Origin of the sequence: Castellaniella denitrificans, assembly GCF_027214045.1 — a bacterium.
Taxonomy (GTDB): Bacteria; Pseudomonadota; Gammaproteobacteria; order Burkholderiales; family Burkholderiaceae_B; genus Castellaniella; species Castellaniella denitrificans_A.
In genome coordinates this window covers 330,864-383,490 of the sequence record NZ_JAPWHE010000001.1, presented here as the reverse complement: position 1 = coordinate 383,490, position 52,627 = coordinate 330,864, and the positions used below count along the sequence as shown (strand labels likewise).

47 protein-coding genes, 4 tRNA genes and 1 pseudogene (1 of these 52 running past the window's edge) are annotated in these 52,627 nt (G+C 63.9%); 34 read left to right on the top strand and 18 right to left on the bottom strand.

Going from position 1 to position 52,627, the window contains the following annotated elements:
- Positions 1-146: 146 nt before the first annotated feature.
- The 4 genes from O4H32_RS01955 to O4H32_RS01940 all read right to left on the bottom strand — a co-directional run bounded on the left by O4H32_RS01955 (position 147) and on the right by O4H32_RS01940 (position 3,145).
- On the bottom strand, positions 147-557 hold the full coding sequence (locus O4H32_RS01955) for a hemerythrin domain-containing protein (RefSeq protein ID WP_269356179.1): 411 nt from the start codon (positions 555-557) through the stop codon (positions 147-149).
- A 142-nt stretch (positions 558-699) separates the two neighbouring features.
- Entirely contained in the window at positions 700-1,968 is a 1,269-nt protein-coding gene (locus O4H32_RS01950; RefSeq protein WP_269356177.1) for an MFS transporter, read from the bottom strand.
- Positions 1,969-2,147: 179 nt separating this feature from the next.
- Entirely contained in the window at positions 2,148-2,573 is a 426-nt protein-coding gene (locus O4H32_RS01945) for an organic hydroperoxide resistance protein (RefSeq protein ID WP_269356175.1), read from the bottom strand.
- 74 nt (positions 2,574-2,647) lie between these two features.
- Positions 2,648-3,145 (bottom strand): MarR family winged helix-turn-helix transcriptional regulator, encoded by a 498-nt coding sequence (locus tag O4H32_RS01940; RefSeq protein ID WP_269356173.1) that lies wholly within the window; start codon positions 3,143-3,145, stop codon positions 2,648-2,650.
- 143 nt (positions 3,146-3,288) lie between these two features.
- Between O4H32_RS01940 and O4H32_RS01935 the strand changes: the two genes are divergently transcribed.
- Complete coding sequence (locus tag O4H32_RS01935; protein WP_269356171.1) at positions 3,289-4,398, top strand: NAD(P)/FAD-dependent oxidoreductase; 1,110 nt, start codon at positions 3,289-3,291, stop codon at positions 4,396-4,398.
- Between the two features lie 121 nt (positions 4,399-4,519).
- On the top strand, positions 4,520-4,816 hold the full coding sequence (locus O4H32_RS01930) for an antibiotic biosynthesis monooxygenase family protein (RefSeq protein WP_269356169.1): 297 nt from the start codon (positions 4,520-4,522) through the stop codon (positions 4,814-4,816).
- A 65-nt stretch (positions 4,817-4,881) separates the two neighbouring features.
- Here the strand turns inward: O4H32_RS01930 and O4H32_RS01925 are convergent, their stop codons facing one another.
- The 6 genes from O4H32_RS01925 to rpmH form a co-directional block, all read right to left on the bottom strand.
- On the bottom strand, positions 4,882-5,925 hold the full coding sequence (locus O4H32_RS01925) for a virulence RhuM family protein (protein ID WP_269356168.1): 1,044 nt from the start codon (positions 5,923-5,925) through the stop codon (positions 4,882-4,884).
- A gap of 175 nt (positions 5,926-6,100) precedes the next feature.
- Positions 6,101-7,537, bottom strand: a complete 1,437-nt coding sequence (gene mnmE, locus O4H32_RS01920; protein ID WP_269356166.1) for a tRNA uridine-5-carboxymethylaminomethyl(34) synthesis GTPase MnmE — start codon at positions 7,535-7,537, stop codon at positions 6,101-6,103.
- A 277-nt stretch (positions 7,538-7,814) separates the two neighbouring features.
- Positions 7,815-9,491, bottom strand: coding sequence for a membrane protein insertase YidC (gene yidC, locus O4H32_RS01915; protein WP_269356164.1), 1,677 nt, complete (start codon positions 9,489-9,491; stop codon positions 7,815-7,817).
- 94 nt (positions 9,492-9,585) lie between these two features.
- Positions 9,586-9,822 carry a membrane protein insertion efficiency factor YidD gene (gene yidD / locus O4H32_RS01910; protein ID WP_269356163.1) on the bottom strand — a complete coding sequence of 79 codons (237 nt, stop codon included), beginning with the start codon at positions 9,820-9,822 and terminating at the stop codon, positions 9,586-9,588.
- Positions 9,819-10,175, bottom strand: a complete 357-nt coding sequence (locus tag O4H32_RS01905; RefSeq protein ID WP_269356162.1) for a ribonuclease P protein component — start codon at positions 10,173-10,175, stop codon at positions 9,819-9,821. Before O4H32_RS01905 ends, yidD begins: the two co-directional genes overlap by 4 nt.
- A gap of 47 nt (positions 10,176-10,222) precedes the next feature.
- Positions 10,223-10,357 (bottom strand): 50S ribosomal protein L34, encoded by a 135-nt coding sequence (gene rpmH, locus O4H32_RS01900; protein WP_043679136.1) that lies wholly within the window; start codon positions 10,355-10,357, stop codon positions 10,223-10,225.
- Positions 10,358-10,611: 254 nt separating this feature from the next.
- Between rpmH and dnaA the strand changes: the two genes are divergently transcribed.
- Genes dnaA through gyrB form a run of 3 tightly spaced genes read left to right on the top strand, consistent with a single transcriptional unit; the run spans position 10,612 to position 15,662 of the window.
- Positions 10,612-12,042: a chromosomal replication initiator protein DnaA gene (dnaA, locus tag O4H32_RS01895; RefSeq protein ID WP_269356159.1), complete on the top strand. Its 1,431-nt coding sequence runs from the start codon at positions 10,612-10,614 to the stop codon at positions 12,040-12,042.
- A 4-nt stretch (positions 12,043-12,046) separates the two neighbouring features.
- Complete coding sequence (gene dnaN / locus O4H32_RS01890) at positions 12,047-13,159, top strand: DNA polymerase III subunit beta (protein ID WP_269356157.1); 1,113 nt, start codon at positions 12,047-12,049, stop codon at positions 13,157-13,159.
- 49 nt (positions 13,160-13,208) lie between these two features.
- The gene (gene gyrB, locus O4H32_RS01885) at positions 13,209-15,662 is read left to right on the top strand and encodes a DNA topoisomerase (ATP-hydrolyzing) subunit B (RefSeq protein WP_269356154.1); all 2,454 of its coding nucleotides are present in this window, start codon (positions 13,209-13,211) and stop codon (positions 15,660-15,662) included.
- 176 nt (positions 15,663-15,838) lie between these two features.
- Here gyrB and O4H32_RS01880 read toward each other — a convergent pair whose 3' ends face one another.
- The 4 genes and pseudogenes from O4H32_RS01880 to O4H32_RS01865 all read right to left on the bottom strand — a co-directional run.
- Complete coding sequence (locus tag O4H32_RS01880) at positions 15,839-16,633, bottom strand: SDR family NAD(P)-dependent oxidoreductase (protein WP_269356152.1); 795 nt, start codon at positions 16,631-16,633, stop codon at positions 15,839-15,841.
- A gap of 159 nt (positions 16,634-16,792) precedes the next feature.
- Entirely contained in the window at positions 16,793-17,392 is a 600-nt protein-coding gene (locus tag O4H32_RS01875) for an NADPH-dependent F420 reductase (RefSeq protein WP_269356150.1), read from the bottom strand.
- Positions 17,393-17,419: 27 nt separating this feature from the next.
- Complete coding sequence (locus O4H32_RS01870) at positions 17,420-18,187, bottom strand: SDR family NAD(P)-dependent oxidoreductase (protein WP_269356149.1); 768 nt, start codon at positions 18,185-18,187, stop codon at positions 17,420-17,422.
- A gap of 63 nt (positions 18,188-18,250) precedes the next feature.
- Positions 18,251-18,406: pseudogene (locus O4H32_RS01865) on the bottom strand (SDR family oxidoreductase); the annotation flags it as partial.
- A 143-nt stretch (positions 18,407-18,549) separates the two neighbouring features.
- On the opposite strand from O4H32_RS01865, the gene O4H32_RS01860 reads away from it, so the two are divergent.
- Entirely contained in the window at positions 18,550-19,473 is a 924-nt protein-coding gene (locus tag O4H32_RS01860; protein WP_269356147.1) for a LysR family transcriptional regulator, read from the top strand.
- A gap of 165 nt (positions 19,474-19,638) precedes the next feature.
- Here the strand turns inward: O4H32_RS01860 and O4H32_RS01855 are convergent, their stop codons facing one another.
- Entirely contained in the window at positions 19,639-20,568 is a 930-nt protein-coding gene (locus O4H32_RS01855; RefSeq protein ID WP_269356146.1) for a LysR family transcriptional regulator, read from the bottom strand.
- A gap of 157 nt (positions 20,569-20,725) precedes the next feature.
- Between O4H32_RS01855 and O4H32_RS01850 the strand changes: the two genes are divergently transcribed.
- Together O4H32_RS01850 and O4H32_RS01845 are read left to right on the top strand one after the other, a co-directional pair.
- The gene (locus O4H32_RS01850) at positions 20,726-22,129 is read left to right on the top strand and encodes an MFS transporter (protein WP_269356144.1); all 1,404 of its coding nucleotides are present in this window, start codon (positions 20,726-20,728) and stop codon (positions 22,127-22,129) included.
- 120 nt (positions 22,130-22,249) lie between these two features.
- Positions 22,250-23,257 carry a hypothetical protein gene (locus O4H32_RS01845; RefSeq protein ID WP_269356142.1) on the top strand — a complete coding sequence of 336 codons (1,008 nt, stop codon included), beginning with the start codon at positions 22,250-22,252 and terminating at the stop codon, positions 23,255-23,257.
- Positions 23,258-23,315: 58 nt separating this feature from the next.
- Here the strand turns inward: O4H32_RS01845 and O4H32_RS01840 are convergent, their stop codons facing one another.
- Complete coding sequence (locus O4H32_RS01840) at positions 23,316-23,771, bottom strand: universal stress protein (RefSeq protein ID WP_269356141.1); 456 nt, start codon at positions 23,769-23,771, stop codon at positions 23,316-23,318.
- A gap of 158 nt (positions 23,772-23,929) precedes the next feature.
- Here O4H32_RS01840 and O4H32_RS01835 point away from each other — a divergent pair, with 158 nt between their 5' ends.
- Positions 23,930-24,997 (top strand): metallophosphoesterase, encoded by a 1,068-nt coding sequence (locus O4H32_RS01835; protein WP_269356139.1) that lies wholly within the window; start codon positions 23,930-23,932, stop codon positions 24,995-24,997.
- 262 nt (positions 24,998-25,259) lie between these two features.
- Here the strand turns inward: O4H32_RS01835 and O4H32_RS01830 are convergent, their stop codons facing one another.
- Entirely contained in the window at positions 25,260-26,453 is a 1,194-nt protein-coding gene (locus O4H32_RS01830) for a methionine aminotransferase (RefSeq protein ID WP_269356137.1), read from the bottom strand.
- Between the two features lie 265 nt (positions 26,454-26,718).
- Here O4H32_RS01830 and O4H32_RS01825 point away from each other — a divergent pair, with 265 nt between their 5' ends.
- The 20 genes from O4H32_RS01825 (at position 26,719) to O4H32_RS01730 (ending at position 47,305) form a co-directional block, all read left to right on the top strand.
- Positions 26,719-26,925, top strand: coding sequence for a cold-shock protein (locus tag O4H32_RS01825; protein WP_043679103.1), 207 nt, complete (start codon positions 26,719-26,721; stop codon positions 26,923-26,925).
- A gap of 339 nt (positions 26,926-27,264) precedes the next feature.
- Positions 27,265-29,181, top strand: a complete 1,917-nt coding sequence (gene mnmG / locus O4H32_RS01820; protein WP_269356135.1) for a tRNA uridine-5-carboxymethylaminomethyl(34) synthesis enzyme MnmG — start codon at positions 27,265-27,267, stop codon at positions 29,179-29,181.
- Positions 29,178-29,873 carry a 16S rRNA (guanine(527)-N(7))-methyltransferase RsmG gene (gene rsmG / locus O4H32_RS01815; RefSeq protein WP_269356133.1) on the top strand — a complete coding sequence of 232 codons (696 nt, stop codon included), beginning with the start codon at positions 29,178-29,180 and terminating at the stop codon, positions 29,871-29,873. Before mnmG ends, rsmG begins: the two co-directional genes overlap by 4 nt.
- A complete protein-coding gene (locus O4H32_RS01810; protein WP_269356131.1) occupies positions 29,870-30,679 on the top strand; it encodes a ParA family protein in 810 nt (269 codons plus the stop codon). The genes rsmG and O4H32_RS01810 overlap by 4 nt, the downstream gene beginning before the upstream one ends.
- A gap of 36 nt (positions 30,680-30,715) precedes the next feature.
- Positions 30,716-31,654 (top strand): ParB/RepB/Spo0J family partition protein, encoded by a 939-nt coding sequence (locus O4H32_RS01805; protein ID WP_269356130.1) that lies wholly within the window; start codon positions 30,716-30,718, stop codon positions 31,652-31,654.
- A gap of 39 nt (positions 31,655-31,693) precedes the next feature.
- Positions 31,694-31,780 (top strand) — tRNA-Tyr (locus tag O4H32_RS01800).
- A 51-nt stretch (positions 31,781-31,831) separates the two neighbouring features.
- Positions 31,832-31,905 (top strand) — tRNA-Gly (locus O4H32_RS01795).
- 35 nt (positions 31,906-31,940) lie between these two features.
- A tRNA-Thr gene (locus O4H32_RS01790) sits at positions 31,941-32,015 on the top strand.
- Between the two features lie 36 nt (positions 32,016-32,051).
- Positions 32,052-33,242 (top strand): elongation factor Tu, encoded by a 1,191-nt coding sequence (gene tuf, locus O4H32_RS01785; RefSeq protein WP_269356102.1) that lies wholly within the window; start codon positions 32,052-32,054, stop codon positions 33,240-33,242.
- An 89-nt stretch (positions 33,243-33,331) separates the two neighbouring features.
- Positions 33,332-33,407, top strand: a tRNA-Trp gene (locus tag O4H32_RS01780).
- Positions 33,408-33,447: 40 nt separating this feature from the next.
- Entirely contained in the window at positions 33,448-33,828 is a 381-nt protein-coding gene (secE, locus tag O4H32_RS01775) for a preprotein translocase subunit SecE (RefSeq protein WP_269356129.1), read from the top strand.
- 14 nt (positions 33,829-33,842) lie between these two features.
- Positions 33,843-34,376: a transcription termination/antitermination protein NusG gene (gene nusG / locus O4H32_RS01770; RefSeq protein WP_269356128.1), complete on the top strand. Its 534-nt coding sequence runs from the start codon at positions 33,843-33,845 to the stop codon at positions 34,374-34,376.
- Positions 34,377-34,510: 134 nt separating this feature from the next.
- Complete coding sequence (gene rplK, locus O4H32_RS01765; RefSeq protein ID WP_269356126.1) at positions 34,511-34,945, top strand: 50S ribosomal protein L11; 435 nt, start codon at positions 34,511-34,513, stop codon at positions 34,943-34,945.
- A 2-nt stretch (positions 34,946-34,947) separates the two neighbouring features.
- Positions 34,948-35,643 carry a 50S ribosomal protein L1 gene (gene rplA, locus O4H32_RS01760; RefSeq protein WP_269356124.1) on the top strand — a complete coding sequence of 232 codons (696 nt, stop codon included), beginning with the start codon at positions 34,948-34,950 and terminating at the stop codon, positions 35,641-35,643.
- 225 nt (positions 35,644-35,868) lie between these two features.
- Positions 35,869-36,393, top strand: a complete 525-nt coding sequence (gene rplJ, locus O4H32_RS01755) for a 50S ribosomal protein L10 (RefSeq protein WP_269356122.1) — start codon at positions 35,869-35,871, stop codon at positions 36,391-36,393.
- Between the two features lie 75 nt (positions 36,394-36,468).
- Positions 36,469-36,849 carry a 50S ribosomal protein L7/L12 gene (gene rplL, locus O4H32_RS01750; protein WP_269356120.1) on the top strand — a complete coding sequence of 127 codons (381 nt, stop codon included), beginning with the start codon at positions 36,469-36,471 and terminating at the stop codon, positions 36,847-36,849.
- 205 nt (positions 36,850-37,054) lie between these two features.
- The gene (rpoB, locus tag O4H32_RS01745; protein ID WP_269356118.1) at positions 37,055-41,167 is read left to right on the top strand and encodes a DNA-directed RNA polymerase subunit beta; all 4,113 of its coding nucleotides are present in this window, start codon (positions 37,055-37,057) and stop codon (positions 41,165-41,167) included.
- The gene (gene rpoC, locus O4H32_RS01740; RefSeq protein ID WP_269356116.1) at positions 41,167-45,429 is read left to right on the top strand and encodes a DNA-directed RNA polymerase subunit beta'; all 4,263 of its coding nucleotides are present in this window, start codon (positions 41,167-41,169) and stop codon (positions 45,427-45,429) included. Before rpoB ends, rpoC begins: the two co-directional genes overlap by 1 nt.
- 120 nt (positions 45,430-45,549) lie before the next feature.
- A complete protein-coding gene (gene aroE / locus O4H32_RS01735; protein ID WP_407932600.1) occupies positions 45,550-46,392 on the top strand; it encodes a shikimate dehydrogenase in 843 nt (280 codons plus the stop codon).
- Positions 46,393-46,396: 4 nt separating this feature from the next.
- Positions 46,397-47,305 carry a DMT family transporter gene (locus O4H32_RS01730; RefSeq protein ID WP_269356112.1) on the top strand — a complete coding sequence of 303 codons (909 nt, stop codon included), beginning with the start codon at positions 46,397-46,399 and terminating at the stop codon, positions 47,303-47,305.
- Here O4H32_RS01730 and aroQ read toward each other — a convergent pair.
- A complete protein-coding gene (gene aroQ / locus O4H32_RS01725; RefSeq protein ID WP_269356110.1) occupies positions 47,255-47,710 on the bottom strand; it encodes a type II 3-dehydroquinate dehydratase in 456 nt (151 codons plus the stop codon). The two genes, O4H32_RS01730 and aroQ, sit on opposite strands and share 51 nt — an antisense overlap.
- Positions 47,711-48,085: 375 nt before the next feature.
- Here aroQ and rpsL point away from each other — a divergent pair, with 375 nt between their 5' ends.
- The 5 genes from rpsL to rpsJ form a co-directional block, all read left to right on the top strand.
- A complete protein-coding gene (gene rpsL, locus O4H32_RS01720; protein WP_043679020.1) occupies positions 48,086-48,460 on the top strand; it encodes a 30S ribosomal protein S12 in 375 nt (124 codons plus the stop codon).
- Between the two features lie 141 nt (positions 48,461-48,601).
- The gene (gene rpsG / locus O4H32_RS01715) at positions 48,602-49,072 is read left to right on the top strand and encodes a 30S ribosomal protein S7 (protein WP_269356106.1); all 471 of its coding nucleotides are present in this window, start codon (positions 48,602-48,604) and stop codon (positions 49,070-49,072) included.
- A gap of 30 nt (positions 49,073-49,102) precedes the next feature.
- Positions 49,103-51,205, top strand: a complete 2,103-nt coding sequence (gene fusA / locus O4H32_RS01710) for an elongation factor G (protein ID WP_269356104.1) — start codon at positions 49,103-49,105, stop codon at positions 51,203-51,205.
- Positions 51,206-51,269: 64 nt separating this feature from the next.
- Entirely contained in the window at positions 51,270-52,460 is a 1,191-nt protein-coding gene (gene tuf / locus O4H32_RS01705; RefSeq protein ID WP_269356102.1) for an elongation factor Tu, read from the top strand.
- 54 nt (positions 52,461-52,514) lie between these two features.
- Positions 52,515-52,627 carry the start of a 30S ribosomal protein S10 gene (gene rpsJ, locus O4H32_RS01700; RefSeq protein WP_043679008.1) on the top strand. It continues 199 nt past the right edge of the window, so 113 of the gene's 312 nt are visible here — the first part of the coding sequence; the start codon lies at positions 52,515-52,517; the stop codon falls past the right edge of the window.

Below are 52,627 nucleotides of genomic sequence, written 5' to 3'. Positions count from 1 at the left end.
CCCCCCCCCCCCCCCCCCCCCCCCCCCCCCCCCCCCCCCCCCCCCCCCCCCCCCGGGGGGGGGGGGGGCGGGGCCGCCCCCCCCCCCCCCCCCCCCCCGGGGGGGCGCCCCCTCGTCCGGAATCATCCGAGCGGCTGCGCGCTTCCCTACAAAGCCTCGACCTGAGGATAGAACTCGGTGTTCTCGCGCTGGATCCTCCGGTGCAGCGCCTTGAGCACCGAGTTGCAATCGCGCCGGAAACCCTCCGGGTCGCCTCCGACTGCGGACTCCGCGCCCCAGCGCTCGACGAAACGGCCGAACCCCTCGGCCAGTCCCTTCATTTCTTCCTGATACTCCCGCGCCAGGCGGGACACCTGAGCGTCCGCCCGTTTTTCCAGACGCGGATAGAGGATGTCGTTCTCGATCGACAGGTGCAGGGCGACCTTGGATTTCATCAATCGGATTTCGCGCGCGAGATCCGCAGCGTTCTCCGCAATGCCGGCCGTCGCCAGCCGGCGCATGCGGTGGATGATCTGCAGAATCTGGACGTGCTGATGCTTGAAACGTTCGATATCCATGAGGCACCTGTGCGTGTGAAATGGCGATCAAGGGTGTCGCCCCGCTCGTTCGACTGCGCGGATCGGACGAGCGGCACACTAGCATGGCGACTTTTTCGGGCACCGCATTTCCCGAGGCGCTCGTAATGTCTTTATGCTTTTTTCACACAGTGCCCGTCAGTTCCGTCCCCGACCGGGGCGCGCGGCGGTACGAATAGTGCATGAACACCAGCGACACGCAGACCGTCCCATAGAGCAGCATGAAGGCGCTGGAATAGACACCGGTGAGATCCAGCAACACACCGAACAGAATGGGCAGGATGAACCCGCCCAGGCCGCCCGCCAGGCCCACCACGCCGGACACGGCGCCGATATTGTCCGAATAGTCGTCGCTGATGAACTTGAAGACCGAGGCCTTGCCGATGGCCATCGCCACCCCGACCACGAACAGCAGAATCGTGAACACGGTCGAATTCAGGCCAATGTGCAGTGAAACCGGCCCCTGCAGCGTCTGGATCGTCATCTGCGTCTGCGGATAGGACAGCAGGAAGAAACAGACCCAGCAGACCCACATGACCCACCAGGTCACCGCATAGGCGCCGAAACGGTCGGAGAACCAGCCGCCCAGTGCGCGCAACACGCCGCCCGGCAGTGAGAACACCATGGCCAGGAACGCCGCCAGCGTCAGGTCGAAGCCGTATTCCGCGACATAATATTTGGTCATCCACAGGGCCAGGGCCACATAGCCGCCGAACACCACCGAGTAATACTGGCAATAGCGCCAGACGCGGGGATCCTTCAGCACGCCCAGTTGCTCGCGCAAGCTGGTGGACGCCACCCGATGCGCCGGATCCGAATGGCTGAACAGCCAGAACAGCACCGCAGTGCCCAGCATCAGGGCCGCGTAAACCCGGGGCAGCATCGTCCAGCCGAACGCCCCGATGATGAGCGGGGCCACGAACATGTTGAGCGCGGATCCGGAATTGCCGGCGCCGAACACCCCCATGGCGAATCCCCGGCGCTGCGGCGCGAACCAGCGCGCCACGTAAGGCGTGCCGACCGCGAACGTCCCGCCCGCCAGTCCCACGAACAGCGCCAGCACCAGGAACTGGGTGTAACTGGTCGCATAAGACATCAGATACAGCGACGGCACGCAGACCAGCAGCACCAGCGCGAACACCGGCCGGCCGCCAAAACGGTCCGTCAGCATGCCCAGCGGCACGCGCGACAGGGCGCCGGTCAACACCGGCGTGGCGATCAGCAGGCCGAACTGGGTTTCGTTCAGGCTCAGCTCCGTCTTGAGCGGCACGCCCAGGACCGAAAACATTGTCCAGATGGCGAAGCAGACCGTGAAGGCGAACGTACTGGAAAACAGTACGGACAGGGCCTGGCGCGAGACAGGCGCCGACCGTGGCGCGGCATTCGATGACATATCGATCTCCCTTTGCGGGGCGGACGCCCCTCCGGGTGATCATACCCATGTACGCCATGAGGTCATATGACCCAGGTCAGCACATAGGGAAAAGGCGGCCGGAAATCCACCGGCCGCCTTTTTGGCTCGCGCACTGCGGCGAAACGGCCGGCTCGCGGCAGTCCCACCATGCGACAGGCTTATTGCACCGTCAGCTTGACGTCCACATTGTTGCGCGTGGCGTTGGAATAGGGGCACACCACGTGCGCCTTCTGGACCAGGCCTTCGAGCGTGGCGCGATCCACGCCGGGGGCGGAGATCTTCAGTTCCACGGCGATGCCGAAACCGGTGGGAATGGGGCCGATCCCCACGGAACCGGACACCTCGGTCGCGTCGGGCAGCTTCACGCCGTCCTTGCCGGCGACCAGCTTCAGCGCGCCCAGGAAGCAGGCCGAATAGCCCGCCGCGAACAGTTGCTCGGGGTTGGTGCCGGGGCCGGCATCGCCCCCCAGTTCCTTGGGCACGGACAGCTTGATGTCCAGGCGGTCGTCCGAGGATTTGGCGGTGCCTTCGCGCCCGCCGGTGGCGGTGGCGTGGGCCGTGTAGAGAACGTTTTCGACTGTCATGCTTGGACTCCTTGTGGTGCGATTCCAGAAAGGCCGCCGGCACCACGATCGGCGGCCTTCCGTAAACGGGCCGGTCAGTCCGGCGCCGTGCGGTTTTCCAATGCGGCAGACGCGGCCAGCAGATGCGCGCGCAGTTCTTCCAGTTCGGCCTTCAGCACCCGGGCGTGGTCGGGCGAACAGCCTGTGGCGCACAGCACGCCCTTGGGGACGTCGCCGGCACGCAGCCGCAGATCGCGCCCGGCCGGGGTCAGCGTCACGCGCACCTGACGCTGGTCGTCGGCTGCGCGGTCGCGGCGCAGCAGCCCCATGGCCTGCAGCCGCTTGAGCAGCGGTGTCAGCGTGGCCGAATCCAGGTACAGGCGCTCGCCCAATGCCGTGACCGTCGGCCCGTCGGCCTCCCAGAGCACCAGCATCACCAGGTACTGCGGATAGGTCAGGCCCAGGCCGGCCAGGTGTTTCCGGTAGATCTTGCCCATCGCCAGTTGGGCCGAATACAGCGCGAAGCACAGCTGGGCGTCCAGCGTCAGGCCGGCGGGCTGCGGATCGGAGGGCGGAATGGCGATGCGGTTCATGGATCCATTTTATATAGTGTGCTATTTAATAGCAAGCGATTATTTAACTCGTGCCAGATCGACATACTCCCGGAGGCCTCGATCGGCCCGTTCGCGGAAAAGCGGCGATACACTGCCATCCATACACTGAAAAGGAAACCACCATGACGGATCGCGTCGACTGCGTCGTCATCGGCGCCGGCGTCGTCGGCCTGGCCGTGGCGCGCGCCTGCGCGCTGGCGGGGCTGGAGACCCTGGCGCTCGAAGCCGAATCCGCCATCGGCACCGCCACCAGCGCGCGCAACAGCGAGGTCATCCACGCCGGCCTCTATTACCCGCGCGGCTCGCTCAAGGCCCGGCTCTGCGTCCAGGGCCGCCAGGCCTTGTATGACTATTGCGCCTCCCACGGCGTCGCCCACCAGCGCCGCGGCAAACTCATCGTCGCCACCCGCGACGAACAGATCGGCGCCCTGGAACGCATCGGCGCGGCGGCGGCGGCCAACGGCGTGCACGACCTGCGGCGGCTGGACGCCGCCCAGGCGCGGGCGCGCGAACCCGCGCTGCGATGCGTCGCCGCGCTGGAATCGCCATCCACCGGCATCATCGACAGCCACGGTCTGATGCTCGCCCTGCTGGGCGACCTGGAATCCGCCGGCGGCCTGGTGGCCGTGCGGTCCCCCGTCCTGTCGGGCCGGATCCTGGCGGACGGCATCCTGCTGCGCGTCGGCGGCGACGAGCCCATGGAACTCATCGCCCGCCGCGTCGTCAACTGCGCCGGCCTGCACGCCCAGGCCGTGGCCGCCGCCCTCGACGGCCTGCCGCCCGACAGCATCCCCGCCGGCCGTTACGCCAAGGGCAACTACTATGCCCTGTCCGGCAAGGCGCCGTTTTCGCGCCTGATCTACCCCGTGCCGGAACCCGGCGGCCTGGGGGTGCACCTGACCCTGGACCTGGGCGGACAGGCCCGCTTCGGCCCCGACGTCGAATGGATCGACGCCATCGACTACACGGTAGACCCCGCCCGCGCCGACGGCTTCTACGCCGCCATCCGCCGCTACTGGCCCGACCTGCGCGACGGCGCCCTGCGCCCCGACTACGCCGGCATCCGCCCCAAGCTGGCCGTGCCCGCCGGCCAGGATGCCGACTTCCTCATCCAGGACGCGCGGACGCACGGCGTGCCCGGCCTGGTCAACCTGTACGGTATCGAATCCCCGGGCCTGACCGCCTGCCTGGCCATTGCCGACGAGGTCACGGCACGATTGGAAAATCGCTGAATCGCCCGTCGCCGACCGCCCGACGCGCTCAGCCGTTCCTTGGCGGGCGCGGACCGGAACGGCGCATGGCGCGGTGCATAATCATGGCATTGCCCTCAACCCTTACCCACAGGAACCCGATATGATCCGTGAAATGGCCCACATCACCGTGAAGCCCGGTACCCAGGCCGACTTCGAGACCGGCGTCCGCCAGGCGCTGCCGATCTTTCACCGCGCCCGGGGCTGCAAGCGCGTCGAACTCCATCACATCATCGAAAATCCGCAGCAATACGTGCTGATGGTGTACTGGGAAACGCTGGACGACCACATGGTCCACTTCCGCCAGTCGGAGGACTTCCAGGCCTGGCGCGGACTGGTCGGCGGGTATTTCGAGAAAGCACCGGAGGTGGTGCATTCGGAAGTGACGCTCGAGGCATAAGCGCCGCGGGCCGGACACCCCTTTCGTCGGAACCGTCCGAGTAAATCTATCGGGGCACCCGGGGTTTATCCGTTATCTCCGGTGTTCGACTCGCCCGCTGCCAGTTTTTTCACTACCTTGTCGAAGTCACTTTCAAACAGTCGATCCTGCACGATTCTGTACTTCTCAAATTCGCTTTCCGCATGCGTCTGGGCAAGTTTTGCAGAAACCTTGCCGCTGTTCTGTAGCACTTCTCGGTCGTCAAACTCTAGGAAGGCGTCCAGACGCTTGGACCAGTCTTCCATACTCATGGGGATCTTGCGGCGAGCACGATCCTCGGCCAATTCCAGGTAGGCGTTGACGATACGGCCCAATGAATCCAACTCGTCCTTGGTCAGGTAGTTCTTGGCCACGGCCACATCGGTTTTCAGAATCTTTCCTTCGGGCGCGTTCGCCCAGGAAGTCAGCCCCATATGTGACTTGCTGCTATCGGCCCGCTTACGGATCAACTCTGCAGCGGTATGGCCGTGGATGGCGTAGTGCAGTTTGTTCTGTACTTTGGCGAAGAAGGCCTTGGTGGTCGGTGCGTCCTTGTTGTAGTCCACGCTGGTGGCGTAGATGTCAGTGATCTTCTGGTAGAAGCGTCGCTCGCTGAGGCGGATCTCGCGGATTTCCGCCAGCAGCCGCTCGAAGTAGTCCTCGCCCAGGAAGCTACCGTTTTCCATGCGCTGACGATCCAGCACGTAGCCCTTGATGGCGAACTCACGCAGGACGCCGGTCGCCCACTGGCGGAACTGCGTTGCGCGTAGGGAGTTGACCCGGTAGCCGACGGAAATGATGGCGTCGAGGTTGTAGAAGTCCACTGCCCGGGACACCTCCCGCTGACCCTCCTGCTGAACTATCCGGAATTTCCGGATAGTTGCCTCAGGTGCGAGCTCATGACTGGCAAAAATGTTCTTCAAGTGCTCGCTGACCGTGCGCACATCCACCCCGAACAGTTCAGCCATCAGCTTCTGCGATAGCCACAGGGTTTCGTCCTCGTAGCGGGCCTCGATGCTCTGTTCGCCGGCCTGGCCAGTGAAGATCAGAAACTCGGCTGTGCTGTTGCGGATCAATTTTTTGCCATTCATACCAAGTATCTCCACGTGGTCCATACGTCGACCAGGCACGCAACTGCGATTCCCTTGGCTTTAACGCCAGTGCGATCATGCTGGCCGGTTAAACATGCCCGCCAACTCCTTTGAATTTTTCGACGAACGCGACGATCTCCTGGAAGACGCCGCGCTTTTTTGTCAGGGGCTCCGCTCACTTCCCGATGCAAAACCGGGAAAAAATCTCTCCCAGCAGATCATCGCTGGTGAATTCACCCGTGATCCCGCACAGCGCCTCGTGCGCCAGGCGCAGTTCCTCGGCGAACAGGTCCAGCACCTGATCGCTGTGCGCGGCATGCCCGGCGGCGGCCCGCAGATGTCCGCGCGCCGCCTCCAGCGCACGCACGTGCCGCTCGCGCGCCAGCCAGGGGGACTCTGTCCCCGGCGTCCAGCCGGCAATGGCCAGCAGCCGGGCGCGCAAGGCGTCCAGTCCGGCCCCGGTGTGAGCGGAAATCAGCAGGGGGGCATCGTCCGCAGCGCCCGACAGGCCATGGCCCTCCCCCTCGCCGCCCGCATGCCGCCCGGATTCACCTGGCGCACAATGATCCGCAGAAACCGTGCCGCGCCCCAGCAGATCGGCCTTGTTCCATACCCGCAGCACCGGCACGCCCGCCGGCAGGCGCCGCACGATCTCCGCGTCCAGCGGATCGTCGGGATGGCGGGCGTCCTGCAGGTGCAGGATCACCTGGGCGCGGGCGATTTCCGCCCAACTGCGCTCGATGCCGATGCGCTCGACCGTGTCCTCGGTCTCGCGCAGGCCGGCCGTATCCACGATGTGCAGGGGAATGCCGTCGATGTGGATCTGCTGCACCACGCGGTCGCGCGTGGTGCCGGCGATCGGGGTGACGATGGCCACGTCCTCGCCCGCCAGCGCGTTCAGCAGGCTGGACTTGCCCACGTTGGGCTGGCCCGCCAGCACCACATGCAGCCCCTCGCGCAGCACCAGCCCCTGGCGGGCGGTACGCAGGACGCCGTCCAGCGCGGCCGTCACGGCCTCCAGCCGCGCAGCGGCCTGGTACTTTTCCAGGAAGTCGATTTCCTCCTCGGGGAAATCCAGGGTCGCCTCGACCAGCATGCGCAACTGCACGACACGCTCGCTCAAGGCGTCGATCTCGGCGGAAAACGCGCCCGACAGGGACGCCATGGCGCTGCGCGCCGCCGCCGTGGAGCTGGCCTCGATCAGGTCGGCCACGGCCTCGGCCTGGGCCAGGTCCAGCCGGTCGTTCAGGAAGGCGCGCCGGGTGAATTCGCCCGGTTCCGCCAGGCGCAAGCCGATGTCCGCCCCCCGCGCCAGACAGTCATCCAGTACGCGCCGCAGCACCGCGGGGCCGCCGTGGCCCTGCAGTTCCAGCACGTCCTCGCCGGTGTAGGAATGCGGACCGGGAAAGAACAGTGCCAGCCCTTCGTCCAGGGTCTCGCCGTGGCGGTCGCGAAACGGCAGATAGTGGGCATGCCGGGGGCGCAGCGTCAGCGCGCACAGCGCATCGGCCCAGGCTTTCAGGTCGGGGCCGGAAACCCGGATCACGCCGATCCCGCCCCGGCCGGGGGCCGTGGCGATGGCGATGATAGGGTCGGTGGAAAAGGCGCTCATGTGGGTCCCCTTGGTGCAGCCTGCATCATAGACACAAACTTGGGACGGTATCGCCCGGGAGGCGCGGGACATCGGACCGCCCGGGCGCACGGTCGGCCGGTGCCGAGGGCTGACGAAGGGAGCACGGGGGAAGTCGGCGGGGGTGTCTGAGGCCGAAGGCCGAGTTCGCCCGCCGCCCGTGCGGACGAGGCAGACTCGGGAAGTCCGGCCTACGGCCGGACCACCGGCTGGGGCGCCCGGGCGGTCCGATGTCCCGCGCCTCCCGCAGCTCCCGGCATCAGCTCGACGCCGCGGCCGCCTTCTCCCGGTCCAGCCGCACCATGATGATGCGCTGCTGGATGATGGACACGATGTTGTTCACGCACCAGTACAGCACCAGGCCGGCCGGGAACATGAACATCATCCCGCCGAACACCAGCGGCATGATCATCATGATCTTGGCCTGGGTCGGATCGGGCGGCGTCGGGTTCAGCTTGATCTGCAGGAACATCGTCGCCATCATGATCGCCGGCAGGATGAACCAGGGATCGCGCACCGACAGGTCGTGGACCCACAGGATCCAGGGCGCGCCGCGCATCTCCACGCTGCCCAGCAGCACCCAGTACAGCGCGATGAACACGGGGATCTGCACCACCATCGGCAGGCAGCCGCCCAGCGGATTGATCTTCTCGGTGCGGTACATCTCCATCATGGCGGCGTTCAGCTTGGCCTTGTCGTCGCCGAATTTTTCCTTCAGATGCTGCATGCGCGGAGCGACCAGCTTCATCTTCGCCATCGAGCGGTAGCTGGCGGCCGACAGCGGATAGAACACGGCCTTGATCAGCAGCGTCAGCACCACGATGGTCCAGCCCCAGTTGCCCAGCAGGCCGTGCAGCCAGGTCATGAAATGGAACATGGGCTTGGCGATGATGGTCACCCAGCCGTAGTCCACCACCAGTTCCAGGCCCGGCGCGACCGCGCTCATGGCCTTCTGGTCCTGCGGACCGACCCACAGGTTGGACTCGACCGAGCGCTGGGCGCCCGGGGCGATGGTGCCGACCTGCTCGATGGTGCGGATGGCGTACAGGTTGTCGGCCAGGCGCAGCGCCTGATTGGTGCGCACCGTGCCCTGCGGGGGCACCCAGGCGCTGGCGAAATAGTGCTGCACGATACCGATCCAGCCGTTGTCGGCCTGGTGGATATAGCTGCCCTTGCCCTTGGCGATCTCGTCGAACTTCACCTTCTGGAATTTTTCTTGCGACGAATACACCGCCGCGCCCGTGAAGGTGCTGTAGAAGCCCGACGTGTTCGGGGGATCGTTGCCATCGCGCGTCAGTTGCAGATACAGCGAAGGATCGATCGGCTGGTCGCCCAGGTTGAGGATGTCGTGGCGCACACGGATGTCATAGCCGTCGCGCGGCACGATGAAGGTCTTGACCACCTTGACCTGGCCGGCCGTGGCCTCGAAGGCGATCTCCACGGTGTCGCCCTTGACGATGGGTTCCGGCGTCACCAGCGAGAACGGGGTCAGATGGGTCGGGTAGCCGCTGCCCTGCGGAGCGCCGACCACACCGGTCTGTGCGACGTAGAAGTCGCCCGGCTGATCGTTCAACAGGTACATCGGGTCGCCGTCGCCCTTCAGGGACTTGTAGTGCAGCAGCTCGGCCTGCACCAGTTGGGCGCCGGTGGTGTCGAAGGTCAGATCGTAGACCTCGGTCTTGAGGTGGACCTTGCGCCCCTGGGGTTCGGCGGACGAGCCCGGCACCGTCGCGGGCGCACCGGGCTGGCTTGCGGCTGCGGTCGTCGGCACGCCGGCGGACTGGCCGTCGGCGGATTTCGCGGTCTTGGACTGCTCGGCGGCGGGCGGCGTCAGGGAGAACAGCGACGGCTGGCCCTGATAGACCTGCCAGTTGTTCCACAACAGCAGCAGCGAAAAAGAGAAGATCATCCAGAGGATGGTGCGTCGAATGTCCATTGGCGCCTGTTTTTCTCGTATAGGGTACGGGGCAAAAGCCCACCAGTTTAACGTAGCAATCCTGACGATGGCCCTAAGGCCACCCAAGCCGGGATCACGGGCGATCCGCGCCGCGCGCGGGCGGGACCGGATCGTGGCCGCCCTGGCACCAGGGATGACAGCGGGCGATACGCCGCGTGCCCAGCCACAGCCCTCGTGCCACACCGTGGGTCTCGATGGCCTCGATCGTGTAGGCCGAACACGTCGGCGTGAAGCGGCATTGCTGGCCCACCCAGGGGCTGAGGAAATAACGGTAGAAGCGGATCGGGGCGATGAACAGCGCGCGCATCATGATGCGATCCGCGTCAGCAAGGCGTCGGCCTCGGCCCGGACCTGACGTTTCAGGGCGGTCAGGCTCAGGGCGGGCGGGCGGTTCACCAGGCGAAACACCAGATCCCCATCGGGCAGCGCGCCCCGGCGCAGACGGAAAGCCTCGCGCAGCACCCGCTTGATGGCGTTGCGGGTCACCGCCAGGGGAGCGTGCCGTTTCGGCACCACCAGACCCAGCCGGGCCGGACCTTCGGCCGGGCCGCGCGGGCCGGACACCACGAACAAAGCCCCTCGAGCGATACGCCGCCCTTTCAGGGCAGCCGCGTATTCCGAGGGGCGATGCAGCCGGGCCGCCGGAGGAAAAGCGGTTGGCATGGCGATCGTTCCAGGGCCGCGCGGGTCGGCGGACCCCGAAAGGAAAATCAGACGGCCAGGCGCTTGCGGCCCTTGGCGCGGCGGGCGCTCAGGACGGCGCGGCCGGCACGGGTCTTCATGCGCACGCGAAACCCATGGGTGCGCTTGCGACGGGTAACGGAAGGCTGGAAAGTGCGTTTCATGGTGGATCCAAAAGAGCTCGGGGGCAAATGGTCCGGGGCAATCCCCGGGACGGGATCCCGGCATCACATCCGGGACAAAGCCGACAGGCACAATTTGCCCACGGCATCGAAAAGCCCATTATTTCATCAAATTTTAGAAGGTGTGTCAATCACTTGGCGATGCCCGCGCCAAGCCGGGAGGGTCGCGCCCCGGCAGGGCTGTGGATAACTTCGGGCGGGAAAGGGTAGAATCGAGGTTTGGCAAGATGACCCCTATGAATGAATTCTGGCAGGCCTGCGTCCAGAGACTGGAACAGGAACTTCCCCCGCAACAGATCAACGCCTGGATCCGGCCCCTGGTGCCCCTGGACTACGACGAGGAACTCGCGGTCCTGAGAATCGGCGCGCCCAACCGCTTCAAGCTAGACTGGGTACGCAAGAACTTCTCCACCCGCCTGGAATCGATGGCCTCCGACTGGTATTCCCAGGCGGTGCAGGTCCATTTCGAATTGTCGGCCTCCCCCGGGCGCGCGGACGCCCCGGCCGCCGTCGCGCGGCCCGCCCCGGCGCCGCCCGCTCCGGCCCGGTCCGCGGACGCCGGCGCCGCCGTAGCCGCGCCGGCCGTGATCCCGTCCCCCCAGCCGGCCCCCGTCCAGGCCGCCACCGACGAGTCCATCCAGGATCACTCCCGCCTGAACCGGGACCTGACCTTCGACAACTTCGTCATCGGTAAAGCCAATCAACTGGCCCGCGCCGCGGCCATGCAGGTCGCCGAAAATCCCGGCGTATCCTACAACCCGCTGTTCCTGTACGGCGGCGTCGGCCTGGGCAAGACCCACCTGATCCACGCCATCGGCAACGCCCTGCTGGCCAGCGGCGCCAGCACGCGGGTGCGCTACGTCCATGCGGACCAGTACATCTCCGACGTGGTCAAGGCCTACCACCGGCGCGCCTTCGACGACTTCAAGCGCTACTACCATTCGCTGGACCTGCTGCTGATCGACGACATCCAGTTCTTCGCCGGCAAGAACCGCACCCAGGAAGAATTCTTCTACGCCTTCGAGGCCATGGTGGCCCAGCGCAAGCAGATCATCATCACCTCGGACACCTACCCCAAGGAACTGTCGAACATCGACAACCGCCTGATCTCGCGCTTCGACTGGGGCCTGACCGTGGCGATCGAGCCGCCCGAACTGGAAATGCGCGTGGCCATCCTGCTGCGCAAGGCCCAGGCCGAACGCATCGTCATGCCCGAAGAGGTCGCCTTCTTCATCGCCAAGCACCTGCGCAGCAACGTGCGCGAACTCGAAGGCGCCCTGCGCAAAGTATCGGCCTACGCCAATTTCCATGGCCGCGACGTGCTGACCGTCGAAGTCTGCAAGGAAGCCCTGAAAGACCTGCTGTCGGTCTCCAACAGCCAGATCACGGTGGAGAACATCCAGAAGACCGTGGCCGATTTCTATAAAATCAAGGTCGCCGACATGTACTCCAAGCGTCGGCCCGCGAATATCGCCTTGCCCCGGCAGATCGCCATGTACCTGGCCAAGGAACTCACCCAGAAGAGCCTGCCGGAAATCGGCGACCTGTTCGGCGGACGCGACCACACCACCGTGCTGCACGCGGTGCGCAAGATCACCGACCTGCGCGCCAAGCAGACCGAGCTGAACCACGCACTCCACGTACTCGAGCAAACTCTCAAAGGATAAGAAGATGCAACTCATTCAAGCGACCCGCGATGCCGTGCTCAAGCCCCTGACGATGGTGGTGGGGATCGTCGAGCGGCGCAACACGCTGCCGATCCTCGCCAACGTGCTGATCCGCAAACAGGGCGACCGGCTCGAGTTCCTGGCCAACGACCTGGAAGTCCAGATCACCACCCGCGCGGACTTCGGCGTGGGCGACGAGGCCCAGTCCACCACCGTGGCCGCCCGGAAACTGCTCGACATCCTGCGCGCCCTGCCCGAATCGGGCGACGTGCGGCTGTCCCTGGACGAGGCCAAACTCACCGTCCAGGCCGGCCGCAGCCGCTTCGCCCTGCAGACCCTGGACGCGGCCGACTACCCCACGGTCACCCAGGCCGAACAGTGGTCCGCCTCCTTCTCCATGTCCCAGAAAGCCCTGAAGAACCTGTTCAACCAGGTGCACTTCGCCATGGCCCAGCAGGACATCCGCTACTACCTGAACGGCCTGCTGCTGGTGCTCGAACCCGGCCGCGTGCGGGCCGTGGCCACCGACGGCCACCGGCTGGCCCACAGCGGCGCCGCCGTCGAGGGCCAGGCCGCCACGCTGGACGTGATCATCCCGCGCAAGACCATCCACGAAATGCAGCGCCTGCTGTCCGACGATGATCAGGCCGCCGTGCAGATCGACGTCGCCGCCGGCCAGATCCGGTTCCGCTTCGACGACATCGAGGTCGTCTCCAAGCTGGTCGAGGGCAAGTTCCCCGACTACCGCCGCGTCATCCCCACCGGCTATACCCGGCACTTCGACATCGCCCGCGACATCCTCCAGGCGGCCCTGCAACGGACCGCCATCCTGACCACGGACAAGCTCAAGGGCGTGCGCCTGCAGTTGGGCGACAACCTGCTGCGCCTGTCCTCGTCCAACGCCGAACAGGAAGAGGCCCGCGAAGAACTCGAGGTCGACTACGCCCTGGAACCGCTGGACGTCGCCTTCAACGTCAGCTACCTGCTCGACGTGCTGTCCAGCATCAAGACCGATGCCGTGCGCTGGTCCGTCCAGCCCGACGCCAACGCCTCCGTGCTGATCACGCTGCCCAACGACGAGGAATTCAAATACGTCGTCATGCCGATGCGCATCTGAGCGGTCCCCCGAAAACCGCTCCGCCGACGGATTCAACCACAGGATTTTCATGTCAGACTCCACCACCCAGAACACCGCGTCCGCCGGCTACGGCGCCGATTCGATCAAGATGCTCAAGGGCCTGGAGGCCGTGCGCAAACGGCCGGGCATGTACATCGGCGACACCTCCGACGGCACCGGCCTGCACCACATGGTCTTCGAGGTGGTGGACAACGCCATCGACGAGGCGCTGGCGGGCTACTGCGACGACATCGTCGTCACGATCCACGCCGACAACAGCATCTCGGTCACGGACAACGGCCGCGGCATCCCCACCGCCATCCACAAGGACGACGAACAGCACCGCAGCGCGGCGGAAATCGTCATGACCGAGCTGCACGCCGGCGGCAAATTCGACCAGAATTCCTACAAGGTCTCCGGCGGCCTGCACGGCGTGGGCGTGTCCTGCGTCAACGCCCTGTCCGAATGGCTGCGCCTGACGATCTGGCGCAACGGCGAAGAGCACAACATGGAATTCCGGCGCGGCGAACGGGTCGCGCCGCTGGCCGTCACCGGCCCGGCCGACCGGACCGGCACCCGGGTCCAGTACCTGGCCGACGCCGAGATCTTCACCAACATCGACTACACCTACGAAATCCTGGCGCGCCGCCTGCGCGAACTGTCCTTCCTGAACAACGGCGTGAAGATCCGCCTGGTGGACGAACGCACCGGCCAGGACGAGAACCTGGCCTTCCTGGGTGGCGTCAAAGGCTTCGTCCAGTACATCAATCGCGCCAAGACCGTCCTGCACGACAACGTCTTCGCCGTGACGACCGAATCCGAGGCCGGCGGCGTGCGCGTGGGCGTCGAGGTCGCCATGCAGTGGAACGACAGCTACGCCGAGACCGTGCTGTGCTTCACCAACAACATCCCGCAGCGCGACGGCGGCACCCACCTGACCGGCCTGCGCGCCGCCATGACCCGGGTGCTGAACAAGTACATCGCCGACAACGAACTGGCCAAGAAGGCCAAGGTCGACACCACCGGCGACGACATGCGCGAAGGCCTGGCCTGCGTGCTGTCGGTCAAGGTGCCCGAACCCAAGTTCAGCAGCCAGACCAAGGACAAGCTCGTCTCCAGCGAAGTCCGCCCCGCGGTCGAGGAAGCCGTCGGCCGGACCCTGGAAACCTGGCTGCTCGAAAACCCCAACGACGCCCGCGCGCTGTGCTCCAAGATCGTCGAGGCCGCCCGCGCCCGCGAGGCCGCGCGCAAAGCGCGCGAAATGACCCGCCGCAAGAGCGTCCTGGAAGGCGCCGGCCTGCCCGGCAAGCTGGCCGACTGCCAGGAAAAGGACCCCGCCCTGTGCGAGCTCTACATCGTCGAGGGCGACTCGGCGGGCGGTTCCGCCAAGCAAGGCCGCGACCGCAAGTTCCAGGCCATCCTGCCGCTGCGCGGCAAGGTCCTGAATGTCGAAAAGGCGCGCTTCGACCGGCTGCTTTCCAGCGAACAGATCACCACCCTGATCACCGCCCTGGGCACCAGCATCGGACCGGACTTCAACATCGACAAGCTGCGCTATCACCGCATCATCATCATGACCGACGCGGACGTCGACGGCGCCCACATCCGCACCCTGCTGCTGACCCTGCTCTACCGCCAGATGCCGGCGCTGATCGAGCGCGGCTACGTCTACATCGCCCAGCCGCCGCTCTACAAGGTCAAGGTCGGGCGCGAGGAACGCTATCTGAAGGACGACGCCGAGGAAGCCCAGTTCATGCTGCAACTGGCGCTCAAGGACACGGAGCTCACGCCCGCCGCCGGCGCCACGCCGATCTCGGGCGACGCCCTGATGAACCTGGCACGCCAGTACGTCACCGCCGATTCGGTCATCGCCCGCCTGTCGCGCACGCTGGACGCCGAGGCCCTGTCGGCCATGGCAGAGGGCGTTCAGCTCAGCCTGGTGGACGAGGCCGCCGCCCGCGCCAGCGCCGCCGCGCTGGAACAGGCCCTGCGCGATCCGGCCAATCCCCACGGCGTCCACGTGGAAGCCCAATTCGACGACATCGAGGAAGCCTGGCGCCTGGCGGTCATCCGCCCGCACTTCGGCAATATGCGCGTCAGCGTGTTCGACCGCCATTTCGTGCGCGGCGGCGACCACGCCATCCTGGCCCGCACGGCCAAGACCTTCCTGGGCCTTATGGGCGAAGGCGCCGTCGTGCGCCGGGGCACCGGCGACAAGCTCAAGGAAAAGCCCGTCTCAGACTTCCGCGAGGTCATGCAATGGCTGCGCGCCGAGGCCGAACGCGGCATCAGCAAGCAGCGCTACAAGGGCCTGGGGGAAATGAACCCGGCACAGCTCTGGGAAACCACCATGGATCCGACCGTGCGACGCCTGCTGCGCGTGCAGATCGAGGACGCCATCGCCGCCGACGAGATCTTCGTCACCCTGATGGGCGACAACGTCGAACCGCGCCGCGCCTTCATCGAAACCCATGCCCTGCAGGCGGGGAACATCGACGTTTGAGATGTGTTGGATTTCGGAAAAGATGGCCAGGTTTTACGGAAAAGTTGGCCATCCGCCGTGCTGTGAAAAAAGGCTGCTTAACTAGCGGCCTTTTTTCGGTTGAAACGGTGCGTGAACGCTGAAGCGCATGGGCCGATTCACCCCTTGGTAGCTGTCAAGCTACCACTCTTCATAGTTCAGGCAATCGAACGAACGACGCCTCCATCGACTCGCAGTGCGGCTCCAGTGGTCGCAGAAGCCTGTTCTGAGCAGGCATATACCACCATGTTCGCGACCTCTTCAGTTGTAGCGAATCGGTTGATCAGCGTCGTGGGACGTGCAGTTCTCAGAAACTGTTGCTCGGCCTGCTCCCGTGTGATGCCCCGCTCTTGCGCAGTCGATTCCATCCAATTGGATAGAATCTCGGACCTCGTCGGTCCGGGCAATACGGCATTGACGGTGACACCCGTTCCGGCAACGAGTTCCGCCAGTCCGCGTGAGACAGCGAGAATCGCGGTCTTGGTAACGCCGTAGTCGATCATTTCCTTCGGGATGTTCAGCCCGGATTCGCTGCTGACGAACACCACCCGTCCCCAGCCGCGCGCCATCATCTTCGGCAGATAATGGCGCGCGGTGCGCACCCCGCTCATGACGTTAAGCTGGAACAAATCCAGCCATTCACCGTCGTCCTGCCCGAAAAAATCGTTCGGGTGTGCAGTACCGGCATTATTGACGAGGATATCCGCATCCGGCGTCTGGCCGAACAACACGGCACATCCTTCTGCAGTGGCGACATCCGCCGCCACGCCAGTCAATTCGGCATCCGGCAACAGGGCGCGTATCTCGCGCAATGCGGTGTCGACCCGCTTCTGTGTGCGCCCGTTGACGACAACCGCCGCGCCCGCACGCGCCATCTCTTCGGCGATTGCACGGCCAATGCCTGCAGTGGAACCGGTCACGATCGCCTTGCGGCCCTTGAGTTCGATATGCATAAAATCTCTCTCCGTTCGATGAATGGTCAGCCCTCCGGCTTTGCCACCTCGGCTTCGGATGCTGCAAGCCACGTCAGGGGTGCGGAGTCGTTTGTCGATAGTGGGCCCATACAGGTTCGATCGGGTAATCACGGTCTTGCCATAATGGCCTCACATCGCTCACGACTCCTTCGTGAACAGATCCTGGAAGATCAGAGGCCCCCAGGCCCCGTCCCGCGCATGCACAAGCGCGCCACCCTCGGCAAGCGCCCCAAGATTGACGGGTGAGAAACCAAGCTGCCCGGCAAGAGCGGCCACCGGCGCTACTGTGCCGCCATCGTCGCTTGCCAGGAATACAACTCGCCTGCCACCGTGCACGGCCGGGTCCTGGGCAAGGACGGCGGCGGCCAAATGGTTGAAGCCTTTCACCAGACCGGCTCCGGTGAACGCCTTCGCGACGACTGCAGAGGATGGGAGACCGTCCAGTTCCTCAAGCGGGGCCAACGTGTTCATCGCGTCGATGATGGTCTTCCCCTTCCAGTTGGGCAGCATCTTCGCGACCTCCGGGTGCGACTCGAAACGGACAGCCAGAAAGATGACGTCGGCCTTGACGGCCTCCGCCAGGGTTTTGGGAATGATCGTGGGCCCAACTGCGGCCGCATCGGATGCGAAGCTTGTCGGGTCGCGCGTGGTGGCAACGGACACCTCGATGCCATTGCGGGCAAACGCTTTGGCAAGCGCATGGCCAATCTTGCCAAAGCCGATAATCGCGTAACTCATATATTCTCCTTGGGTTCTTGGGCGAGATCAGAGCTTGTAGCCACCGCTCGCCTCAATCGTCTGGCCGGTCACCCAGTGGCCTTCATCGGAAGCCAGGAACGCCACGACAGTGGCGATTTCCGAAGGCTCGCCAAAGCGTCCCAGCGCGATTTCGGCCTCGACCGCCTTCACGAGTTCTGGATTTTCTCGGAAGGCGGCATTCGCGTCCGTTCGCGTATAGCCCGGCGCAACGGCGTTCGCGGTAATTCCGCGCGGCCCCAGCTCAGACGCGAGCGCATGCGTCAGGGTGTTGATGGCCGCCTTGGCCATCGAATAGACAGGCGCGGCTGTCACGGGTTTCGTGGCGGCGGCGGAAGAGATGTTGATGATGCGTCCACCATCGGCGAGACGATCCAGCGCGGCCTGGACGATGAAGAAGGGCGCCCGGGCGTAGACCGCCATCAGAGTGTCCCAACTGTCCGGCGTCGCATCTTTAAAGCCAACCCAGCCGGAATTGCCAGCGTTGTTGACCAGAATGTCGAGGGTTTTGCTTCCGTTCCGATTGGTGAACTCATCGTCGAGCCTTGAGAACAGGGTCGGGACGGTCGCCGGGTCAACGAGGTCTGCCTGGAGCGCGAACGCAATGCCTCCTGCTTTCTCGATGGCCGCGACCGCGTCGTCTGCGCCAGACTTGCTGGCGTTGTAGGTCAACGCGACCGTCGCGCCATCCTTTGCAAGACGTTCGGCAATGGCACGGCCAATGCCTCGCGATGCTCCGGTAACGAGAGCCGTTTTTCCTGTGAGGGAGTGTTCCATGTGATTTTCCTTTGGGGAGTTTGCCCGGCCGGACCGCTGCAGTGAGCAGCCGGGCGTGGGGTGTCAGAGTTGCGCCAGACCACCATCAACGGCGATCTCGCTGGCCGTCATGAAGCTGTTGTCCTGCGACGCGAGAAAGACAGCGGCCGCCGCGGGCTCCACTGGTTCAGCCATGCGCTGGAGCGGATTCATCGGGGCGAAGACCTTCATTCCCTCCTCACGGCGGTCTTTCCACTCAGTCTGTCCATGATGTGTCGCCAGATCGGCGTCCTCTGTTGAAACTAGGAACCAGTCTAGAGCCCTTGACTAATCAATTCAATTGACGAAAAATTTCTTATTTCAATCTATTTTTTAGATTAATCATGCTCGATAACGTCACCATCAACCAACTGCGTGCATTCGTCGCGGTATGCGATCAGGGAAGTTTTTCGGATGCGGCGCGCAAGCTCCGGCGCGCACAGTCCGCCATCAGCCATGCAATCAAGGCGCTGGAAAGCGCATTCGATGTCGAGTTGTTCGAGCGAAACACACGGAAGGCGCAGCTCACCGCAGCGGGGCAAAGCCTTTTGCCGGATGCGCGGGCAGTGCTCTCACGCACGGAAGAGATGAAGAACCGTGCCAGCTCAATCGCCAGAACCGGGGTACCGCAGGTTTCAGTTGCGATCGACGCTTACTTCCCACGCGCCCGCCTGATCGACTGCCTGCGGACGCTGCAAGCGGAATTCTCCACCGCAGTGATCAACTTGCGAATCACGACCATGCAAGGCGGCGAGAGCCTAGTGCTCGAAGGGGTTTGTGCCCTGGCCGTCACGATAGCGAACGTACCTGAGGCGAACCCGGATGCCATAGAACGCCACTGGCTGTCCGAGACGGAGATGGTGACGGTATGTGCACCTGCACACCCTCTCGCCTCGACACCGAAACCCATCCCGATGGACGAGTTTGGCAGACATGTCCAGATCGTCGTTACGGACAACCAGCTGGGAGCGGAAAGGACCCAACAGGGTGTCGCTGGCAAGCGCCAGTGGCTGGTCAACGATCTCGACGCCAAGCGCGATCTTCTGAACGCCGGTCTCGGCTGGGGGCACTTGCCACGGCACCTCGTTCGAGATGATCTGGCAAGTGGACGACTCGTCGAACTTGAACGACGCGCCTGGCACATCGGTTCGCTTACGTTCATGATCTCGCAACGACGCGGGTATGACCTCTCACCAAGCGAGTCGCGACTGGTCGAGCTTCTCGGCAAACCTGAGCCCGTCCGTCCTTTGAGCCGGCCCAGAATTTGAAGCTGAACAACAGTCGCCCAACATCACTCGAAACCAGCAGCCGCTCCCTTCATGGCGGCCCCCGACTGCGATTCCGATCTATGCCCAGACGTGACGAAGACATAAAACCTCGCCAGCTTTTCTAAAAACCCACACTGTGCGGGCTGTCTGTCACCACGCCCCGCATCAATCTCCGTCAGCCCGCCCTTCTCCGCACGTCCGGCGCACCAGCTGCCTCAGCCAGCGGTGCGCCGGATCCATCTCCAGGCGGGGATGCCACATCTGTGAAATCGTGATGACCTGGGTCGGCACGGGAAGCTCGAACGTCCCGAATGCCTGCCCGGCTTTCCCGCCCGCCGGTGGGGCCGGCAGATACGAAGCGGGCAGCAGCGCGATCAGGTCCGACGCCATGGCCACGGCCAATGCCGCCGGAAAGCCGGGAACCACGCTGGCCACCTTGCGGGCCAAGCCCAGTTCCGCCAGCGCATCGTCGACCGGACCATGGGCGCGTCCCCGGCGCGAAGCGACCACATGTCCATACGAGGCGTACTGCCCGGCGGTGACGGCCGGACTGGACAGCAGCGGATGTCCGGCCCGGACCACACCGATGAAATGATCGCGGAACAGGGCTTGCAGACGGATTTCCGGCCCCATGTTTTCCACGACTCCGATCTCCAGATCGACCCGCCCTTCTCGCAGATAGCGGGAATCCTTCTCCATCTTCGGAGCGAAATGCAGGCTGACGCGCGGTGCCTCGCTGGCCGCGGCCGCGATCAGCCCCGGGCCGAAGGCCTCGACGAACCCCTCGTTCGCCCGTATGACAAAAATACGGTCCAGGGTGGATGGATCCAGTTCGGACACCGCAGGCGACAGCAGTGTCCGGATTTCGAGCACCGCATCGCGTGCCCGCTCACGGATCGCCTGCGCATGAGGAGTCGGCACCATCTGGCGCCCCGCCCGGACCAGCAATGGATCGCCGGTCGTGGCGCGCAGCCGGCCCAGAGTCCGGCTCATGGCGGAAGTGCTCAGGCCGGTTCGTCGCGCCGCGCCGGCCACGCTGCCCTCGGCCAACAGTGCATCGAGCGCCACCAGCAGGTTGAAATCGGGTTCTGACATAGGAGGCGGGCCTGGTGCCCGGATGAAAGCGGGTTCGGCGCCGGATGCGACATGCGGCGTACCATGCAATGTATAACTGTAAATGATGCGTCTTCCGCCCGGTCGGCATCGCGATTACATTTTTTCCATGGATCGAACGATAGCGAGGCGAAACACCATGGAATTATTGACCGACAAGCCCGGCGACGAAGGATTGCCGGGCCGCGAGCGCGCCGCCGTCATGGCGGCGCTGATGACTTCCACCGTCATGGTGGTATTCGACGGATCCGTGGTCAACATCGCCTTGCCGAAAATGGCGGATGCGCTGCGGGTCGCGCCGTCGGTCGCCGTCTGGTTCGCCAATGCGTACCTGCTGTCCGTGGCCATGACGCTGGCCATTTTTGCCGCGCTCGCTGGCCGTTTCGGGTTTCGCCCTTTGTTCCTGCCGGGCCTGGCTGTGTTCACCCTGGCGTCGGCGGGTTGCGCGCTGGCGTCCGACGCCTATGCGCTGATCGTCTTGCGGGTGCTGCAGGGCATCGGCGGAGCCGCAGTGGTCAGCATTGGCCCGGCCATCTTGCGATCGGCATTCCCTGGCCGCCTGCTTGGGCGGATACTGGGCCTGAATGCGCTGCTGATCGCCGCCAGCACCGCCATCGCGCCGATCGTCGGCGGCACACTGCTCGATGCCTGGGGCTGGCAATGGCTGTTCGCATTGAACATCGTCCCCGGCGCGATGGCTCTGGCGATCGGCATGAAGACCATTCCCGCCGGACCGAGGGCCGCGCACGGGCCTTTCGACACCCCGGGAGCATGGCTCTCCGCCGTGCTGCTGGGCGCATTGATCATGACAGCCAACCACGTCACGATGCCGGGAGGCGGCTGGTACGCCCTCGTCGCCTTGCTCGCCGGCGCGGGGTTTGTGTGGCGCATGCGCCATGCGAGGCACCCGCTGCTGCCCCCCGTGATCTTTGCGTCAGCCCGGTTCTCGCTGGCGGCGCTGACCTCGATGACCTCGTTCATGGCGCAAGGCATCACCTTCGTCGCCCTGCCGTTTCTGTTCCAGAATGTATACGGCTACAGTGCCTTTGAAACCGCGCTGCTGTTCACGCCGTGGCCGGTGGGCATCGTACTGGTCGCGCCCCATGCGGGACGCCTGGCCGACCGCATGTCGCCCGCTGTGATCTCCACCATCGGCCTGTGCGTGCTGCTGGCCGGCCAGGTGTCGCTCGTCTGGCTGCCCGAACAGCCACAGGTCTGGGACATCGCGGCGCGTTGCCTGCTGTGCGGGATCGGCTTCGGCTGCTTCCAGAGTCCCAACAACCGGGAAATGCTGTCGAACGTCTCGCGCGAGCACAGCAGCTATGCCTCGGGCGTGCTGGCCATCATGCGCACATTCGGCCAGTGCCTGGGGACGGCGCTGGTGGGGGTGCTGCTGGCCATGCATGTCCAAGGCGGCGTGTCCATGGAACAACCGGCGGTGCGACTGAGCCTGTGGGTCGCGGTGGCGGCGACGGCGATGGCCGTGGCGCTGAGCCTGGGCCGCTTGCGAAAAACCGCCCGGACGTCCTGCCTGGATGCGTAGCGGGATTTTCCCATTCACAAATCGCAACCTATCTCCTTGAATTCTTGGAATTTATCCGACACTCCGACCCTAAACTGGGTTTGAGTGCCGGACCATCGGGAAATCAACGGGATACGGATCATGAAGGCCATCCAGAACACATCGAAAACCGGCATGGCCGCCCGCCTGCGCGCCATGTCGCTCGCTTTGGCCGCGAGCATGGCGGCCGCCCCGCTGTTGACGCTGCCGACGTCCGCAGCAGCAGCCGTCAACGTCGGCGTGGCGATCACCCTGGCGCCGCCGCCCCTGCCGAAAATGATCCAGCCGGTCGCCCCCGGTCCCGGCTACATCTGGACTCCGGGTTACTGGGCCTGGGGACCGGACGGCTACTACTGGATCGACGGCGCGTGGCTCGTCCCTCCCGCCATCGGGCTGCTATGGACCCCCGGCTGGTGGGGCTGGTCCGACGGCTACTACCGCTGGCACAACGGCTACTGGGGTCCCCAAGTCGGCTTCTATGGCGGCATCGACTACGGGTTCGGCTATTTTGGCGTGGGTTATGTCGGTGGTCATTGGCGGGGCAGGGATTTCTACTACAACCGGGCCGTCACCAACGTCAACATCACTCACGTCCGCACCGTCTACGTGGACAAGACGGTGATCCACAACGCCCCTCCGGACCGGCGACGCGTCAGCTACAGCGGCGGCCAGGGCGGCATGGCGACCCGACCGACGCCCGGGCAACGCGCCTACGCGCATCAGCCACACCCGGCCAATGCGCCGGGACGGCCTGAACCGGACAGAAACAGGCCCATGCATGCCGGCGGTCCCGGCCCGCGCGACATCCACCGCACCGACGGATCACGCCCGCCTGACCGCCAGGAAATGCGCGCACCTCGTCAGGCGCCGGAATCGTGGCGGGCGGGCGCCGGCCGGACCGCACAGCCCGACCGGCCTCAGAGGGAATTCCGCGAACGGCCGCATGATCAGTTCCAGGCCTCGGGACGTCCTGGTCCGGGACGCCCGGACGCCGGCCCCGGCCAATGGCGGCGCGGACCGGAGGAAAGACCGCGCGCCGAAGTCCCGGGGCGCCAAGGCCGGGATCGCCAGGAACCGGGCCGGCCGGGTCGGGAAGACCGCCGCCACTGATAATTCGCCGGCTACGAACAGCCAGCCGATACATGACGCGACCGACTGGCCTGGACAACTACCGGGTCTGATCCTGATCATCTCCCGGGTGCTGGATGAGCAATACCGGCCGATGCGTCAAGGCCAGCACCCGGCCGGCGACTGATCCGATCACCGCATCCAGCAGCACGCCCCGGCCATGCGCGCCCATCACGATCATGTGGGCGTCGACCTCGTCGGCGTAGCGCGTGATTTCCTGGGGCGCGAAACCGATCCGGGAATCGACCACGTGCGGCACGCCGGCCTGGCTCAGGATCTCGGCCGTCGGTTTCAACACCTTGGCGGATTCCTCCCCATACCATTCCTGGATCGCCTCGGCATCCACGAAACGGCTCACCCGGGCGGGCAAGTTGGCCATCACATGCAGAACCCTGACAACCCCGCCATCGGGCAGCAGCCCCGATTGCGCGATAAAACGCGCCGCCTGAAAACTGTACGAGGAACCGTCCGTCGCCAGCACAATATCCTTTGCCATGTGACCTCTCCTGTGATCCGGTATCCGGGCGCATGCCCACTCGACTCTAATCTACCGCACACCGGCTTCCTGCGGACCGGTTTTCCGGACGAAACCTTGCAATGGCGCAATCGATCGCATCCATTGTCCTGATCCCCATCCCGAAGGACAATAGGACGATGAACCCGACCCTACTCCATACCCTGGACGCCCAGCCCCTGGCCGTCATTGGCGACATTCATGGCGAGATCCAGGCGCTGGACGCCTTGCTCGACCGCTTGCGAACACATCCCGAAACGCGGGACCGTCTGCTGGTGTTCATCGGCGACCTGTGCGATCGCGGGCCGGACAGCGTGAGCGTCATCCGCCGGGTGCGGGAACTCGTGGAAAAAGGCCGTGCGCTCTGCATTCTGGGCAATCACGAAATCAATCTGCTCGCCAACGATGCGAAAGACGGTTCAGGCTGGTTCTTCGACAGCAGGAAAGCTTCCGATACCCCTTTCTATGCGCCATTCGTCCGCGCCTCGGCACGGGAACGGCCAGAAATCCGGGATTTCCTGTGTAGCCTTCCCCTGGCGGTCCGCATGCCGGGACTGCGGATCGTGCATGCCGCCTGGGATGCGGCTTCCATCGAGGCCATCGCCGATTTCCCTTGCGGGCACATCCTGGAACTGATCCGCGAACAGCAACTGAACGTCCTGCAGGCCGCCCGCGTTGACGACCTCCATGCCCGTTACCGCGGGGAACTCGAACGCTGGGGCAAGCAGCTGGAGAATCCTGACGACCCTCCTCCCTATCTGGATGCGGTGGCGGATTTCGAGTCGCTGGAACATCGTCTCAACCCGATCAAGCGGCTGACTTCCGGTATCGAGGCCCGCAGCCCGCAACCTTTCTTTTCCGGCAACCGCTGGCGTTATTCCGACCGAACGGCCTGGTGGAACGACGACGAGGACCCCACCCCGGTGCTGATCGGCCACTACTGGCGCTTGTTCACCCCCCCGGCTCAGGGGACGAACTGGCGCTACGGCCGTCTCTTCGAGGGCGTCCCGCCCACGGCCTGGCACGGTCGCCACCGGCAGGCTTTTTGCATCGACTACTCGGTGGGTGCCCGCTGGCGCCCCCGGAAATCTCCCGACAGGGGGCCGGAAAGCCATTACCGGCTGGCCGCCATGCTATGGCCCGAACGCGATCTGCTGTTCGACAACGGTGCCCGTATACCGACGATCGGCGGCATGCCAACCACCTGATTTCAAGACTTCCGCACTGTGGATAAGTCCAGAGACGGCTTCATGTGTTCATCCTGTCGACAAGTTGTTCATAAGCACGGACTTTTTGCCATGCCCGAAAACCATCCCCAAACCATGCCAGGATCACACACAAAGGAACCCACAGTAAAAAAGTATCCAACGCATTGATTTTTATTGATTTATTGAGTTTTCCGAGTTATCCACAACCTCTCACCATTCTTATCGGTTTTATATAAAAGAAAAGAGAAAAACATAAAGACCGTCATCCTCTCGACCAGGACTTCAACCCCGAAAGGCGTTCCAGCGCCGCATCCAGCGTCGTATCCAATTTGGCGAAGCACAAACGCAGCAAATGGTGATTTGCTGCGGGGACGTCGGGGTCGGCATAGAAAGCGGATACGGGAATGCTCGCGACCCCGATGTCCCGTGTCAGGCGGATGGCCAATGTTTTCTCCAGGCTGAAACCTATTGCGGAAGCATCCACCAGCAAGAAAAAAGTGCCTTCGGTATGCAAAGGGCGCAGCGGCGTTTCTTTCAAGCCGGCGGTCAGCCGGTCGCGTTTTTTCTGATAAAACCCGGACAAGCCCGAAAGTGCGTCGGATTGGCGCAGATACTGGGCGATGCCCGCTTGCATGGGCGTACTGACGGAGAAAACAGTGAACTGGTGGATTTTTTGGATTTCACGCATGACAGCGCGGGGCGCGCAGCAGTAACCTGTTTTCCAGCCAGTGGCATGAAAGGTCTTGCCGAATGAAGAGACCATGACTGTGTGTGCGGCCAGCAAAGGCCGAGTTGCAGGGCTCAGATGGGTCTGGCCATCGAACACGATGTGTTCATAGGCTTCGTCTGACAACAACAGGATCGGATGCTTGCCGACCAGGAACTCCAGTGCATCCAGGTCTTCCGGTTTCAGTGTCAAGCCCGTCGGATTATGTGGAAAGTTCAGGACCAGCATGCGTGTTTTTTTTGTGATGGCGGCCTCCACCCTGTTCCAGTCGACGCGAAACGATGGATCGTTCGTTTCAGGTGGGCGCATGGGAACACGTACGGCGCTGGCTCCCGCCAGACGGATCGCTGGGGCATACAAGTCATACGATGGATCGATCAGCACGACTTCGTCGCCTGGATGAACCAAAGCCAGCAGGCTGCTCATCAAGGCTTCTGTTGCGCCTGCGGTGACTGTGATTTCCGATTCCGGCGCGTAGGCGTGTCCATGCTGAGTTTCGATTTTGGATGCGATGGCTTGCCTCAACTGAAGCAGCCCGGGCATGGGGGCGTACTGGTTGTGACCTTGCGCCATGGCGTCAGCGACCGCGCGGATCAACGGGTCGGGTGGTGAATAATCGGGAAACCCCTGCCCCAGGTTGATGGCCTGGAACTCTTGGGCCAGGGCGCTCATTTCCGCGAAGATGGTGCCGCCGACGTCGGGCAGCTTGGAAGGCAGTGAATTCAGCATGTTTGGTTTTGCGATTGATGTGTGTTGGTTTTAGGATGCGTTTCCAAGCACGAAGGCTTCAGTTGCGGATACAATCGCGCATAAGGGAAAACTATGATTTGACTTTTCATATTGCGTAGTTATGCTCCCTGTTGCAATGCAATCTAGCAGTACGCACGTTTCGCACACGGCATGCCCTGTTGCTACCCGCACTACGGCACGATCTGTATCGTTTCAGCGTTCTTGATTCATTGTTTTCTTTCATTCATTTAGGACGTTTCAGATCATGGCTCAAACGGGCAAAGTCAAATGGTTCAACGCTGAGAAGGGCTTCGGCTTCATCACGCCGGACGCTGGTGGCACCGACGTGTTCGCGCACTTCTCCGCTATCGAAGGTCGCGGCTACCGCAGCTTGAACGAAGGCCAGGCCGTGCAGTACGAAGTCAAGGATGGCCCCAAGGGTCCCCAGGCTGCTGAGATCCGCCCGCTGTAAATCAGTCGGCAGGTTTCTGAAAGGCACTCCTCGGAGTGCCTTTTTTCATTCCCGTTTCTTTCGGACAACAAAATTTGTACCCTTCTTGTTCAGTGCTTGTCCACAGCTTTGTTCACACCTTTATATTTGATCTTATGAATGTTTCACGTGGAACATCATCGATTCGATTTGTCGTGGTCTGAGCGGTTGATTACCTGAAGATTTTCGCACTTGGATTTTTATTGGGTGGGTAATTCTTTTGCCATGATGTTCCACGTGAAACATCTAAATTCTGTTTCACGTGGAACATTGTTAAAAGGAACGGCGAAGTATAATTTTGGGAAATTTTCTGTTCCCGCTATGAATTACTCCGAAGAATTCGATGTGCTCGTGATTGGTGGTGGTCATGCTGGAGCCGAGGCTGCATTGGCCGCGGCACGCATGGGCGCTTCCACGCTGCTACTGACCCATAATTTGGACACCTTGGGTCAAATGTCCTGTAACCCGTCCATTGGCGGGATTGGCAAAGGGCATCTGGTCAAGGAAATTGATGCCCTTGGCGGCGCCATGGCGTGGGCCACGGACCAGGCGGGCATTCAGTTCAGGATCTTGAATCGTTCCAAAGGACCTGCAGTCCGGGCAACGCGCGCTCAAGCGGATCGATCCCTGTACCGGCGTGCGATGCGGATGATCTTGCAAAATCAGAAAAATCTGATGATCTTCCAGCAGGCCGTGGATGATCTGATTCTGGAGGGCGACCGTGTGGTTGGGGCGCGTACTCAAATCGGTCTGGTATTCAAGGCCCGAGCCGTGGTCTTGACGGCGGGTACGTTTCTCAATGGTTTGATGCACGTTGGCCTGTCTCATCACGCGGCGGGTCGAGCAGGAGACCCTCCCGCAACCAGTCTGGGTCAGCGGCTCAGGGAAATGAATTTACCCCAGGGGCGATTGAAGACAGGCACACCGCCACGCATCGACGCGAACACCATCGATTTTTCCAGGACGGAGGTCCAGCCGGGGGATATGGATCCCGTGCCGGTCTTCTCCTTCCTGGGACGGGCCGACATGCATCCGGAACAAGTGCCGTGCTGGATCACGCATACCAATGAACGTTCGCACGAAATTGTGCGTTCAGGTCTGGACCGTTCGCCGATGTATAGCGAGCAGGGGACGATTGAAGGAATCGGTCCACGGTATTGTCCTTCGATCGAGGACAAGATTCATCGTTTCGCCGACAAGACCAGTCATCAGGTATTTCTCGAACCGGAAGGGGCTTCTTCCCGCGAAATTTATCCGAACGGGATTTCGACCAGCTTGCCGTTCGACATTCAGTTCGAATTGGTGCGCAGTCTGCCGGGACTGGAGAACGCCCGCATCATGCGGCCCGGCTATGCGATCGAATACGACTATTTCGATCCCCGGCATCTGCATGCCTGGCTCGAGACCCGAGCGATCCGGGGTTTGTTCTTCGCCGGTCAGATCAATGGCACCACGGGTTACGAAGAAGCCGCCGCCCAAGGTCTGCTGGCGGGGGCCAATGCCGCTTTGCAGGTGATGGGGCGTGAGCCCTGGATAATGGCGCGCAGTCAGGCCTATCTCGGTGTGTTGGTGGATGATCTTGTAACCAAAAGTGTTACCGAACCTTACAGGATGTTTACATCGCGGGCGGAATACCGGCTCAGCTTGCGCGAGGATAACGCCGACCTGCGACTGACCGAGATCGGCCGGTCGCTCGGCTTGGTGGATGATGCGCGCTGGGATGCCTTCAGCCGCAAGCGCGATGCCGTGGCGGCTGAAATCCAGCGCCTGAGTGAAACCCGAGTCAATCCGGCGGTGCTGGATGCCCATGCCCGCGATAACCTGTCCCTGCAGCGCCTGGATCGTCATCCAAGCCTGCTGGATCTTCTGCGTCGCCCCGATGTCGAATACGACACCCTGATGTCCCTTCGGGACGAACAGGGCACGTTGCTGGCCGGTCCTGGTCTGGAAGACACCGTGCAGGCCGAACAGGTCGGCATCCAGGCCAAGTATGCCGGTTACGTGGATCGTCAGCGCGACGAGATCGAGCGCCAGAAGGCCCAGGCGGATCAGGCGGTGCCGGACGATTTCGACTATGCCGGCGTCACAGGTCTTTCCACCGAGGTGCGCCAGCGCCTCGAAGCCGCGCGACCCGCCACCGTGGGGCAGGCGGCTCGGATATCCGGTGTTACGCCGGCGGCGGTGTCCTTGCTGCTGGTCCACCTGAAACGGCATATGCGCGGGCGTCGGGCCGCATGATTGTCGATACTCCTTTTCCCCAGTTCCGCGAACGCCTGGAGACGGCGCTGGACAGCCTGAGCATGGCGCAGGATCGCGCGCATGTGCCCGCGCTGCTGGGCTATCTGCAACAGCTGCGGCACTGGAACAAGGCCTATAACCTGACCGCCATCCGCGATCCCGAAAAGATGCTGGTGCAACACGTGTTCGACAGCCTGGCCATCGTGCCCGAACTGCGGGCACGATGGGCGCGTCCGGGCCTGAAGGTCGCGGACATGGGGTCGGGCGCGGGTTTACCGGGTATCATTCTGGGCATCTGCCAGCCTGACTGGTCCATTGTCTGCGTGGATGCGGTGGGCAAGAAAACCGCGTTCATCCGCCAGGCGGCCGGCGTTCTGGGGCTGAAGAACGTGCGCGCGGAACACGGTCGCATCGAGTCCATGGACAGCTTGCGGGCGGATATCGTGATTTCCCGCGCTTTCGCCTCGCTGTCGGACTTCGTGCGTGTCGCCGCGCATCATCGTGCGCCCGGTGGCGTGATGCTTGCCATGAAAGGACAGGATCCCGTCGCCGAACGGGCCGCCCTGGAAGCCGACATGGGCTGGTCCGTGAAACGCACCGTCGAACTGAGTGTGCCCGGGATGGACGCGCATCGCTGCCTGCTGGAACTCGAACATGAAAAGGCCCTAAACGGTCCCGAAGGAACCCAATGACTGCCGATCGTCCGAAATCCGCCCGCGTGTTCTGCATCGCCAACCAGAAAGGCGGCGTGGGCAAAACCACCACGGCCATCAATCTGGCCGCATCGCTGGCCCAGCATGGCCAGCGCGTGTTGCTGGTCGACCTGGACCCGCAGGGCAATGCCACCATGGGCAGCGGCATCGACAAGAACGCGGCCTCCGTCAATCTGTACCAGGTGCTGATCGGCGAGGCCGACGTCGCGCGGGCACGCATCCGTTCCGAGAGCGGTGGCTACGACGTGCTGCCGTCGAACCGGGAATTGTCCGGCGCCGAGATCGACCTGGTGCAGATGGACGATCGGGAAATGCAGCTCAAGCGGGCCCTGTCCGCGGTCGCCCAGGACTATGACTTCATCCTGATCGATTGTCCGCCGACGCTCTCGTTGTTGACGCTCAATGGCCTGGCCGGGGCTCATGGCGTGATCATCCCCATGCAGTGCGAGTATTTCGCGCTCGAAGGCCTGTCCGACCTGGTCAACACCATCAAACGGATCTACCGCAATCTGAACCCGGACCTGGAACTGATCGGTTTGCTGCGCGTCATGTTCGACACGCGGATGACATTGCAGCAGCAGGTCTCGGCCCAGCTTGAATCACATTTCGGTGACAAGGTGTTCAAGACCGTCGTGCCGCGCAACGTGCGGCTGGCCGAGGCGCCCAGCCATGGCCAGCCCGGCGTGGTCTACGACAAGTCGTCCCGGGGCGCCCGGGCCTATCTCGCCTTCGGCGAAGAGCTCATCCGCCGTGTCGGCGGCAAGATTCGACCGCGCGCGGCCTGAAAGACCACCCGGCATCACACATAGGACACACACACGATGGCCACTCGCAAGAAAGGACTCGGACGCGGACTGGATGCCCTGCTGGGCGCGGATAATGGCGCGCTGGACGCGGTGGGGCGCCAAAAAGAAGATTCCCCCAGCCAGCTTCCGGTCGGCGCGCTGCGCGCGGGGCGCTACCAGCCGCGCACCCGCATGGACGAAGGCGCGCTGAACGACCTGGCCGAGTCCATCCGCGCCCAGGGCATCATGCAGCCCATCCTGGTGCGGCCCCTGGAGGACGAACCCGGCCAGTACGAAATCATCGCCGGCGAACGGCGTTTCCGTGCCGCGCGGATCGCCGGTCTGGACGTGGTTCCCGTGCTGGTGCGCCGCGTGGCGGACGAGAATGCGGCCGCCATGGCGCTGATCGAAAACATCCAGCGGGAAGACCTCAATCCGCTGGAAGAAGCCCATGGTGTGCGCCGTCTGCTGGACGAGTTCGGTCTGACCCACGAACAGGCGGCCACCGCCATCGGCCGATCACGCTCGGCCACCACCAATTTGCTGCGCCTGTTGAATCTGGCCGAACCTGTGCAGACCATGCTGCTGGCCGGCGATATCGACATGGGACACGCCCGGGCGCTGCTGGCCACCGACGCCGCGCAGCAGATTCTCCTCGCCAACGAAGTCATCGCCCGCCGCTTGTCTGTGCGCGAGACCGAAAAACGCGTCGCACGCGCGTTGCGCGAAGCAGACGAACCGCTGGCCACACCGGCCGGCCGGGCGGCCCGGGGAACGGCCAGCGCCCGTTCCGGCGATCTCGACCGGCTGGAAAAAGCCCTGTCCGATCATCTGGCCACTCAAGTGAAGATCCGCACGGGCGCCCGCAAGGGCGGACAACTGGTGATCGAATTTTCCGACTGGGAACACCTGGACGCCTTGCTGGAACGCCAGGGGTTGGGGGCGGTCCTGGCCGATCGCGACGCGGTCGCTTGACATCGGCCCTGAATATCTCCATAATTCGAAATTCGCTTCGGTGGGGTGCCCGAGTGGTTAAAGGGGGCAGACTGTAAATCTGTTGGCCTTGCGCCTACGTTGGTTCGAATCCAACCCCCACCACCATGCGAACGATATCCTGTGCCGATACGCCTGGATGTCGCAGGGATCCGAATCGCGGGTGTAGCTCAATGGTAGAGCAGAAGCCTTCCAAGCTTACGACGAGGGTTCGATTCCCTTCACCCGCTCCAGCGGGTCCGGTTCGACGGATGTCGAAATGAATACCGCCCATGTGGCTCAGTGGTAGAGCACTCCCTTGGTAAGGGAGAGGTCATGCGTTCGATCCGCATCATGGGCACCACAACATCTTGGATCATTCCATAGTCAGGAGTCAGCCATGGCAAAAGGCAAGTTTGAACGGACCAAACCGCACGTGAACGTGGGTACGATCGGCCACGTTGACCACGGCAAGACGACGCTGACGGCGGCGATCACGACGGTGCTGGCCAAGGCTGGCGGCGGCGAAGCGAAGGGCTACGACCAGATCGACAACGCGCCGGAAGAAAAGGCGCGCGGGATCACGATCAACACCTCGCACGTGGAATACGAGACGGCCAACCGTCACTACGCGCACGTGGACTGCCCGGGTCACGCGGACTATGTGAAGAACATGATCACGGGTGCGGCGCAGATGGACGGCGCGATCCTGGTGGTGTCGGCCGCCGACGGCCCGATGCCGCAGACGCGCGAGCACATTCTGTTGGCTCGCCAGGTGGGCGTGCCCTACATCATCGTGTTCCTGAACAAGTGCGACATGGTCGACGACGAGGAACTGCTGGAACTGGTCGAGATGGAAGTGCGTGAGCTTCTGTCGAAGTACGACTTCCCGGGCGACGACACGCCGATCGTGAAGGGTTCGGCCAAGCTGGCGCTGGAAGGCGACGAGGGTCCGCTGGGCTCGCAGGCGATCATGCAACTGGCCGAGGCGCTGGACAGCTACATCCCGACGCCGGAGCGCGCGGTCGACGGCACGTTCCTGATGCCTGTGGAAGACGTGTTCTCGATCTCGGGTCGCGGCACGGTGGTGACCGGCCGTATCGAGCGCGGGATCGTCAAGGTCGGTGAGGAAATCGAGATCGTGGGCATCCACGACACGGCCAAGACGACGTGCACGGGCGTTGAAATGTTCCGCAAGCTGCTGGACCAGGGTCAGGCGGGCGACAACGTGGGCATTCTGCTGCGCGGCACCAAGCGCGAGGAAGTCGAGCGCGGCCAGGTGCTGGCCAAGCCCGGCTCGATCCACCCGCACACGAACTTCACGGCCGAGGTGTACATTCTGTCCAAGGAAGAAGGCGGTCGTCACACGCCGTTCTTCAAGGGCTACCGTCCGCAGTTCTACTTCCGCACGACGGACGTGACCGGGACGATCGAACTGCCGGCCGACAAGGAAATGGTGCTGCCGGGCGACAACGTGTCGATGACGGTGAACCTGATCGCGCCGATCGCCATGGAAGAAGGCCTGCGTTTCGCCATCCGTGAAGGCGGCCGTACCGTGGGCGCCGGCGTCGTCGCCAAAATCATCAAGTAATTCTGTAGTACAATGGTGGGCTGGCCAGGCCGCTCACCGATAGTTTGTCAAAAACGGGGGTGCGGAAGCGCCACCGTTTTTCGAGGTTTAGGGGTATAGCTCAATTGGCAGAGCGTCGGTCTCCAAAACCGAAGGTTGAGGGTTCGATTCCTTCTGCCCCTGCCACCGATCTCATTGCCGCAGCAGCGGCGTCCATCGCCCGTATATGTCTCACCAGAACGTAGAAACCGTCAGCCGTGCCGCCGAACGCATCAAGCTCGGCCTGGCCGTGCTCGTGATCGTTGCGGGTATCGTGGCGTATTCGGTCCTTGTCGACCAGCCCGGCTATGTGCGTGTAGGCGCTTTTGTCGCGGGTCTGGTCGTGGCCGCGATCATTGTCTGGTTCAGCGACACCGGCCGGCGCACCTTTGCCTTCGGTCGCGAATCGTACAACGAGACGCGCCGCGTCGTCTGGCCCACGCGCCAGGAAACCACGCGCATGACCGCGATCGTGTTCGCCTTCGTTCTGGCCATGGGCGCTCTGCTGTGGATCGCCGACAAGCTGCTGGGCTGGATCATCTACGGCCTGCTGCTGGGCTGGAACTAAGGAACGAAAACCGCATGAGCAAGCGCTGGTACGTCGTCCATGTCTATTCGGGCATGGAAAAAAGCGTCCACAAGGCCCTGGTAGAACGCATCGAGCGCGCCGGCCTGCAGGACGCGTTCGGCCGCATTCTCGTGCCCTCCGAGGAAGTCGTCGAAATCAAGGACGGCCGCAAGTCGATTTCCGAACGCCGCATCTTCCCGGGCTACGTCCTGGTCGAAATGGATCTCACCGACGAAAGCTGGCACCTGGTCAAGAGCACCAATCGTGTCACCGGCTTTCTGGGTGGTTCCGGCAATCGTCCCGCCCCCATCTCCGAAAAGGAAGTCGAAAAGATCCTTTCCCAGATGGAAGAAGGCGTCGAAAAGCCTCGTCCCAAGGTCCTCTTCGAAATCGGCGAGACCGTTCGCGTCAAGGAAGGTCCGTTCGCAGACTTCAACGGCAGCGTCGAGGAAGTCAACTACGAGAAAAGCAAAGTCCGCGTGTCGGTCACGATCTTCGGTCGTGCCACGCCGGTCGAGCTGGATTTCAGTCAGGTCGAAAAGGTCTGATTTTTACCGCCAGGCCGCTCTCAGGCGAGGCCTCCGTTTTCGGGGCATCGATCAGAAGACGCGGCGTGGGGGATTCTTAACCCGGGGAGCCGGTCTCATCGAAGGCCGGCGCACGTACCCGACAGGAGCATCGCATGGCGAAGAAAATCGTCGGCTTCATCAAGCTGCAAGTGCCAGCTGGTAAGGCCAATCCCTCTCCCCCGATCGGTCCGGCGCTGGGTCAGCGCGGTCTGAACATCATGGAATTCTGCAAGGCGTTCAACGCCAAGACCCAGGGCCTGGAGCCCGGTCTGCCGATTCCCGTGGTGATCACCGCCTTCGCCGACAAGAGCTTCACGTTCATCATGAAGACTCCGCCGGCCACGATCCTGATCAAGAAGGCCGCGAACGTCCAGAAAGGTTCCGCGACGCCGAATTCGGCCAAGGTCGGCACGCTCACGCGCGCCCAGGCCGAGGAAATCGCCAAGACCAAGCAGCCCGACCTGACGGCGGCCGATCTGGACGCCGCCGTGCGTACCATCGCCGGCAGCGCCCGCAGCATGGGCATCGATGTGGAAGGAGTCGTCTGATCATGGCCAAGCTGAGCAAACGCGTTGCCGCCATCGCGGCCAAAATCGATCGCACCAAGCTGTATCCCGTGGCCGAAGCCATCGCGCTGGTCAAGGAAACCGCCACGGCCAAGTTCGATGAATCCATCGATGTCGCCGTGCAGCTGGGCATCGACCCCAAGAAATCCGACCAACTGGTCCGCGGTTCCGTGGTGCTGCCCGCCGGCACCGGCAAGACCATGCGCGTCGCGGTCTTCGCCCAAGGCGAAAAAGCCGAGGCCGCCAAGGCCGCCGGCGCGGACATCGTCGGCCTGGACGATCTGGCCGCCAGCATCAAGGCCGGCAACATCGATTTCGACGTAGTGATCGCCTCGCCCGATACGATGCGTGTCGTCGGTGCCCTGGGCCAGGTCCTGGGTCCCCGTGGCCTGATGCCGAACCCCAAGGTCGGCACCGTCACGCCCGACGTCGCCACCGCCGTCAAGAACGCCAAGGCCGGTCAGGTGCAGTACCGCACCGACAAGGCGGGGATCATCCACGCCACCATCGGCCGCGCGTCCTTCGACGTCGAGAAACTGCAGATCAATCTGGCCGCGCTGATCGACGCCCTGAACAAGGCCCGCCCCGCGGCGGCCAAGGGCATCTATCTCCGCAAGGTCGCCGTGTCCTCCACCATGGGTGGCGGCGCGCGCGTCGAATTGGCATCGCTGGCCGCCTGAGGCCAGCCAACAAGAACTTTGGGCTGCGCCCGTTCCTCGGACCGGGCGCCGCTGTCAAAGACCGCTGGAGCCGATCGCCCCTGGCGTGACGCTTAATCCCGGGCCGTATCGCCGGATCCAGCGTAGACGGCGCCCAGGAAGAATTCATTCATGAACTCGACCAGGCGCGCCGCATTCGGTTGATGCCGGGGGTTTCCCCGGCGTCGTTAGATGGAGTGTTCAACCATGAGTCTCAATCGCCAAGAAAAGGCGGTGGTCATCGAGGAAGTCTCGGCCGAAGTCGGTCGCGCCCAATCGATCATCGTCGCCGAGTACCGTGGTCTGGACGTCGCCTCCGTAACCGTATTGCGCAAGACTGCGCGTGAATCGGGCGTGTACCTGCGCGTGTTGAAAAACACGCTGGTGCGCCGCGCGCTGGCCGGCACCCCCTTCGAGGGTCTGTCCGCTCAGCTCACCGGTCCGTTGATCTATGGGATCAGCGCCGACCCGGTGGCGGCCGCCAAGGTCCTGTCCGATTTCGCGAAAAGCAATGACAAGCTGGTCATCACAGGCGGGGCCCTGCCCAACAGCCTGCTGAGCCAGGATGGCGTCAAGGCCCTGGCCACCATGCCGTCCCGCGAGGAATTGCTGTCGAAGCTGCTGGGCACCATGCAGGCGCCCATCGCTCAGTTTGTGCGTACGCTCAACGAAGTGCCCACGAAGTTCGTGCGCGGCCTGGCGGCCGTCCGCGACCAGAAGCAGGCCGCGTAAGCGGTCCGCCGGCATCCCTTCGTTGCTGGAAGCGACAACCAAACCTGGCTTATTCAATTATCTGGAGTTCTAAAAATGGCAACTAAAGCTGAAATCCTGGACGCGATCGCCGCCATGAGCGTGCTCGAACTGTCCGAGCTGATCAAGGAAATGGAAGAGAAGTTCGGCGTGTCCGCCGCTGCGGCCGCTGTCGCCGTGGCCGCCGCCCCGGCCGCCGGTGGCGCTGCCGCCGCCGCTGAAGAGCAGACCGAGTTCACGGTCGTCCTGGCCGAAGTCGGCGCCAACAAGGTCAACGTCATCAAGGCCGTGCGCGAAATCACCGGCCTGGGCCTGAAGGAAGCCAAGGACCTGGTCGACGGCGCGCCGAAGCCCGTCAAGGAAGGCGCGGACAAGGCCACGGCCGAAGACGCGAAGAAGAAGCTGGAAGAAGCCGGCGCCAAGGTCGAACTCAAGTAAGACCGCGTCGCCGCGCCCGGGAAGCCCGGGGAAGCGTCGGACCCCTGTTTCAGGCCCGTTCGGCGCTTTCCAAAGCCTCCCGGGCTTTTGCGTTTCCAGAAAACCCGCGTTCGATGCCCTGCCGCGTCACGCAGAGCCGGGTTTTCCGGAGTCGTAAACCATGGCCGTGGTTGACGGCCTAAGCAACCCTCGAGTCGGAGTGCTCATGCCTTATTCGTACACCGAAAAGAAGCGCATACGCAAAAGCTTCGCCAAGCGCGAGGACGTCCAGGACGTCCCTTATCTGCTGGCGACGCAACTGCAATCGTTCAAGACCTTCCTGCAGTCGGACGTTTCCCCGTCCAAGCGCAAGGAAGAAGGACTGCAGGCGGCCTTCAATTCGATATTCCCGATCGTCAGCCACAATCAGATGGCGCGGTTGGAGTTCGTCAGCTACGTGCTGGGCACCCCCGTGTTCGACGTCAAGGAATGCCAGCAGCGCGGCCTGACCTATGCGTCGCCGCTGCGCGCCAAGGTGCGCCTGGTGCTGATGGACCGCGAGGTCAGCAAGCCCACCGTCAAGGAAGTCAAGGAACAGGAAGTCTACATGGGCGAAATTCCGCTCATGACGGATACCGGTTCCTTCGTCATCAATGGCACCGAGCGGGTCATCGTGTCCCAGCTGCACCGCTCGCCCGGCGTGTTCTTCGAACATGACCGCGGCAAGACCCACAGTTCGGGCAAGCTGCTGTTCTCCGCGCGCGTGATTCCCTACCGCGGCTCGTGGCTGGACTTCGAGTTCGACCCCAAGGACATCCTGTTCTTCCGCATCGACCGTCGCCGCAAGATGGCGGTGACGATCCTGCTGAAGGCTATCGGCATGACGCCGGAGGCCATTCTGGCCTATTTCTCCAGCTTCGACCACATCGCCCTCCACCAGGAAGGCGGCATGCTCGAATTCGTGCCCGAGCGCTGGAAAGGCGAGGTCGCGCGCTTCGACATCACCGACAAGAAAGGCAATGTGATTGTCGAAAAGGACAAGCGCATCAATGCCAAGCACCTGCGCGACCTGACCGCCGCCAAGGTCGATCACATTTCCGTGCCCGAGGACTTCCTGCTGGGCCGCGTCCTGGCCAAGAACGTCGTCAGCCCGGATACCGGCGAAGTCCTGGCGCAGGCCAACGACGAGATCACCGAATCTCTGCTGGCGGAATTCCGCGCGGCCGGCATCCGTGACATCGAGACGCTCTACATCAACGAGCTGAACGAAGGCGCCTACATCTCGCAGACCCTGCGCACCGACGACACCGCGGACCAGATGGCCGCGCGCGTGGCCATCTACCGCATGATGCGCCCCGGCGAACCGCCCACCGAGGAAGCCGTCGAGGCCCTGTTCCAGCGCCTGTTCTATTCCGAGGAAACCTACGACCTGTCGCGCGTCGGCCGGATGAAGGTCAACAGCCGCCTGGGCCGGGATGCCGGCAACACCGGTCCGCTGACCCTGACCAACGAGGACATCCTCGACACCATCAAGCTGCTGGTCGAATTGCGCAACGGCCGCGGCCAGATCGACGACATCGATCACCTGGGCAACCGCCGTGTGCGCTGCGTGGGCGAACTGGCCGAAAACCAGTTCCGCGCCGGCCTGGTGCGCGTCGAACGCGCCGTCAAGGAACGCCTGGGCCAGGCCGAAACCGAAAACCTGATGCCGCACGACCTGATCAATTCCAAGCCGATCTCGGCCGCGATCAAGGAATTCTTCGGTTCGAGCCAGTTGTCCCAGTTCATGGACCAGACCAACCCGCTGTCGGAAATCACCCACAAGCGGCGCGTGTCCGCTCTGGGACCGGGCGGCCTGACGCGCGAGCGCGCCGGTTTCGAGGTCCGCGACGTGCACCCGACCCACTACGGCCGCGTGTGCCCGATCGAAACCCCGGAAGGTCCGAACATCGGCCTGATCAATTCCCTGGCTCTGTACGCGCGCCTGAACGAGTACGGTTTCCTGGAAACGCCCTACCGAAAGATCATCGACGGCAAGGTCTCCGATCAGATCGAATATCTGTCGGCCATCGAGGAAAGCAAGTACGTCATCGCCCAGGCCAATGCGGTGCTCGACGCGGAAGGCCGCTTCACCGATGACCTGGTCGCCTGCCGCGAGGCCGGCGAGACCATGCTGACGGCCCCGGCCAACGTGCACTACATGGACGTCGCGCCGTCGCAGATCGTGTCGGTCGCCGCCTCGCTGATCCCCTTCCTGGAACACGACGACGCCAACCGGGCCCTGATGGGCGCGAACATGCAGCGCCAGGCCGTGCCCTGCCTGCGGCCTGAAAAGCCGCTGGTCGGCACCGGCATCGAGCGCACCGTCGCGGTGGACTCGGGCACGACCGTGCAGGCCGTGCGCGGCGGGGTCGTGGACTTCATCGACGCCGAGCGCGTCGTGATCCGCGTGAACGACGACGAGAACGTCGCCGGCGAAGTCGGCGTGGACATCTACAACCTGAAGAAATACACCCGCTCCAACCAGAACACCAACATCAACCAGCGGCCCATCGTGTCGCGCGGTGACCTGGTGGCGCGCGGCGACGTGCTGGCCGACGGCGCTTCCAGCGACCTGGGCGAACTCGCCCTGGGGCAGAACATGCTGATCGCGTTCATGCCCTGGAACGGCTACAACTTCGAGGACTCGGTGCTGATTTCCGAGCGTGTCGTCGCGGACGACCGCTACACGTCGATCCACATCGAAGAGCTGACCGTGGTTGCCCGCGACACCAAGCTCGGACCCGAGGAAATCACGCGCGACATCTCCAACCTGGCCGAAGTCCAGCTCAATCGCCTGGACGATTCCGGGATCGTGCACATCGGCGCCGAAGTGCGCGCCGACGACGTGCTGGTCGGCAAGGTCACGCCCAAGGGCGAGACCCAGCTCACGCCGGAAGAAAAGCTGCTGCGCGCGATCTTCGGCGAGAAGGCCTCCGACGTGAAGGACACTTCGCTGCGCGTGCCCTCCGGCATGGTCGGCACCGTCATCGACGTGCAGGTCTTCACCCGCGAGGGCATCGAGCGCGACAAGCGCGCCCAGTCCATCATCGACGATGAACTGCGTCGCTATCGCCAGGACCTGAACGACCAGTTGCGCATCGTCGAGAACGACGCGTTCGACCGTCTGCGCAAGAACCTGATCGGCAAGACCGCCAACGGCGGCCCGCGCAAGCTGGCCAAGAACACCGCACTGACGGCCGAATACCTGGACGACCTGGACCGCTGGCAGTGGTTCGACATCCGCCTGGCCGACGAAGAAGGCGCCGTCGCCCTGGAGCAGGTCAAGGACGCCCTTGAGCAGAAACGCCACCAGTTCGACCTGGCCTTCGAGGAAAAGCGCAAGAAGCTCACCCAGGGCGACGAGCTGCCCCCGGGCGTGCTGAAGATGATCAAGGTCTACCTGGCCGTCAAGCGCCGCCTGCAGCCGGGCGACAAGATGGCCGGCCGCCACGGCAACAAGGGCGTGGTCTCGCGCATCACGCCGGTCGAGGACATGCCGCACATGGCCGACGGCACGCCCGTGGACATCGTGCTCAATCCGCTGGGCGTGCCCTCGCGGATGAACATCGGCCAGGTGCTGGAAGTCCACCTGGGCTGGGCGGCCAAGGGGCTGGGCCAGCGCGTTGCCGACATGCTCGAAGACGAGCGCGGCGTGCAGATCAAGGCCGTGCGCAAGACGCTGGAAACCATCTACAACGCCTGCGGCGGTTCGGTGAAGCTCGAGCAGTTGAGCGACGACGAGGTGTTGACGCTGGCCCGCAATCTGCGCGGCGGTGTGCCCCTGGCCACGCCGGTGTTCGACGGCGCCGCCGAGGAAGACATCACCCGCATGCTGGAAATCGCCTACCCGGACGAGGTCGCCGAGCGCCTGAAGCTCACCAGCGGCCGCACCCAGGCCTGGCTGACCGACGGCCGCACCGGCGAGCAGTTCGAGCGCCCCGTGACCGTGGGCTACATGCACTTCCTGAAGCTGCACCACCTGGTGGACGACAAGATGCACGCGCGCTCCACCGGTCCGTACTCCCTGGTCACCCAGCAGCCGCTGGGCGGCAAGGCCCAGTTCGGCGGCCAGCGTTTCGGGGAAATGGAAGTCTGGGCCCTGGAAGCCTATGGCGCCTCCTACACCCTGCAGGAAATGCTGACGGTGAAGTCCGACGACATCACCGGCCGGACCAAGGTCTACGAGAACATCGTCAAGGGTGATCACGTGATCGACGCGGGCATGCCCGAATCGTTCAACGTGCTGGTCAAGGAAATTCGATCCCTGTCCCTGGACATGGATCTGGAGCGTAAATAATGAAAGCGCTACTCGATCTCTTCAAGCAAGTCTCCCAGGACGAGCAATTCGACGCCATCAAGATCGGCATCGCATCGCCGGAAAAGATCCGTTCGTGGTCCTTCGGCGAAGTCCGCAAGCCCGAGACCATCAACTACCGCACCTTCAAGCCCGAGCGTGACGGCCTGTTCTGCGCCAAGATCTTCGGCCCGATCAAGGACTACGAGTGCCTGTGCGGCAAGTACAAGCGCCTGAAGCACCGTGGCGTGATCTGCGAAAAATGCGGCGTCGAGGTCACGGTGGCCAAGGTTCGCCGCGAGCGCATGGGCCACATCGAGCTGGCCAGCCCGGTGGCGCACATCTGGTTCCTGAAGTCCCTGCCCTCGCGCCTGGGCATGGTGCTCGACATGACGCTGCGCGACATCGAGCGCGTCCTCTATTTCGAGGCCTGGTGCGTGATCGAGCCGGGCATGACGCCGCTCAAGCGCGGCCAGATCATGTCCGACGACGACTATCTGGCCAAGACCGAGGAATACGGCGACGACTTCCACGCCCTCATGGGCGCCGAGGCCGTGCGTGAACTGCTGCGCAACATCGACATCGATACCGAGGTCGAGAAACTGCGCGCGGAACTCAAGGCCACCGGCTCGGACGCCAAGATCAAGAAGATCTCCAAGCGCCTGAAGGTGCTCGAAGGCTTCCAGAAGTCCGGCATCAAGCCCGACTGGATGATCATGGAAGTGCTGCCGGTGCTGCCGCCGGACCTGCGTCCGCTGGTGCCGCTGGACGGCGGTCGCTTCGCCACGTCCGACCTGAACGACCTGTACCGCCGCGTCATCAACCGCAACAACCGCCTCAAGCGTCTGCTGGAACTGAAGGCGCCGGACATCATCCTGCGCAACGAAAAGCGCATGCTGCAGGAAGCCGTCGATTCGCTGCTGGACAACGGCCGCCGCGGCAAGGCCATGACCGGCGCCAACAAGCGCCAGCTCAAGTCCCTGGCCGACATGATCAAGGGCAAGAGCGGCCGCTTCCGCCAGAACCTGCTGGGCAAGCGCGTCGACTACTCCGGCCGTTCCGTGATCGTGGTGGGCCCGCAACTGCGCCTGCACCAGTGCGGCCTGCCCAAGCTGATGGCGCTGGAACTGTTCAAGCCCTTCATCTTCAACCGCCTGGAAATGATGGGTCTCGCGACCACCATCAAGGCGGCCAAGAAGCTGGTCGAAAGCCAGGAGCCGGTGGTCTGGGACATCCTGGAAGAGGTCATCCGCGAACATCCGGTGATGCTCAACCGCGCGCCCACGCTGCACCGTCTGGGCATCCAGGCCTTCGAGCCGCAACTGATCGAAGGCAAGGCCATCCAGCTGCACCCGCTGGTCTGCGCGGCCTTCAACGCCGACTTCGACGGCGACCAGATGGCCGTGCACGTGCCCCTGTCGCTCGAAGCCCAGCTCGAAGCCCGCACCCTGATGCTGGCCTCCAACAACGTCCTGTTCCCGGCCAATGGCGAGCCCGCCATCGTGCCGTCCCAGGACATCGTGCTGGGCCTGTACTACGCCACGCGCGAACGCGTCAACGGCAAGGGAGAAGGCATGTTCCTGGCCGATCTGGCCGAGGTCCAGCGCGCCTACGACAACCATGAAGTCGAGCTGCAGACGCGCATCACGACCCGTCTGCCGGAATACGTCAAGGACGAGAACGGCGAATGGAAGGCCGTCGTCGGCCGCTTCCAGACCACCGTGGGCCGCGCCCTGCTGTCCGAGATCCTGCCCCAGGGCCTGCCGTTCTCCGTGCTGAACAAGGCACTGAAGAAAAAGGAAATCTCGCGCCTGATCAACATGTCCTACCGTCGCTGCGGCCTGCGCGCCACGGTGATTTTCGCCGACAAGCTGATGCAGTCGGGCTTCCGCCTGGCCACGCGCGGCGGCGTATCGATCGCCATGGGCGACATGGTCGTGCCCGACGTCAAGAACGAAATCCTGGCCCAGGCCTCGAAAGAGGTCAAGGAAATCGACAAGCAGTATTCCTCCGGTCTGGTCACGTCCCAGGAACGCTACAACAACGTGGTGGACATCTGGGGCAAGGCCGGCGACCGCGTCGGCAAGGCCATGATGGAACAGCTCTCGACCGAGCCGGTCATCGATCGCCATGGCAAGGATACCCGCCAGGAATCGTTCAACTCCATCTACATGATGGCCGACTCCGGCGCACGGGGCTCCGCCGCCCAGATCCGCCAGTTGGCGGGGATGCGCGGCCTGATGGCCAAGCCCGACGGCTCCATCATCGAGACCCCCATCACGGCGAACTTCCGTGAAGGCCTGAACGTACTGCAGTACTTCATTTCGACGCACGGCGCGCGCAAGGGCCTGGCCGACACCGCCCTGAAGACCGCCAACTCGGGCTACCTGACCCGGCGTCTGGTGGACGTGACCCAGGATCTGGTGATCACCGAGGACGATTGCGGCACTTCCCACGGCTATGTGATGAAGGCCCTGGTCGAGGGCGGCGAGGTCATCGAACCGCTGCGCGATCGTGTGCTGGGTCGCGTGGCCGCCGCGGACATCGTCAACCCCGACACCCAGGAAACCTTGATTCCGGCCGGCACGCTGCTGGACGAGAATCTGGTCGAACTGCTGGACGAAGTGGGCGTGGACGAGGTCAAGATCCGCACCCCGCTCACCTGCGAAACCCGCCACGGCCTGTGCGCGCACTGCTATGGCCGCGACCTGGGCCGCGGCTATCTGGTCAGCAAGGGCGAGGCTGTCGGCGTCATCGCGGCGCAGTCCATCGGCGAACCCGGCACGCAGCTCACGATGCGGACCTTCCACATCGGCGGCGCCGCCTCGCGTTCGGCCATGGCCAGCTCGATCGAGACCAAGTCCGCCGGCACGGTGGGCTTCGCCATCGGCCTGCGCTACCTGACCAACGCCAAGGGCGACCGGATCGCCGTGTCCCGCTCCGGCGAGATCGTCATCTATGACGACAACCGCCGCGAACGCGAACGCCACAAGGTGCCGTACGGCGCCACCATCGCCGTGGGCGACGGCGACTCGGTCAAGGCCGGCGCCAAGCTGGCCACCTGGGATCCGCTGACGCGCCCCATCGTGTCCGAATACAGCGGCACGATCCGTTTCGCCAACATCGAGGAAGGCGTCACGGTGGCCCGCCAGGTGGACGAGATCACCGGCCTGTCCACGCTGGTCGTGATCACGCCCAAGACGCGCGGCACCAAGGGCGCCGCCGCCCGCCCGCAGATCCTGCTGCTCGACGAGCAGGGCCAGGAAATCAAGGTGGCCGGCACCGACCACGCGGTGGCGATCTCGCTGCCCGTGGGCGCGCTGATCACCGTGCGCGACGGCCAGCCTGTGGGGGTGGGCGATTTCCTCGCCCGGATCCCGCAGGAATCCCAGAAGACCCGCGACATCACGGGCGGTCTGCCGCGCGTGGCCGAACTGTTCGAGGCCCGTTCGCCCAAGGACGCCGGCATGCTGGCCGAAGTCACCGGCACGGTCTCCTTCGGCAAGGACACCAAGGGCAAGCAGCGTCTGGTCATCACCGACATGGACGGCGTCAGCCACGAATTCCTGATCTCCAAGGAAAAGCAGGTGCTGGTGCACGACGGCCAGGTGGTCAACAAGGGCGAACTGATCGTCGACGGTCCGGCCGATCCGCACGACATCCTGCGCCTGCAGGGCATCGAGCCGCTGGCTTCCTACATCGTCAACGAGGTCCAGGACGTCTACCGTCTGCAGGGCGTGAAGATCAACGACAAGCACATCGAAGTGATCGTGCGCCAGATGCTGCGCCGTGTGAACATCAGCAACTCCGGCGACACCAGCTTCATCACCGGCGAGCAGGTGGAACGTTCCGAACTGCTGAACGAGAACGACCGCATGGATGCCGAGGGCAAGATCCCGGCCACGTACGACAACGTGCTGCTGGGTATCACCAAGGCCTCCCTGTCGACGGATTCGTTCATCTCGGCGGCGTCCTTCCAGGAAACCACCCGCGTGCTCACCGAGGCTGCCATCATGGGCAAACGCGACGAGCTGCGCGGCCTGAAGGAAAACGTCATCGTGGGCCGCCTGATCCCGGCCGGGACGGGCATGTCCTATCACATCGCCCGCCACGACAAGGAGATCTTCGAGGCGGCCGAGCGCGCCGCGGCCCGCGAACTGGCCAATCCGTTCGGGGAACCTTCGGAAATGGCCCACGTGGGCTCGGACGAAGTCGATCCGGATGCCGCCGGTGCGGCCGACGGCGAAGGCCCGACCGAGGAATGATCGCGGCGGCGGGCGGCCTGGCCGCCCGCTCGCGGCATGCCTTTCCGGATTCCGCTCCGCCGCCAGGCGGGGCGGATTTTTTTTGCCTGGGCGCCAGCCCGGGTGGCGCTTTCCTGTTCTATAGTCTCGGTTGTCTCGACTGGACATCATATGACTGATCGCTACGCCGTCATCGGCAACCCCATCGCCCAATCGAAGTCGCCGCTGCTGCACGCGGCGTTCGCGCGCCAGTGCGGCCACGATCTTCGCTATGACGCCATCCTGGCCGCGCCGGACGCGTTCCGCGAGACCGTGCTGGATTTCATCGCCGCCGGCGGGCGCGGCATGAACGTCACCGCGCCATTCAAGCTGGAGGCCGCCGGATTGGCCGACACGCTGACCGAGCGCGCGCGGGCGGCGGGGGCCGTCAACACGCTCAAATTCGGCCCCGAGGGTATCCTGGGCGACAACACCGATGGGGTCGGACTGGTCGGGGACATCCAGGACCGGCTGGGCGTGTCCCTGGCCGGGCGCCGGGTGCTCGTGATCGGCGCCGGCGGCGCGGCGCGCGGCATTTTGCTGCCGCTGCTGCGGGCCCGTCCTGCCGATGTGCTGGTGGTCAATCGCACCGCCGATCGCGCCCGTGACCTGGCCGACGCGATGGCGCCCTGGGGACGCATCCAGGGCGGGCCGCTGAGCGCGGCCGGCGGGCGCGAGTACGATGTGGTCATTCATGCGACCTCCGCCGGCCTGAACGCCGGCGAGGCGCCCGCAGTGGATTACCGGGTGGCGACCGGCGGTCTGGCCTACGACCTGGCCTACGGCGGGGACACCCCTTTCATGCGTCAGGCCCGCGATCGGGGTGCCTCCCGCGTGGTCGACGGCCTGGGCATGCTGGTTGGCCAGGCGGCCGAATCCTACCGCGTCTGGCGCGGCGTGCTACCCGACGTGCGACCCGTCCTGGAGCGGCTCAGACCGGCCTAACCCCATGGATGCGGATCGCCCCTCGGGGGTCTGGCTGGGACCACTGCTCATGTGCGTGGCCAGCCTGTTTTTTTCGTGCCTGGACACGGGCACCAAATACCTGACGGCTGGTTACCCGGTGACCCAGATCGTCTGGGTCCGCTACATGGCTCAGGCGCTGGCCGTCTTCCTGATCTTCCAGCCGCGCATGGGCCGCAGCCTGTTTCACGCCCATCGCTACGGTATCCAGCTGTTTCGCGGCCTGTGCCTGTGCTGCGGCAGTGTGATGGTGATCAATGGCCTGGCGCGGCTTCCCCTGGCCGAGACCACCGCCATCGTCTTCATGGCGCCGGTCATCATGACGCTGCTGTCCGGCCTGGTGCTGAAGGAAAAAGCCCGGCGCCTGGACTGGGTCGCCGTGGCCTGCGGTTTCGCGGGCGTGCTGATCATCGCCCGGCCGGGAGGCGGCCTGCTGACCTGGGCGATCCTGTTTCCGATCGGCTCGGCCGTCTGCAACGCGTGTTATCAGCTCGTCACCCGCGCCTCGCGCAGTTCCGAGCATCCCGCCACCAGCAATCTGTACACCGGTCTGATCGGCGCCCTGGTCCTGGCGCCCTGGGGGATCGCCGACTGGGCGCCCATGGCCTGGACTGACCTGACGCTGGTGATCGGGCTGGGCACGGTGGCCGCGCTGGGGCATCTGATCATGACCCATGCGCTGCTGCACGCGCCGGCCACGACGCTGGGACCGTACGGTTACACCCAGATCTTCTGGGCGACCCTGCTGGGCTGGCTGGCTTTTTCCAATGTGCCCGACGCCATGACCTGGCTGGGCATGCTGATTATCGCGACGGGAGGATTGCTGCTGTCGTCCGGACCTTTGTTACGCCATGGCGCCGCCGCCTGGCGCCGCCATGTCCACCGCGGCCCGTAGGCCCAGCAGGTAACTGTGGACGCCGAAGCCGCAGATCTGGCCGCGCACCACGGAGGCCAGCACTGACTCATGGCGGAAGGCCTCGCGCGCGTGGATATTGGACATGTGCACCTCGATGACGGGGATCCGCAGGACGGCGATGGCGTCGCGGATGCCGTAGCTGTAGTGCGTCCAGGCGCCGGCGTTGATCAGCACCGCGTCGGTGCCATCGGTGTGGGCGCGGTGGATGCGCTCGACCATTTCGCCTTCATGGTTGGTCTGAAAGCAGGCGAGCCCGGCGCCCAGTTCCCTGCCCAGCGCCTGCAGGCGCGCATCGATCTGCGCCAGGGTGAGCGAGCCGTACTGGGCCGGGTCGCGCTGGCCGAACATGTTCAGGTTGATGCCGTGCAGGACGAGGACGTTCATGGGGGGGCGGGGGATTGATGCAAACGCTCATGATAGTACGGAAAAGTCCGGAGCTTGAGCCCGGCGGCGGCTTGCGTGGCGGGGCCAATAACTCTTTGCTCCGCATGAACAAATCATGCTAAACTTCCTGGCTTGCTGGGTTAATGGCATCTGGTCGCGGTATGCGCCGCCGGTCTTGTGCCTGGTTTTATCGCCCCTGCAACACCCCGAAGGCATCGCCTTCACTGTGCAAGACCCGCTCTTTACGTCATTCGTTTCAGGCGGATTTTGCGCACACCGCCTGAAAATGCCCCCGCCGCCTCGCGCGGCCAGGCAGGCCCGGGCACTCTGAATATCGACGTAAACGTACGCAAGTACAAAGGATGCGTAAAGGTCATGCCTACCATTGCTCAACTGCTGCGCAAGCCGCGCCAAGTCAGTCGCGAGAGCAGCAAGAGCCCGGCGCTGGATAACTGCCCCCAGCGTCGCGGCGTCTGCACCCGTGTCTACACCACCACCCCGAAGAAGCCGAACTCCGCCCTGCGAAAGGTCGCCAAAGTGCGCCTGACCAACGGCTACGAGGTCATCTCCTACATCGGCGGCGAAGGCCACAATCTCCAGGAACACTCGGTGGTCCTGGTGCGTGGCGGCCGTGTGAAGGATCTTCCCGGTGTGCGCTACCACATCGTCCGCGGCTCCCTGGACCTGCAGGGCGTCAAGGATCGCAAACAGGCCCGTTCCAAGTACGGTGCCAAGCGCCCCAAGAAGTAATCCCCCCGTTTGTCAGCAGTCTCCGATCGTCCCAGATCGGCCGTGCAGCCGCAGCCATGGCGCTGTGGCACGTAAGTGGCTCTCCGGATGGAAGCCGTGGCCGCACAGGCGGCTCAACTGAATCGTCACAAGGAAACAGAAATGCCTCGTCGTCGCGAAGTACCGAAACGTGAAATCCTCCCCGATCCCAAATTTGGCAGTGTCGAGCTGGCCAAGTTCATGAACGTCGTCATGCTGTCCGGCAAGAAAGCCGTGGCGGAACGCATCGTGTACGGCGCCTTGGACCAGATCCAGGCCAAGACCGGGAAGGAACCCATCGAAGTCTTCAACACCGCCATTAACAACATCAAGCCGGTGGTCGAAGTCAAGTCCCGTCGCGTCGGCGGTGCCAACTACCAGGTGCCGGTCGAAGTGCGCCCCGTGCGCCGCCTGGCCCTGGCCATGCGCTGGCTGCGCGAAGCCGCGAAGAAGCGCGGCGAGAAGTCGATGGACCTGCGTCTCGCGGGCGAACTGATGGATGCCGCCGAAGGCCGCGGCGGCGCCATGAAGAAGCGCGAGGACACCCACAAGATGGCCGAGGCCAACAAGGCCTTCAGCCACTTCCGCTGGTAATCCAGCCGGTCAATCACCAGGAAACACATCATGGCCCGCAAAACACCCATCGAGCGCTATCGCAACATCGGTATTTCCGCGCACATCGACGCAGGGAAGACCACCACCACCGAGCGCATCCTGTTCTATACCGGCGTCAACCACAAGATTGGCGAAGTCCATGAAGGCGCGGCCACCATGGACTGGATGGAACAGGAACAGGAACGCGGCATCACCATCACGTCGGCGGCCACCACGGCCTTCTGGAGCGGGATGGAGCACCAGTACCCCGAACACCGCGTCAACATCATCGACACCCCGGGCCACGTCGACTTCACCATCGAAGTCGAACGCTCCATGCGTGTGCTCGACGGCGCCTGCATGGTGTATTGCGCCGTGGGTGGCGTGCAGCCGCAGTCCGAGACCGTGTGGCGCCAGGCCAACAAGTACGGCGTGCCCCGCCTGGCCTTCGTCAACAAGATGGACCGCACCGGCGCGAACTTCTTCAAGGTCTACGATCAGCTCAAGCTGCGCCTGAAGGCCAACCCCGTGCCCATCGTCATCCCCATCGGCGCGGAAGACAACTTCCAGGGCGTCATCGACCTGACCAAGATGAAGGCCATCATCTGGGACGAAGCCTCCCAGGGCACGAAATTCGAATACCAGGACATCCCGGCCGAACTCGTGGACAGCGCCAACGAATGGCATGAAAAGCTGATGGAATCGGCCGCCGAGGCCAACGAGGAACTGATGAACAAGTACCTCGAAACCGGCTCGCTGACCGAGCAGGAAATCGACAAGGGCATCCGCCTGCGCACGATTGCCTGCGAAATCCAGCCCATGCTGTGCGGCACCGCCTTCAAGAACAAGGGCGTGCAGCGCATGCTGGATGCCGTCATCGACTATCTGCCCTCTCCGGTGGACATCCCCCCGGTTCAGGGTACGGACGACGAAGGCAACGAAATCAGCCGCAAGGCCGACGACAAGGAAAAGCTGTCCGCCCTGGCGTTCAAGCTGATGACCGACCCGTTCGTGGGCCAGCTGACCTTCATTCGCGTGTATTCGGGCGTGCTGACCTCCGGCGACACCGTCTACAACCCGATCAAGGGCAAGAAAGAACGCATCGGCCGCATCCTGCAGATGCACGCCAACAACCGCGCCGAAATCAAGGAAGTGGTGGCGGGCGACATCGCGGCCGTCGTGGGCCTGAAGGAAGTCACCACCGGCGAAACCCTGTGCGACGTGGGCGACCACATCCTGCTGGAAAAGATGGAATTCCCCGAGCCCGTGATCTCCCAGGCCGTGGAACCCAAGTCCAAGGCCGACCAGGAAAAGATGGGCATCGCCCTGTCGCGCCTGGCTGCCGAGGATCCGTCCTTCCGCGTGCGCAGCGACGAAGAATCCGGCCAGACCATCATCTCCGGGATGGGCGAACTCCACCTCGAAGTGCTGGTCGATCGCATGAAGCGTGAATTCGGCGTCGAGGCCAATGTCGGCAAACCCCAGGTCGCCTACCGCGAAACGATCCGCAAGACCTGCGAGGAAATCGAAGGCAAGTTCGTCAAGCAGTCCGGCGGCCGCGGCCAGTACGGCCACGTCGTGCTCAAGCTCGAACCCCTGGAAGCGGGCGGCGGCTACGAATTCGTCGACGCCATCAAGGGCGGCGTGGTGCCGCGCGAGTTCATCCCCGCGGTGGACAAGGGCATCCAGGAAACCCTGCCTGCGGGCGTGGTGGCCGGCTATCCGGTCGTGGACGTCAAGGTCACGCTGTTCTTCGGTTCGTACCACGATGTGGACTCGAACGAAAACGCGTTCCGCATGGCGGCTTCGATGGCGTTCAAGGACGGCATGCGCAAGGCCAACCCGGTCCTGCTCGAGCCCATGATGCACGTCGAAGTCGAAACCCCGGAAGACTACGCCGGCACGGTGATGGGCGACCTGTCGTCCCGTCGCGGCATGGTCCAGGGCATGGACGACATCCCGGGCGGCGGCAAGACCATCAAGGCCGAAGTGCCCCTGGCCGAGATGTTCGGTTACGCGACCAGCCTGCGTTCGCAGACCCAGGGTCGCGCCACCTACACGATGGAATTCAAGCAGTACGCCGAGGCGCCGCGCAACGTCGCCGACGAAGTCATCGCCGCTCGCGGCAAGTAACACACGGCCCGGCCGGCATGGCCGGGCAACCACTTTTCATTTCCTAGGAAATACGGGATACATCATGGCAAAAGGCAAGTTTGAACGGACCAAACCGCACGTGAACGTGGGTACGATCGGCCACGTTGACCACGGCAAGACGACGCTGACGGCGGCGATCACGACGGTGCTGGCCAAGGCTGGCGGCGGCGAAGCGAAGGGCTACGACCAGATCGACAACGCGCCGGAAGAAAAGGCGCGCGGGATCACGATCAACACCTCGCACGTGGAATACGAGACGGCCAACCGTCACTACGCGCACGTGGACTGCCCGGGTCACGCGGACTATGTGAAGAACATGATCACGGGTGCGGCGCAGATGGACGGCGCGATCCTGGTGGTGTCGGCCGCCGACGGCCCGATGCCGCAGACGCGCGAGCACATTCTGTTGGCTCGCCAGGTGGGCGTGCCCTACATCATCGTGTTCCTGAACAAGTGCGACATGGTCGACGACGAGGAACTGCTGGAACTGGTCGAGATGGAAGTGCGTGAGCTTCTGTCGAAGTACGACTTCCCGGGCGACGACACGCCGATCGTGAAGGGTTCGGCCAAGCTGGCGCTGGAAGGCGACGAGGGTCCGCTGGGCTCGCAGGCGATCATGCAACTGGCCGAGGCGCTGGACAGCTACATCCCGACGCCGGAGCGCGCGGTCGACGGCACGTTCCTGATGCCTGTGGAAGACGTGTTCTCGATCTCGGGTCGCGGCACGGTGGTGACCGGCCGTATCGAGCGCGGGATCGTCAAGGTCGGTGAGGAAATCGAGATCGTGGGCATCCACGACACGGCCAAGACGACGTGCACGGGCGTTGAAATGTTCCGCAAGCTGCTGGACCAGGGTCAGGCGGGCGACAACGTGGGCATTCTGCTGCGCGGCACCAAGCGCGAGGAAGTCGAGCGCGGCCAGGTGCTGGCCAAGCCCGGCTCGATCCACCCGCACACGAACTTCACGGCCGAGGTGTACATTCTGTCCAAGGAAGAAGGCGGTCGTCACACGCCGTTCTTCAAGGGCTACCGTCCGCAGTTCTACTTCCGCACGACGGACGTGACCGGGACGATCGAACTGCCGGCCGACAAGGAAATGGTGCTGCCGGGCGACAACGTGTCGATGACGGTGAACCTGATCGCGCCGATCGCCATGGAAGAAGGCCTGCGTTTCGCCATCCGTGAAGGCGGCCGTACCGTGGGCGCCGGCGTCGTCGCCAAAATCATCAAGTAATTGATGGATCGGCGGGGGGATTCCCCCCGCCCCTCTCGTTCTTTAGGGATTCCCATGAAAAGCCAGAAAATCCGCATCCGCCTGAAGGCATTCGACTACAAGCTGATCGACCAGTCCGCCGCCGAGATCGTCGATACGGCCAAGCGCACCGGCGCCGTGGTTCGTGG

Coding starts and splice junctions, on each gene's coding strand:
- O4H32_RS01955 (WP_269356179.1), bottom strand. CDS start 557: ATGGATATCGAACGTTTCAAGCATCAGCACGTCCAGATTCTGCAGATC.
- O4H32_RS01950 (WP_269356177.1), bottom strand. CDS start 1,968: ATGTCATCGAATGCCGCGCCACGGTCGGCGCCTGTCTCGCGCCAGGCC.
- O4H32_RS01945 (WP_269356175.1), bottom strand. CDS start 2,573: ATGACAGTCGAAAACGTTCTCTACACGGCCCACGCCACCGCCACCGGC.
- O4H32_RS01940 (WP_269356173.1), bottom strand. CDS start 3,145: ATGAACCGCATCGCCATTCCGCCCTCCGATCCGCAGCCCGCCGGCCTG.
- O4H32_RS01935 (WP_269356171.1), top strand. CDS start 3,289: ATGACGGATCGCGTCGACTGCGTCGTCATCGGCGCCGGCGTCGTCGGC.
- O4H32_RS01930 (WP_269356169.1), top strand. CDS start 4,520: ATGATCCGTGAAATGGCCCACATCACCGTGAAGCCCGGTACCCAGGCC.
- O4H32_RS01925 (WP_269356168.1), bottom strand. CDS start 5,925: ATGAATGGCAAAAAATTGATCCGCAACAGCACAGCCGAGTTTCTGATC.
- mnmE (WP_269356166.1), bottom strand. CDS start 7,537: ATGAGCGCCTTTTCCACCGACCCTATCATCGCCATCGCCACGGCCCCC.
- yidC (WP_269356164.1), bottom strand. CDS start 9,491: ATGGACATTCGACGCACCATCCTCTGGATGATCTTCTCTTTTTCGCTG.
- yidD (WP_269356163.1), bottom strand. CDS start 9,822: ATGATGCGCGCGCTGTTCATCGCCCCGATCCGCTTCTACCGTTATTTC.
- O4H32_RS01905 (WP_269356162.1), bottom strand. CDS start 10,175: ATGCCAACCGCTTTTCCTCCGGCGGCCCGGCTGCATCGCCCCTCGGAA.
- rpmH (WP_043679136.1), bottom strand. CDS start 10,357: ATGAAACGCACTTTCCAGCCTTCCGTTACCCGTCGCAAGCGCACCCAT.
- dnaA (WP_269356159.1), top strand. CDS start 10,612: ATGAATGAATTCTGGCAGGCCTGCGTCCAGAGACTGGAACAGGAACTT.
- dnaN (WP_269356157.1), top strand. CDS start 12,047: ATGCAACTCATTCAAGCGACCCGCGATGCCGTGCTCAAGCCCCTGACG.
- gyrB (WP_269356154.1), top strand. CDS start 13,209: ATGTCAGACTCCACCACCCAGAACACCGCGTCCGCCGGCTACGGCGCC.
- O4H32_RS01880 (WP_269356152.1), bottom strand. CDS start 16,633: ATGCATATCGAACTCAAGGGCCGCAAGGCGATCGTGACCGGTTCCACT.
- O4H32_RS01875 (WP_269356150.1), bottom strand. CDS start 17,392: ATGAGTTACGCGATTATCGGCTTTGGCAAGATTGGCCATGCGCTTGCC.
- O4H32_RS01870 (WP_269356149.1), bottom strand. CDS start 18,187: ATGGAACACTCCCTCACAGGAAAAACGGCTCTCGTTACCGGAGCATCG.
- O4H32_RS01860 (WP_269356147.1), top strand. CDS start 18,550: ATGCTCGATAACGTCACCATCAACCAACTGCGTGCATTCGTCGCGGTA.
- O4H32_RS01855 (WP_269356146.1), bottom strand. CDS start 20,568: ATGTCAGAACCCGATTTCAACCTGCTGGTGGCGCTCGATGCACTGTTG.
- O4H32_RS01850 (WP_269356144.1), top strand. CDS start 20,726: ATGGAATTATTGACCGACAAGCCCGGCGACGAAGGATTGCCGGGCCGC.
- O4H32_RS01845 (WP_269356142.1), top strand. CDS start 22,250: ATGAAGGCCATCCAGAACACATCGAAAACCGGCATGGCCGCCCGCCTG.
- O4H32_RS01840 (WP_269356141.1), bottom strand. CDS start 23,771: ATGGCAAAGGATATTGTGCTGGCGACGGACGGTTCCTCGTACAGTTTT.
- O4H32_RS01835 (WP_269356139.1), top strand. CDS start 23,930: ATGAACCCGACCCTACTCCATACCCTGGACGCCCAGCCCCTGGCCGTC.
- O4H32_RS01830 (WP_269356137.1), bottom strand. CDS start 26,453: ATGCTGAATTCACTGCCTTCCAAGCTGCCCGACGTCGGCGGCACCATC.
- O4H32_RS01825 (WP_043679103.1), top strand. CDS start 26,719: ATGGCTCAAACGGGCAAAGTCAAATGGTTCAACGCTGAGAAGGGCTTC.
- mnmG (WP_269356135.1), top strand. CDS start 27,265: ATGAATTACTCCGAAGAATTCGATGTGCTCGTGATTGGTGGTGGTCAT.
- rsmG (WP_269356133.1), top strand. CDS start 29,178: ATGATTGTCGATACTCCTTTTCCCCAGTTCCGCGAACGCCTGGAGACG.
- O4H32_RS01810 (WP_269356131.1), top strand. CDS start 29,870: ATGACTGCCGATCGTCCGAAATCCGCCCGCGTGTTCTGCATCGCCAAC.
- O4H32_RS01805 (WP_269356130.1), top strand. CDS start 30,716: ATGGCCACTCGCAAGAAAGGACTCGGACGCGGACTGGATGCCCTGCTG.
- tuf (WP_269356102.1), top strand. CDS start 32,052: ATGGCAAAAGGCAAGTTTGAACGGACCAAACCGCACGTGAACGTGGGT.
- secE (WP_269356129.1), top strand. CDS start 33,448: ATGTCTCACCAGAACGTAGAAACCGTCAGCCGTGCCGCCGAACGCATC.
- nusG (WP_269356128.1), top strand. CDS start 33,843: ATGAGCAAGCGCTGGTACGTCGTCCATGTCTATTCGGGCATGGAAAAA.
- rplK (WP_269356126.1), top strand. CDS start 34,511: ATGGCGAAGAAAATCGTCGGCTTCATCAAGCTGCAAGTGCCAGCTGGT.
- rplA (WP_269356124.1), top strand. CDS start 34,948: ATGGCCAAGCTGAGCAAACGCGTTGCCGCCATCGCGGCCAAAATCGAT.
- rplJ (WP_269356122.1), top strand. CDS start 35,869: ATGAGTCTCAATCGCCAAGAAAAGGCGGTGGTCATCGAGGAAGTCTCG.
- rplL (WP_269356120.1), top strand. CDS start 36,469: ATGGCAACTAAAGCTGAAATCCTGGACGCGATCGCCGCCATGAGCGTG.
- rpoB (WP_269356118.1), top strand. CDS start 37,055: ATGCCTTATTCGTACACCGAAAAGAAGCGCATACGCAAAAGCTTCGCC.
- rpoC (WP_269356116.1), top strand. CDS start 41,167: ATGAAAGCGCTACTCGATCTCTTCAAGCAAGTCTCCCAGGACGAGCAA.
- O4H32_RS01730 (WP_269356112.1), top strand. CDS start 46,397: ATGGATGCGGATCGCCCCTCGGGGGTCTGGCTGGGACCACTGCTCATG.
- aroQ (WP_269356110.1), bottom strand. CDS start 47,710: ATGAACGTCCTCGTCCTGCACGGCATCAACCTGAACATGTTCGGCCAG.
- rpsL (WP_043679020.1), top strand. CDS start 48,086: ATGCCTACCATTGCTCAACTGCTGCGCAAGCCGCGCCAAGTCAGTCGC.
- rpsG (WP_269356106.1), top strand. CDS start 48,602: ATGCCTCGTCGTCGCGAAGTACCGAAACGTGAAATCCTCCCCGATCCC.
- fusA (WP_269356104.1), top strand. CDS start 49,103: ATGGCCCGCAAAACACCCATCGAGCGCTATCGCAACATCGGTATTTCC.
- tuf (WP_269356102.1), top strand. CDS start 51,270: ATGGCAAAAGGCAAGTTTGAACGGACCAAACCGCACGTGAACGTGGGT.